A 57,671-nucleotide genomic window follows, 5' to 3' on the forward strand; every position below is an offset into this window, starting at 1 on the left:
CCTTGCCTGCTGCAAAAACGTGCCGCAGCGCGCCTTACTGCTCGCGCAGGTACCGGGCGAAGGCGGTGTCGACCTTCTTGATGTGCTGGATGAGCCAATCGGCGAGGGTCCTGTTGGTCTTGATCACCAGGGGGAGAGTCGCCCCCTCGTCGCGGAAGGAGCGGGTCAGCTTGGCCACGTCGGCCATGAAAGCGACGTGCTGCGACTTGTGCGCGGGGTAGTCGGGATAGTCGCTGCGCTTTTGCAGTTCCTCCTCGGCCGCGAAATGCTCTTTCACGTAGTCCTCAAGGAAGAGCAGCAGCTTCAGGACCTCTTCGTTTCCTTTCCCCTCGTTACAGGCGGCCAGCAGCCGGTCGAACCTCCTGAAGATCTCCTTGTGCTGGTCGTCGATTTCGGTGACGCCGATGGCCAGGTCGCTGGTCCACTCGATGTTCATGTCTCGCTCCTTTTATCTTTTGGGTGTTCTCGCGTGCACCGGTCGTGAGACCTTTGGCCGCGACAGCGTCATTGCTCGTTATCAGCGGGGGCGAGAGGATCCACCCCGGGCAGTTCTATTTCGAAGCAGGTCCCCATCCCCGGGGTGCTCGACACCCTGATGTCGCCGCCGTGGTCCTTGACGATGCCGTAGGAGACCGAGAGGCCGAGACCGGTGCCGGTGTCCTTGGTGGTGAAGAAGGGGGTGAAGATCTTCTCCAGGTGCTCGGGGGAGATCCCCTTGCCGGTGTCGCGGATCTCCACGATGCAGCCGTGGCCCGGGCCGTGCCGGCGCGTGGTCAGCCTCAGCGTCCCGCCCTCCGGGAGCATGGCCTGCACCGCGTTCAGGATGATGTTGCTGAACACCTGCCGCAACTGGTCGGTATCCCCGGTGACCGGCCCCAGGTTCAGGTCGTACTCCCACTTCACCGAGACTGCGTCCATGGGGACCTGGTGCCGGATCTGGTTCACGATGTCGTCCAGCACCTCGTGCACCATGAACTGGCGCTGGTTCAACGACTTCTGGCGCGCGAAGGTCAAAAGGTTGCCGACGATCTTCGCCATGCGCTCGGTCTGCTGGCTGATGATCTCGACTTCCTCCCGGTTGGGGTGCTCGGTGGGGAGGCACATCTCCAGCACCTCCGTGTTGCCGCGGATGATGGCGAGCGGGGTGTTGATCTCGTGCGCGACGCCGGCGGCGACGATGCCGAGGTCGGCCAGCTTCTCGGCGCGCGCCAGGTCCGCCTGGGTCTGCGCGAGGAGCTTGGTCTTGTCGGAGAGCTGCGCGGTGCGCTCCTCGATCTTCAGCTCAAGGGCGCGGTGCAAAAGGCCGATCTCGGCCTCCTGGCGCCCGAGCGCACGGGTCATCAGGTTGAAGGCCTCGGCCAGGTCGCCCACCTCGTCGGTCGAGGAAACCTCGATCTGCAGGTCGCGCTCGCCGCGGGCCACCCGGTGCGCCAGCTTCTCCAGTTCCTTGATCGGGCGCGCGAGGAGCGTGCCGATGAAGCCGGAAACGGCGATGCCGATCAGCGAGGTGATGAAGAGCACCAGGTACAGGATCGAGTTGACGCTCTTTTGCATGTGGGTGTACGGCTTTTCCAGCATCCCGACGTAGAGCGAGCCGATCGCCTTTCCCTGCAGGTCGATGATCGGCTCGTAGGCCGTGAAGTACCAGTCGTTCACCACGAAGGCGCGGCCGATCCACTTCTTCTTCTCCTGGATCACCTGCTTGTAGACCTGCTCGGAGACCCGGGTGCCGATCGCCCTGGCGCCGTCGGTGGTGCGCACGTTGGTCGCGATGCGGGTATCCCCGAGGAAGACGGTGGCGCTTCCCACGTCGGTCCCCTTGAACTGCACCCCCTCGTAGACGATCTCCTTGATCTTGTCCACCAGTGCATTGTTGTTGTTGAGCAGGATGCCGCCGTAGAGGGCGCCGATCACGGTCCCCGAGCTGTTTCTGAGCGGAAAGGCGGAAACCATCATCATCCCCGAGCGCTCGGTCTTGTCGGCGCGCGGCCGGGCGTGCGGCGTGGAGACGAGGGGAATGGTGGCGCGGTTGGTGAGGGCTATCCCTTCCTTGCCCAGCTCGTCCGGGGTGAGCACGGTGGTCCCGGTGACGGCGATACCCTTGAGCGCCTGTTCCACGAAGTAGGTGGACTGGCGGTCGTTTTTGAGCTGCGGGCTGTGGGCGCGAAAGAGCACCTTGCCCGAGGCGTCAACGGCGGTGAGGATGTCGAGGTGCTTGTTCTCCATGCGGGTGCGCAAGAGAGACTGGATATTCTTCTCGCCGGCCACGATGGAGTTGGCGTTGTAGGGGTTGGTCGCGGTGAGATCCATCAGCTCGCGGATCCGCTCTAGTTCGTTTCGGTACACCTCGCGTGCCGAGTTGAGGTCGGTGCGCACCTTTTCCTGGGCCTGGCTCGCGATCTTGTCGTTGATGATGTAGAGGCCGGCCAGGGAGCAGATGAAGAAGGCGACGAACAGGGGGGCGACGGAGCCGACGGTGAGTTTGGCCCGGATCGGGAAACGCCTGAGCATCAGCGGGCTCCCTCGTCTTCCAGGCCGTACTCCTCGATCTTGCGGTCCAGGGTGCGCCTGGCGATCTCGAGGATCTTGGCGGCGCGGCTTTTGTTGTTGCCGGAGGCCTTGAGGACGTGCAGGATGTGCTCGCGCTCCACGGTCTCAAGCGAGACCAGGCGCTTGCCGCCGTCCTGCCTTGATTCGGGAAGCTGAGGGGGGGTGCGCCAGACCGGCAGGGTCTCGGCGGTGATGGTGGTGCCGCGAGTCAGGATGGCGGCGCGTTCGATGGCGTTCTCCAACTCGCGGATGTTGCCGGGCCAGTTGTACGATTTCAAAAGCTGCATGGCCTCGCGGGTGAAGTCGGTGATCTCCCGCTTCATGCGCGCCGCGTACTTGGCCAGGAAGTGCCGCGCCAGGAGCTCGATATCCTCGCCCCGGTCGCGCAAGGGGGGAAGGTGCAGCGAGATCACGTTGAGCCGGAAGAAGAGGTCCTCGCGGAAGCGCTTCTGGCGCACCTCCTCCTCGAGGTCCTTGTTGGTCGCCGCCAGGAAGCGGATGTCGACGCTCTTGGCCTTGGTGTCGCCGACCGGGATGAAGTCCCCCTCCTGGAGCACGCGCAAGAGTTTCGCCTGGATGGCCGGGCTCATGTCGCCCACCTCGTCCAGGAACAGCGTGCCGTGGTTGGCCGCTTCCAGGAGCCCCTTCTGCGCGGTGATGGCCCCGGTGAAGGCGCCCTTGACGTGCCCGAAGAGCTGGCTTTCCAGCAGGGTGTCCGAGAGGGCCGCGCAGTTGATGGTGAGGAAGCGCTCCTTGGCCCTGGGGCTGTTGTTGTGGATCAGGCTGGCGACCAGCTCCTTGCCGGTGCCTGACTCCCCGAGGATCACCACGTTGGACTCGCTCTGGGCCACCAGCATGGCCATGTCGTGCACGCGCCGGAAGCTCTCCGAGGTGAAGATGAGCGGGGTCGCCGCCGAGGGGATGCCGAGCTCGTCCTTGAGCGCGCTGTTCTCCTTGAGCAGCTCCTTGCGCTCCAGGACCTTTTCCAGGATGCCGAAGATCTTTTCCTTGGGGAAGGGCTTGGTGACGTAGTCGTAGGCGCCGAGCTTCATCGCCTCGATGGCCGAATTGATGGAGGCGTAGGCGGTCATCATGACCACCGGGACGTCCAGTTTCATCCTCTTCACGCGCTGCAGTATCTCGAGGCCGTCCAGGTCGGGCATCTTCACGTCGAGGAGCATCAGGTCGCCGTCGTCAAGCCCCCGGTTTTCCAGGCAGCTCATCAGGGAGGTGCCGGAGCTGAACACCTCGAGCTCCAGCCCCTTGGCCGATAGAATCTTGCTCAGGTACCTGAGGATCTCGACCTCGTCGTCGCAAATGATCACCTTGCCGTTATACATATTCTCTGTCACCTGTAGTCGTGGGGCGGCTGCGCTGATGGCGCGCCGCGCGGCGCTGGGAGCGGCCCCGGATTGTGTAGACACCGCATCACTATCTTTCGCCGGAGCGGCTCTTGTCAAGGGAAAACCTGATCGGGCACGGCTCTCGCGCCACTCTACGTCCCCCCCAGGAGAGGGTGCCCGCAGGGTCTTTAAGGGGAGCTTCTCGAGGCCGTCCAGCTCTCTCCTCTTGGGAAAATCTGGATTCATATCCGGTGCGAGCTGTTCGACGGCATACCGCAACTGTCTCAGCATCGCCTTGACTCGCAAAGGTATAGATAATACCACTTTGTCCTTTGAATAACCATATTATGTAGGAATTATGTTAATCTGCCCGGTACAGAATCGGTACAGATATTGGTGTCATAGCCACAAAATTTCTGGGGCAGGGAGCTTTCATGATTTTTTTTGCTATTCTTTTTAAAGCATTACTGTGGATCGTCGCATTCCGTTCGGCCCTCAAGGCGGACGCACGGGGCATGCTGCTGCGTGCCCTGGCCATCGCCGTGACACTGTCGGTGGTGGACAGCTTCAGCGTGGCGGCCAACCTGCGCCTTTCCGCGCACCTGCTCACCCTGTTTCTTTACCTGCTCATGTCTTTCAGTCTCATTCCCGCCGCGTGGAAGATCCGGAACGGCCTTGTTTCCCTGGCCTGCGGCACCGTGGGGACGCTGGGCGCGCTGGCCGGGGTGAATTTCACGATGGATCTCTTGCGCGGCCTGGTTCCGCTTCTGAACCGCTAGCCGTCCGTTTTACGACTGATATACTGCTCCGGTCGCCCGAACCGGCCCCATGGAGGACCTCATGCGTCTCGTTGCTTCTTTGTTGCTGTTTTCTCTTGCCCTGGTGGCCTCGCCGGTTTCCGGCTGGTCTGCCTCGGACCAGGTCCACCTGTCCAAGGGACAGACGGTATACGTCCCCGTCTACTCCAACGTCTTCACTGGTCCGCGCAGCCTGCCGTACCAGTTGGCCGCCACCCTCAGCATCAGGAACACGGACATGGATTCCTGGCTGCGCATCACCGCGATCGACTACTACGACACCAGCGGGAAGCTCTTGCGCCACTACCAGGACAGGCCGCTGTCCCTCGCGCCGCTCGCCAGCACCTATGTCCACATCGAGGAGAAGGACGTGGCGGGGGGCTTCGGCGCCAACTTCATCGTGAAATGGCAGGCCGACCGCACCATGAACGCCCCCATCATCGAGTCGGTCATGATAGGGGCCACCTCCGGCCAGGGCATCTCCTTCGTCAGCCCCGGCCAGGTGATCCGCCCGGGCATGAGGTAGTCCGCCGCCGCGCCCCAGTTCTGGAGGGACAGCCGTGATCGCACCGGGGAACCGCCAGCGCAACCGCCCCGACCAGCCAGCGCCGCCTCAGGTCCCCTGGCACAGTCTCGAGCCGTCCGAGGTCTATGCCCGCCTGGAAAGCGGCGCGGGGGGGCTCGATCCTACTGAGGCGGCGCGGCGCCTCGCCGTCTTCGGCGCCAATGAACTGACCGCGACCAAGCCGCTCTCGCCCTGGCCGGTCTTTTTCCGGCAATTCAAAAACGTCCTCATCGTCATCCTGTTCGTCGCGGCCCTTCTTTCCGCCGTGCTGGGCCATGCCGTCGAGGCTCTCGCCATCGCCGTCATCGTCCTGTTCGCCGCGCTGCTCGGCTTCTGGCAGGAATACCGGGCCGAGCGGGCCCTGGAGGCGTTGCGCCGCATGGCGGCGCCGGATGCCGCCGTGGTGCGGGGGGGGAGCGAGGTCACGGTGCCGGCGCGGGACCTGGTGCCGGGTGACCTGCTGCTGTTGCGTGCCGGCGACCGGGTCGCCGCCGACGTGAGGTTGACCGAGTCCTTCAACCTGCAACTGGACGAGGCTTCGTTGACCGGTGAATCGCTTCCTGTCGACAAGCAGGTGGCGGTCCTGCCGGGCGAGGCGACGCCGCTCGCCGAGCGCCACAACATGGCGTACGCCGGGACGGTGGTGAGCTACGGGCGCGGGGCCGGGGTGGTGGTCGCCACCGCCATGCGCACCGAGTTCGGCGGCATCGCCCGTATGATCTCCGACATCCAGAGCGGGAGGACCCCGCTGCAGGAAAGCCTGGACCGGGTAGGAAACCTCCTGGCGCGCGCCGCCCTGGTGGTCGTCGCCGTGATCTTCGCCGCAGGCCTGCTGCGCGGCGAACCGTTGGTGGAGATGCTGCTGTTCGCCGTCGCGCTCGGCGTCGCGGCGGTCCCCGAGGCGCTGCCCGCCGTGGTCACCATCTCCCTTGCCCTGGGCGTGCAGCGCATGGTGCAACGCCACGCCCTGGTGCGCCGCCTGGCCGCCGTGGAAACCCTTGGCAGCACCACGGTGATCTGCTCCGACAAGACCGGGACCCTCACCAGGGACGAGATGACCGTGCGCAGCTGCCATTGCGCCGGCCGCTGGTATGAAATTTCCGGCGCGGGTTACGCTCCGGAGGGTGAGGTGACCGGGCGGGGGAGTGGGGGGGAGCCCTCCTCCGTGCTCGAGGAGCTCTTTCGCGCTGCCCTGCTCGCCAGCGACGCGCGGGTCGTGTGGGATCAGGACGCGGGACGCTGGCAGGCACAGGGGGATCCCACCGAGGCCGCGCTCGTAATCGCGGCCGCCAAAGTTGGCCTGGAGCGGGACCAGGTGGTCGCCCGCTATCCACGGCTGGACGAGATCCCGTTCAGTTCCGAGCGAAAGCTCATGACCACGCTGCACCTCGAAGGCTCGGCCCTGTCCGCCTGCGCCAAGGGCGCGCCCGAGGTGGTTCTCGCCGCCTGCGGCACGGAGCTGACCGAGGCGGGTGTGCGCCCTCTTGACGCCGAGGCTGCGGAGCGCATCGCCGGCGCCGCGCGTGAGATGGCCGCGAAGGCGCTGCGCGTGCTCGCGGTAGCCCGCAAAGAGGGGACCAGCCGCGCCGAGGCCGAGAGCGACATGACCTTTCTCGGGCTGGTCGGCATGATCGATCCTCCCCGCCCGGAAGCCGGCCTCGCCATAGAGACGTGCCGCGAGGCCGGCATCACGCCGGTCATGATCACCGGCGACCATCCCCTCACGGCCGGGGCCGTGGCGCGGGAGTTGGGACTGCTCGGCGCAGGGCGCGTCGTCACCGGGGCGGAACTGGAGGCCATGGACGATGCCACCCTGGAGCGCGAGGTCGAAACGATCCGGGTCTACGCCCGCGTCTCCCCGGCGCACAAGCTCCGGGTGGTCGCCGCCCTGCAAAAGAACGGTCACGTGGTCGCCATGACCGGGGACGGTGTCAACGACGCCCCGGCGCTCAAGAAGGCGGACATCGGCATCGCCATGGGCGTCACCGGCACCGCGGTCAGCAAGGAGGCCGCCGCCATGACCCTGACCGACGACAACTTCGCTTCCATCGTGGCCGCGATCGAAGAGGGGCGGGCCATCTTCGACAACATCAAGAAGTACCTGATGTATCTGCTCTCCTCGAACACCGGGGAAATCGGGCTCATGGCCGGCGCCATGCTGGTCGGGCTGCCGCTCCCCTTGAGCGCGGTGCAGATCCTGTACGTGAACCTCGCCACGGACGGTCTGCCCGCCCTGGCGCTCGCGGTCGACCCGGCTGAGCCCAACCTGATGCGCCGCCCCCCGCGGGACGCCGCGCGCGGCATCTTCAGCCGAACCGTGGTCACCCTGATCCTCGTCGGCGGCGCCTGGACCGCCCTGGCGAACCTGGCCCTTTTCGCCTGGGCGCGCTCCGCCGGTCGCTCCGATAGTGAGTCGATGACCATGACGTTCGTGTCGCTGGTGCTGATCCAGTTCTTCAACGCGTACTGCTTCCGTTCCGAACGGGATACCGTGTTTCGGAAACCCTTCGCCAACAGGTGGCTGAACCTCGCCGTGTTCTGGGAGGTCTGCCTGCTGCTCGTCGTGGTATACCTGCCGGCGCTGCACCGTCCCTTGGGCACGTTCTCCTTGACAGGCGCCGACTGGGGACCCATCATTCTTGCCTCCGGCTCGGTCATCCCGGTGCTGGAACTGGCGAAGCGCCTGTCGCGACGCCGGGTTGCATGATTCAAGGGGAATGGCTCGACGCCGGCTAGGCTGCCGGCGGCCGGGGGCCGCTCCCGATCCACATAAAGAGAGGTTTCATGGATTTTCACGCTTTACGCGACATCGTCGTTCTTTTCGGGCTGGCCCTGTTCACCGTGGTCGTGCTGCGCAAGCTGAAGCTCCCTTCCATCATCGGTTTCCTGATCACCGGCCTCCTCGCCGGCCCCTACGCCCTCGGCTTCATCAGGAACACCCACCAGGTCGAGCAGATGGCGGAATACGGCGTGGTGCTCCTTTTGTTCACCATCGGCATCGAGTTCTCCCTGAAGGAACTGATGCGCATCCGCCACATGGTGCTGATCGGCGGCGGACTGCAGCTCGTCCTGACCATCGCGGCCGTGGCGGGCCTGGGTACGGCTGGAGGATTCCCCACCTCGCAGGCGATCTTCTTCGGGTTCCTGGTGGCGCTTTCCTCGACGGCCATCCTGATGAAGCTCATGATGGATGCCGGGGAGATCGACACCCCGCAGGGGAAGGCGGCCCTCGGCATCCTCATTTTCCAGGACCTCTGCATCGTCCCCCTCATGCTGTTCACCCCCTTCCTCGCCGGCGGCGGTGGGGGGCTGGCCCAGATCGGCATCGTCTCCGCCAAGGCCGCGGCCGTCATCGTCGGCGCCCACTACGGTGCCCGTTTCGCGGTGCCGTGGCTTTTCGAGCAGGTGGTGAAGACCAGGAGCCGCGAACTCTTTGTCCTCTCCATCATCTTCATCGGCATGGGCACCGCTTGGCTCACCGCCCAGGTCGGCCTGTCGCTCGCGCTCGGCGCCTTCATCGCGGGGCTCGCCATCTCCGAGTCCGAGTACAGCCACCAGGCGCTGAGCGACATCATGCCGTTTCGCGAGGCCTTCATGAGCCTCTTTTTCATCTCGGTGGGGATGCTCTTGAAGCCGGCCATCGTGCTCAAGTTTCCCCTGGTCCTGATCGGCCTGGTACTGTCCATCATCCTGGTGAAGGCACTGCTCACCTCCGTGGTCGGCGTCGCGCTCGGCCTCCCCATGCGCATCGCGCTGATCGCGGGGCTCTCCCTGGCCCAGATCGGGGAGTTTTCCTTCGTGCTCTCCCGAAGCGGCCTGCAGTACGGGCTCCTCACCCCGGAGACCTACCAGCTGTTCCTGGCGGCCTCCATCGCCACCATGGCGCTCACGCCGCTGTGCATGAAGGTGGCCGGGCCGGCCGCGGCGTTTCTGGCCGCCACGCTGCCGCATCGCTGGACCCGTGGCCGCAGCAGCCTCGCCCAAAACGGCGACAAGGTGAGCTACAAGGACCACGTCATCATCGTCGGGTACGGCGTGAACGGGCGCAACCTGGCCCGGATCCTGAAGAACCTGGAGATCCCGCGCGTGATCGTCGAGACCAACCCGTTCACGGTGCGCAGCCTGAAAAAGGAAGGTGAGGAGATCATTTTCGGCGATGCCTCCAAGCCCGAGATCCTCGAGCACGCCGGCATAGCCGACGCCCGCATCATCGTGGTCGCCATCTCCGACGCCGCCGCCAGCAGGCGCATCGCGGCGCAGGCCAGAAAGATGCACCCGTCGATCCACGTCATCGTGCGCACCCGCTACCTGCTGGAGATGGAGCCCCTGTTCCGGCTCGGCGTGAACGAGGTGATCCCCGAGGAGTTCGAGACCTCGGTGGAGATCCTGTTCCGCGTGCTGAAGCGGTTCCTGATCCCGCAGGACGTCATCGAGGATTGCATCGCCGACGTCAGGCGCGACGGTTACGAGATGCTGCGCAGCGTGAGCAAGCGCCACAGCCACGCTGTGGGGATCGCGGGTTTTCTTTCCGGCGCCGAGATCGGGAGCTTCCGGGTGCGCAAAAACGCCCCCATCGAGGGGGAGAGCCTCAGGGGAGGGATGTTGCGCTCCCGCTCCGGCGCCACGGTGGTCGCCATCAAGAGGGGAGAGGAGATCAGGGCCAACCCCGACCCGGTCTGGGAATTCCGGGAGGGGGACACCGTGCTCCTGCTGGCCACCCCCGAGCAGATGCGCGCCGCCGCGAAGCTTTTCGAACCGGCCTGAGGTCCGCGCTGTAGGGTGTTCTCCCCAGGCAAGGTGCGTGCTTTGGTGAGCCGCACCGGTAGGGACGAATGATCATTCGCCCGTCCACCCTCGCGTTCCCCGCTTCAGTAACGCACCCGCCATGCCGAAACGTGTAAAATACACCGGCCTCCTTCGACCGGTCACCTAAACAGCAAAAGGAGTTCTCGCTTATGCACGACGACGAAAAGAATATCCTTTGCCCCCAGAACGTCAGCGAGCTGGAGGCGCTCCCCATGAGCGCCGACGGCCTCGTCAAGGATTTCATTCACCACTACTTTCACCACCTGGGGCGCGACAAGTACTGCCGCAACATCCGCTATCACTACCAGGCCATCGCCTACACCGTCCGGGAACGCCTGATCGAGCGCTGGAACAACACCCGTTACGCGTACATCAACGCCAACACCAAGACGGGGTACTACCTTTCGCTCGAATTCCTGATGGGGCGGGCCCTGGGCAACGCCGTGCTCAACCTCGGGCTGGACGAGCCTGCCGCCGAGGCGATGCAGCAGCTCGGGCTGCGCCTCGAGGAGCTCGCCGACCAAGAGATCGACGCGGGCCTTGGCAATGGCGGTTTGGGCCGTCTGGCGGCCTGCTTCCTGGACAGCTGCGCCACGCTGCAGCTTCCCGTCATGGGGTACGGCATCCGATACGAATACGGCATGTTCCGCCAGCGCATCGAGGACGGCCGCCAGGTCGAGGAGCCCGACCACTGGCTGCGCGACGGCAACCCCTGGGAGATGGAGCGCCCCGAGTACACCCAGCGGGTCCGCTTTGGCGGGCGCTGCGAGACCAGGCGCAACGAGGACGGCACGGTGAGCTACTGCTGGCTCGACACCCACGCCGTGCTGGCGGTTCCCTACGACCTCCCCATCCCGGGCTACCGTAACGGGACCGTGAACACCCTGAGGCTGTGGAAGGCAGCCGCCACCGACGCCTTCGACCTGGAGGAGTTCAACGCGGGGAGCTACACCGAGTCTGTCGCCATGAAGAACGAGGCGGAGAACATCACCATGGTGCTCTACCCCAACGACGCCAGCGAGAACGGCAAGGCGCTCCGGCTCCGCCAGCAGTACTTCCTGGCCTCGGCGAGCCTGCAGGACGTCCTGCAGCGCTGGATCTCCCGTCAGGGCAAGGTCTTCGACCACTTCGCCGAGCGCAACTGCTTCCAGCTGAACGACACCCACCCAAGCTGCGCCGTCCCCGAGCTGATGCGCCTGCTCATGGACGAGCAGGGGCTATCATGGGACGAGGCCTGGCAGATCACCACGAGGACCATGGCCTATACCAACCACACCCTGCTCCCGGAGGCGCTGGAGAAGTGGTCGGTGCAACTGTTCAGGCAGCTTTTGCCGCGCCTGCTCGAGATCATCCTGGAGATCAACGCCCGTTTCCTGGCGGAGGTCTCCAGCCGCTGGCCCGGTGACGGCGACCACCTGCGTGACATGTCCATCATAGAGGAGGGGGAGGTGCAGCAGGTGCGCATGGCCTACCTCGCCATCGTCGGGAGCTTCTCGGTGAACGGCGTGGCCGCCCTGCACTCCGAGCTCCTGGTGCAGGGGCTGTTCCGCGACTTCTACGAACTGTGGCCGGAGAAGTTCAACAACAAGACCAACGGCGTCACGCCGCGCCGCTGGCTCGCCCGCTGCAACCCCGGTCTCACCCGCCTGCTCGCTTCCAGGATCGGGGACGGCTTCGTCGCCGACCTCTCCAACATCTCGGACGCGGCGCGTTTCGCCGATGACCCCGACTTCCGCCGCGCATGGCATGAGGTGAAAAGAGCCAACAAGGAGCGGCTTGCTGTCCTGGTGCAGGAGCAGTGCGGCGTCACCTTCAAACCCGACAGCCTGTTCGACGTGCAGGTCAAGAGGATCCACGAGTACAAACGCCAGCTCTTGAACGTGCTGCACGTGATCCACCTCTACGACCGCATCAAGTGCGGCGATACCGAGGGGTGGACCGACCGCTGCGTGCTGATCGGCGGCAAGGCCGCGCCCGGCTACCACATGGCGAAGCTGATCATCAAGCTGATCAACAACGTGGCCCGCGTGGTGAATGACGACCCGGTGGTGGGGGACCGGCTCAAGGTGGCCTTCCTCCCCAACTACCGTGTCACCGCCATGGAGGTGATCTGCCCCGGCACCGACCTCTCCGAGCAGATCTCCACCGCCGGCAAGGAGGCCTCCGGCACCGGCAACATGAAGTTCATGATGAACGGCGCCATCACCATCGGCACGCTGGACGGAGCCAACATCGAGATCAGGGAGGAGGTGGGCGACGAGAACTTCTTCGTCTTCGGCCTCACCGCAGAGGAGGTGGAGCGGGAGCGCCGCAACTACAACCCCGCCGGCATCGTCGCCGCCGACCCCGACCTGGAGCGGGTCATGCAGCTTCTCGCCAGCGGGCACTTCAACATGTTCGAGAAGGGGATCTTCGAGCCCATCGTCAAGGCGATCCTGAGCCCGCACGACCCCTGGATGGTGGCCGCCGATTTCCGCAGCTTCGTCAGGGCGCAGCGAAAGGCCGCGCAGGCCTACCAGGACCGCGACGCCTGGGTCCGGATGAGCATCGTCAACAGCGCCCGCAGCGGCAAGTTCTCCACCGACCGCACCATAACCGAGTACAACGAGGGGATCTGGCACCTCACGCCGGTGGCCCCGCCGCAAGAGTAGCGGTACCGTAGCCAGGGGTCAGCAACTTCTTCTCAAGATTCAGCAAGGGGTGCCGATATGTCACCCAGGTATCGGAGGCAGGCAGTCCGGCGTGGCGGGCCCGATGACCCGGGCGGCGGGGCCAAGCCGCCATAACGTAGTGACACATTCATGCAACCCCCGGAGGAAATAAATGTCTACCGCGAATTTGCCGATCAAAAAGGGTGAGTCGAGCAGCGAACTGATCCAGTTGGTGAGCTTCAACCTGGGCGCCGAGGAGTACGCCGTCGAGGTGCTGAAGGTGCGCGAGATCATCAGGATGACCCCGATCACCCATATCCCGAACACCCCCCCCAGCGTGGAGGGGATCATAAACCTCAGGGGCAAGGTGATACCGATCATCTCGCTCCGGAACCGGTTCAGCATGTGCAGTACCGACGACGACCAGCACACGCGGATCATGGTCATGGACATCGACGGCAAGCTCATGGGCTTCATCGTCGACGGCGTTTCCGAAGTGATCAGGATTTCCAGCGGCGAGATCCAGCCCCCGCCCAGCATCGCCGCCGGCGGCGTGGACCAGGACTTCATCTGCGGCGTCATCAAGCATGGCGAGCAGTTGCTGCTCATGCTGCAGCTTGACCGCATGTTCACCAGCGCCGAGCAGGACGCTTTCTCCAGTTTCGGGTAGCTGTAGTACAAACCAAGGCAAGGGGAGGGGGCGAGACCTCCTCCCCTTGTCGCTTCTCTTCCCTTACGTTGTCCTCCTCTAGCCCCCGCCTTTTACTTCAACCTCAGCCATCGCTGGTACCGTCGATGCAACCTTCAGTCTCGGCGACATCGCCCGCGTTGACGGTGCAATCTTTGCCTCCGGCGATGAATCGTCAGCGGCGGCGATTCCACCTTTAGGCGCCTGCTGAAACGGCGGGAGAATGACAGATGTGTAAAGCTGTAAAGGAAATCGACGCAAGTTTCGCCAAAAAATGTCGATAAGTTTAACAGCTCGAGGTGCCGGTCCCGGCAGGGACGGTTTCCCTCTTAACGTCGCGGGATCCTCCCTGTCTTTCCGGCCTCTTGCGGGGGCGAGGGGCGTCGACCGTTACAGGAACTCATGGCACCGTATATGCTGACGTTCAGGTAAGTCGGCGGTGGTTCCTTTCGTTGATGTGCTGACAAGCGCAGACTCATCCGCCGATGAAGGAGGTGGCCAGCATGGGATACTTAAGCTACGGCCACGAATGCATCATCTACATAGTGCTGCTTTTAGTCATCTGCCACCTGATCCTTGATGTGCTGCCGGTGTGGTTCACGTGTGCGCGCCGCCTCCTGTCATCGGTGCCGATCAGGATAACCGGTGGGCTCTTGATAATCATCATTTCGTTCTTCCTCCTGTAGATCAGCGAAGTTCTGCGGCGGAGGGGCTGGTAGAACTGGAAAGGTCGGGAATCTTCTTCCCGGCCTTTTTGCGTCGATGGGCTCCCTGTTTCGCGCGCTGTGGTTCTGCCTTCGAAAGGCGGGCGAATGATCATTCGCCCCTACAGGGGCTAAGGCGCGTGCGGATGGGACTGGAGGTCGAGCTTCAGGCGGCAGGATTCCTGGAGCAGGTCGCTCTTGGCCCTGGCGCCGTAGAGCTCGACGGACATGTCCTCGTCTCCGCCCAGGGTGAGCTTCAAGAGGTCCTTCTCCACGACGCAGTCGAGTTGCCGCACCACCGCGTTGCGGCGCCGGTCCAGGCCGTCGCAGAGCCTCAGGATCCCCCCCAGCCGGGAGACCAGGAGCTGGTCCGGCGCCGAGAGACGGGTGAACTCGTCATGCTTTTTCTTGGGGAGGGACTTGCGGTGGTAGCGGGCGATGTTGGCCATCAGCTCGCGCTCGCGCGGGGTGAAGCCGAACAGGTCGGCGTGGCGGATCAGGTGGTAGGAGTGCTTATGGTGGCTGGAATAACTAATGAAATAGCCGACGTCGTGCATGAGGGCGGCGGCCTCGAGGAGCCTTAGTTCCTTGTCGCCCCAGCCGTAGCGTTGGGCCAGCGCAAGAGCGATCTGCCGGGAGAGCTTGGCGACCTGCTGGGCGTGTCCCTCGTCGCAATGACAGGAACGGGCGAACTCGAGGGCGCTGTCGCGCCAGGAGCGCGTCTTTTTCTCCGGCAGCAGGTTGCGGCGGCGCAGTCCGCGCAGGATGAGCCCCTCGCGGATGCCGCGCTCGTTTACCTTCAGGTGGTTCACCTGGAAAAAGTCCATCAGTTCGTCGACCGCGGTGACCCCGGCCACGATGATGTCGGAGCGGTCCGGGTTCAACCCCGGCACGGCCCGGCGCTCCTTGTCGTTCTTTCTTGCCAGCATGGCCAATAGGTGCACCAATTCGGAACGGAGCAGTTCGTAGCCGTGCAGGGAGTCGAACTTCTCGCCACGGGACGCCGCCACCATGGCCGCTATTGAGGTGACGGTGCCTCCCGAGCCGACCAGGCACTGCATGCCGGCGCGGTCCCCGGTGTAGGCGGCTTTCAGGGCCTTGCGGATGTGCTTGCGCAGCTTCTGGTGTTCCGCTTGCTGCACCGGATCGCTTTTCAGGAAGCTCTCGGTGAGGAACACGGCGCCCAACTCCAGCGACAGCATCTCCTCGGTATGTGCGCCCAGCGCGGAGATCAGTTCCAGGCTGCCGCCTCCGATGTCGAAGATCAGGTGCCGCACCCCATCCAGCTCGAAGTTGTGCTGGGCCGAGAGGGCGGCCAGTTCCGCCTCCTCCTCGCCGCTGATCACCTCGATCTCCAGGCCGGTCCGCTCCTTGATGGCGGCGACGAGCTCGCGGCCGTTACCGGCCTTGCGCACCGCGCTGGTCGCCACCGCCTCGATGGAGGCGACCTGGTAGCCGTCGATGATCTTTTTCTGGCGGGAGAGCGCCTCTATGGCGCGTTCCCACGCGGCGGGCGAGATGACGCCGGTCTGGTGCAGCCCTTCGCCCAGGCGCACCAGCACCTTCTCGTCATCGAGGATCTTGTACTTGCCGTTTCCCCCTGTCTCGACGATGATGCTGCGGATCGAGTTGGTGCCGATGTCGATGGCGGCCAGCCGGTTCTGTCTCAACGGCTACTCCTTGAGCGTGATGGGTTGGCAAGATTGTATCAGGATGGGGCCGATGGTGACAACTCGGCAAGACGTGATTGGTGACGCTAGGCCAGGGCCTTCAATATCGCCTTGCGCGCCTTCTTGAACCCCTTGCGGACCTTCTTCAGACTTGCCTCTTCCAGGCCGGTGACCTTCTTTTCCGCCTTGGTGAGAATCTTGACGAAGCGCTTGGACCGCTTGTTCCCGAAATCGTGCATCTGTGACAGGGCGTTCTCGATCCGTTCCAGGTCGGCGCCGAGTTTCCGGCCGCACTTCTCCGAGATCTCTCCGGTGAAGCGGTCGCGGGTGGTCTGCGCCAGGATTTCCACCTTCTCCCGCATGCCCACCACGCGTTGCTGCATGAGCTGAGCGGGCGCCTGGCGCTGGTCCTGTTCCAGCCCGGCGAGTTCCCTTGCCTGTTCCAGGATGGAACCGATGTGGCGGCGGTTCACCCCGCGCACCTTTTTCAAACCTTCCTCTCCGGCCTGGGCGATCTTGGCGAAACTGTCGTACCCGGCGTCGTACAGACGCTTGCCCAGGATGGCGCCGACACCTTTCAGCCGTCTGAAATCCGCTGCTGACTGGACCATCTTCTGTCACTCCTTGTGTTTTTATCGTGTTGCTTGCCGGTCAGCCCCCCTGCCGCAAGCGGTCCAACGCCTTGCCGCGGGAGGTGACGATCCTTCCGGTGCCGGTGACCATCTGCAAAAAGAGCGGTTCGCCGCCGCCGTTAGCACTCCTCTTGAACGTCACCGTCCCCCCCTTGGGCAGGGTGAGGGAAGCCTCCTCCCCGAACAGCGCCTGGGTAACCATCCCCAGGTCCGGTTCGTGTCCAACCAGCGCTATTTCGGTCACCTGTGGGTAGAGCTTCAACAATTCATCGAGCTTTTCGGGACGGAAACCGGGCGATAGCTGCGGCGCCACGATCAGCTCCCGCTTGTAGCGCAGCCTTTCCGCCAGGATGTCCGCGGTCTGCACCGCGCGCACCAGCGGGCTGGTGAGAATCAGATCCGGCTCGGTGCCAAGCGTGGCGAGGCTCTTGGCCGCCTTGCGGAAACGCCTTCTGCCGCGACGGGTCAGGTAGCGGTGCTCTTCGGGCAGCTCCGGGGTTCTCTCAATTGCTTCGGCGTGTCGAACGATGTGGATGATCATGGGTGCCTCCTGGATTAGGCAACGTTAAAGACTTTAGCGAATCTATCTCGATTTGCAAGCTGCTGTCTTTGTTCCGACGCCGACAGCCACAGGGAGAGACGGCGTGCAGCATCGATTGCGGGGTGAAACATCGTATGAGTGAAAGGGGCTTCGTGGTTACTAGAGGTGAGATAAGGGTGCGGGGAATGAAGAAACCCTCCCCGGAAGGGAGGGCTCAGGCGTGGGGCAAACAGTGAAAGCGGCACCTGACGGGGGGCGTGTCAGCGTACCAGGAGTTGCTCCATGTTTCTCTTCATGGCATCGGCGATTCCCTCCGAAGGGACCGAGCCGCCGACGCCTCTGAGCCAGAAGCGGTCCACCGCCACGTCGCCCTGGGTATCGACGGTCATCTTCACCGGGAACAGGCAGCGCATGCTGAAGTAATCGAGCAGGTCGCCAGGGAATCCAGGCTGCTGTGCCCGGGGGGTGCTTTAGGTGTTACCGAAAGGTGAGCATCTCTTTTCCGCAGCCGGTGAGGAAATCGAAGACCTCGCCCCGGCTGACCAGGAAGCGGGGCATGTCCTGGTTCATCAGGTCCTCCAGGAAATGCAGGGTGGCGGCGTCGTCCCGCTCCAACTCGTTCATCACCGCCGTCAGCAGCGGCAGGATGTCGTAGAGGTCGTCCCGGTTGAAGGGCGCGCTGTCGGCTGGGCCGGCGAACTTGGCGTCGAACCGGGTCCGCGTCGCCTTCGGGTATTTGTACTTCAGATCGGACGGGTTGATGGTGAGTCCCATGGCGTCACTCCTAGTGGCAGCCGCACCTGGAACTGGTGCAGCTGGTGCGGCATGTCGGCTGCTGGAGCGCGGCCTCGTCGTTGCGTTCCAGCCGGTCCAGGGAAGCCTTGGTGATGAACCACCCCTGGTCGGAAAGGGTTCCCTGCAGCGCCTTTCGCTTTATCAGCATGAGCACCCGCGTTTCCGTGGTGGAGAGTTCCGCTGCGGCCTCGGCCGCGGTGACGTGGGCAATCCCGTCGATGATCTCTGTCATGGCAGTTCCTCCTTGTGGGGCATGCTTTACATGGAGCATGCCAGGGGGGACGGCGGCAGTAATTTTCTTCAATTCCGGGCTGTTGCCGTCGCAGGCCCGCCTGGACCGGTCGCGGGTGTGCTCATTAAATAACCACCGTGCTTATTCGCGTGCCAGCCGGTACCGCCCCCGTTATCAACCTGACAAGGAGAGGGGGACGGGAGCTGTCACGCGAAGAGGCGTCACAACGCAGTTGATAACGGATGCCAGACATAGTAACCTGCACCCGTATTTCATCATGTCAGTGAGAGATTTTATGTCGACAGAACTGCGGCTCGAATCGTTGAGCGTGCTGGTTGAAGCCGAATTGCCGTCGCTGGTTGAGAGCTACAAGCATCTGCATGCCCACCCCGAACTGTCCGGACAGGAGCGGGAGACGGCCTCGATGCTGGCGGGCGAACTGAAAGCGCTTGGGTTCGCGGTGAGCGAGGGGGTCGGGAGGTACCGCAGGTTCGACTGGCCCGGCTTCGGTGTGCTGGCGGTGCTTGAGAACGGGGCGGGCCCGACGCTGCTGTTGCGGGCGGATATGGACGCGCTGCCGGTCGAGGAGAAAACCGGTCTCCCCTACGCCAGCACGGCGCGGGCGACCTACCGCGACGGAACCTCGGTGCCGGTGATGCACGCCTGCGGACACGACGTGCACGTAGCCTGCCTGCTGGGGGCGGCGCGGGTGCTGGCGCGGGCGAGGGGGAGCTGGGCGGGGACGCTGGTCCTGGTCGGCCAGCCGGGAGAAGAAGGGGGAGACGGTGCCCAGGCGATGATCGATGACGGCGCCTACCGGCTCTGCCCCAAGCCTGACTTCGCCCTGGCGCTGCACAGCACCCTGTTCCTCAAGGCCGGCAGTGCCGGCTGCGCGCCGGGCAACTTCCTGGCCAGCTTCACCGAGGTGGAGATCGTGGTGCGCGGCGTGGGGGCGCACGGTTCCGCTCCCGAGCACGGCAAGGACCCCGTGGTGATGGCGGCGCAGTTGGTGCTCGCCCTGCAGACCATCGTGAGCCGCGAGATCACCCCGCACGAGCCCGCCGTGGTCACCGTGGGCTCCATTCACGGCGGCGCCGCGTGCAACGTCATACCGGAAGAGGTGGTGCTGCAACTGAGCATCAGGAGCTACGACGACCGGGTGCGCGAAAAGATCCTCGACTCGGTGCGGCGCATCTGCGCCGGGGTGGCCCTGGCCGCCGGGGTTCCCGAGGAGCGCTCTCCTGTCGTTTCCGTGCTTGCCCGCCATCCGGCTACCTACAACGATCCGGCGCTGGCCGAGCGCGTGGCTGGCGCCTTGCGCGCCGCCCTGGGACCGGATAACGTGGTTCGCTCCGAGGCGAAGATGGTGAGCGAGGATTTCGGCTCCTGGGGGCTCGGCGGGGAGATCCCGGTCTGCATGTTCTGGTTGGGTGCGGCCGATCCCGATCTTTTCGAGGAGAGTCGGCGTAAGGGGGTGTCGCTTCCCTCACAGCATTCGCCGCTGTACGCCCCGCACCCCGAGCCGACGCTGCGGGCGGGGGTGAAGGCCCTGGTCGCGGCCGCCTGCGAGCTGCTTCCGGCGGGGTAGGGACGGGAGATAAACGGCAAAAGAAAAGGGGCGCATCGTGCGATAGCGCCCCTTTTCTTATCGTCGTGAATGTCAAACGAGACGGCCCCCTGTCCGTTCGTGGAGAAGTGGACGGGCGAATGATTATTCGCCCCTACAGGTCTCGACCGGTTGGGGGTCAGCGATCCTCGCCCCGCTGCAAACCGCGGCCGCCGGAGGATTCGCCGCGTCCGCCGGAGGATTCGCCGCGTCCGCGGCCCTGGCCCGGTTCGAACTCGCGTACCGGTCGCGCGGGTTCAGCGGGCTCGGCCTTGGGCGCCGGTGTTACCGCCGGTGCCGGGGTCGGCGCGACCCTTGGCCTCTCGACGCGCGGCATTGCCGGTCGTACCGGTGCCGCCGGTGTGGCCGGCCTCGCTGGCACTGTGGCGGGCGCCTTGACCGCCGGTTCCGCTGCCGGAACGTGGGGCGCGGCCCCGCGCGTTGCAGGAGCGCCGGCCGCTGGCGCCGGTGCGGGCGCCGGTACGCTCGTGCCGGCGGGAGTCGGCCTTTCGGGACGGTTTATCGGGCGCGGCTCCCTGCGCCGACCTTCTCCCCTGGCGGGGCGTCCGGTGGCAGATTCCCCGGCAGCCGCGGGTGCTTGCTGCGTCCCGGGCTGCGCCTGGGGCTGCGGCTGGGGCTGCGGCTTGGGCTGCGGCTTGGGCTGCGCCGGCGTATGCTGCCTGCCCGGCTGCGCCTGGGGCTGCGGCTTCACGGGGACGGCGGGGGGCTGGACCGTCTCGACCCTGGGCTGGCTCGGCGTCGGCTGCCGCTGCGCCGCCGGCGGCGTCGCACCCGGCTTAGCCGGCGTAGGAGCGGGTACGCCCGGTGCGGGCGCCGCCTCGCGCCGATTCCACGGTTCCCTGCGCCGCTCCGTGCGCGAGCCTTCAACTTTGCCAGGGCGCTGCTGTTCTACCTTGCCGGGGCGTCGTGGTTCCACCCGGCCCGGGCGTCCCGGTGCCAGGCGAACCGGCGGCATCCTCCCTTCTTCACGATGTCTCCTGGTTTCCACCCGCAATTGCTGGCGGTAACTGCGGGTATCGCGCTGCACAACCCGCTCATTGATGGTGATGGTGGCGGCGCGCCTGTTGACGTAGATGTCGCGATGGTCCCGCGTGTAGGGGCGGGAACGGCTGATCCATCCTGCTCCCCGCCAGCCGTGGTAGTAGACCTTGCGTTCGCGCCAGTTGCAGTCGCGGTTGAGCCAGGGTCCTATGGCGAAGCCGACGCTGAAGGTGATGAAGGGGGAACTGGGGTAGTAGCGTTCCACGTAGACCACGGTCGGGTCGTACACCGGCACGTAGACGTACTCCGGGCGCGCCGGGACGATGCGGATGACGTCACCCTCGAAGAAAACCTGCTGCTGTCGCGTGCTGAAGAGGTTCCCTTCGTCGTAGGCGAAGCGGCGCAGCCTCTGGATGGCGTCCATCACGTCCTGGGGTTGTTCGATGTACGCCTGTCCCAGAGACGCGGTCCACTGGTACTCGCGGTCCATCATGTACAGGACCTGCGGGTAATGGGCCACGGCGCGGACGCTGATGTCCCACGGCTGGTAGTCGATGCGCGGGGTGCTGCCGTAGAGCCTGACGAAGTTGGCGGCGTCGTGGAGCTGGTCCACGAAGGTGGCGGCCGGCAGGATCTGGGCTATCAGCGGGTCCGGATAGAGCGCGATGGGAGCGAGCAGGTCGTCCAGCTCCTCCGGGTACAGCAGGTCGTCGTCCTGGTAGCCGTCCTGGTCCGACATCTGGTAGTAACCTGGCTCAGACTGTGCCTGTACCGGCACGGCTGTGACAGTGAGCGGCAGGAATACTGCCATGAACGCGATGATCAATAACCTTTTCATAACTGTCTCCTAAAGCTTTTTGCCTTTTGACTACCGGTCCAGTCTAGCAGAAGCCCCCTGGCAAGGCAAAGCGTGCACCGGTGGCCCCTTGGGTCCGGGATGTATCGTCAGGCGGCCCGCATCTCCGTGATCTTCGCGTGCAGACCCTCCATGTCGAAGGGTTTCTGGATGAAGTGCAACTCGCCGTCGGCGCTCGCCCCGCACTTGGCGATGATGTCCGAGGAATAGCCGGTCATGAACAGCACCTTGGTCTCCGGACGCATCCCGGCTATGCCCCGTGCCATGTCCAGGCCGTTCATCTCGGGCATGATCACGTCGGAGAGCACGAGGTCGATGTCGTTTTTTGCTTCACCGCAGATGGAAAGGGCTACGTGCGGTGTCGCCGCCTGGATCACGCGGTAGCCGATCTTCTCCAGCATCTGGGTCGCCATCGCCCGCAGCATGTCGTCGTCCTCGACCACGAGCACCGTCCCCGACCCGTGCAGCGTGCCCGGCGCGTTCTGCGCCGTCGGCTGTGCCTCACCGGTCAGTCGGGGGAGGTAGATCCGGAAGGCCGTTCCTTGGCCCGGCTCGCTCTCCACGTCGACGAAGCCGCCGTTCTGGGTCACGATGCCGTACACCGTGGCCAGTCCCAGACCGGTACCCCTTCCCACCTCCTTGGTGGTGAAAAAGGGCTCGAAGATCCGTTTGACCAGTTCCCGGTCCATCCCGGTACCGGTGTCGACGACGCTCAGGCAGGCGTAGGAGCCGGGCTTGGCGTCCAGGCGGTAGTCGCAAAACGGCTCGTCGACGACCACGTTCTCGGTCCTTATGGTGAGGATACCGCCGTCGGGCATGGCGTCCCGGGCGTTCACGGCGAGGTTCATCAGGATCTGGTCCACCTGCGAGGGGTCGATCTTCACGGCCCAGAGCTCCGGGTCCGGGATGAAGCTTAAGCGGATCTCCTCGCCGATCAGCCTGCTCAGCGTCTTCTCGGTCTCCAGGCAGTGCTCGTTCAGGTTCACCGCCCGCGGCGAGATGATCTCCTTGCGGGAGAAGGCGAGCAGCTTGCGCACCATGTCCCGGGAGCGCTCGCCGGCCTTGATGATCTCCTGCAGGTAGATCCACAGCGGCGTGGATTCGGCGGTCTCGAGCTGGCCCAGTTGCGCGTAGCCCAGCATGACGCTCAGCATGTTGTTGAAGTCATGGGCCACCCCGCCGGCCAATTGCCCGATGGATTCCATCTTCTGCGAGTGCCTGAGCTGCGCCTCGATCTTTCTGTGCTCGGTGATGTCGATGCCGAAGCAGAGGGTGCCGATCCTCACCCCTTTCTCGATGATGGCGCTGTTACGCCAGGAAACGGTGCGCATCGCGCCGGACTTGGTCACGATCTGCCCCTCACAGGGGCTCAGCCCCTGGTGATCCTTGCCGGGTTGCGGCGTCCCGCACATCTTGTAGAAGCCTTCCGCCCCCATCACCAGCTCGAACCAGTTCTTGCCGATCAGTTCATCGTGGCTGTAGCCGGTAACCTCCTCGCCGGTCCTGTTGAACAGGGTGACTCTGCCCTTGAGGTCGAGCCCGAGAATCATGACGCTGGCGGCCTGGATCAGGTTTTCCGTGTACTCCTTGGCCGACCTGAGCGCTTCCACCGCCAGCCTGCGCTCCGTGATGTTCTCCACGGAAAGGACGGTGCCGGCGATGCGTCCCTCCTGGTAGACGGGGGTGGCGCCGCAGGCGATGGTGACCGTGCTGCCGTCCTTGCATATCAGGTCCGCTTCGAACTTCACGATGTCGGCCGCGCCGCTTGCCACCTGGTGCAATCGCTCGAGCACCATGTCCCTTGATTCCGGCCAGACCAGCTCGGGGATGTTCCGGCCGTAAAGCTCCTCCGGGGAGTAGCCGCTGGTCTCGGTGCAGCGCCCGTTGACCATGCCGATGGTGCCGTCCAGTTTGAGGACGATGAGCGCGTTGGCGCTGCTCTCCATCACCTTTCTCAGGAAGTTGTAGGAGTCCTGCAACTGGCGGTTGGCGCGGTTTATGGCGCGGAAGGGAAGCAGTATGAAGACGATGAGCCCGATGCTGAGGCCCAGGATCGTGACCAGGAAGGATTTCTTGAGGATGGGGAGCAGTGAGCGGCTGATTTCGACGCTGCCGATGATCTTGTCGCCGTAGCGTATCGGCTGGGAGCGCTGGATAACGGGGATGTCAGGGGCGTAACCGCTGGCGGCCAACTCGTTGCCGACCGAGTCGAGGATGCGATGCTTCTCGTTGTGCTCGGGAGCGCCACGGTGGGAGAGCAAGGTTTCCAACCGGTGCGCCTCGCTGTGCCAGGAACCGGATTCGAGGTCGCCCAGGCCGGAGATGATCCGGGCGTTGATCTCGGCCTCGGTCTCGAGGCTGCCGACGGTGTATTGGTAGCTGATGGCGAAGTAGCCGATGGGGAAAAAGAGCGCGACGAAGAAGGCGAGCATTACCGTGCAGTTGGCTGTGAAATGGACGGTTTGCTTCTCAGGACCAGTCATGGCAAGCGCTCCTTGCGCAGCAACCAAATCAGTACCGTGTGCTCTCGGCGATACGACGCGCGTGGGCGCTATCACCGGCGCTGGAGATTAGCATCATTTTAGGTAAAAGAGAAGAACATTGTACGTATTTCACCTAAAAACGTTCATCCTGGTATGACCTTGGTTGTCCGAATTTGAACTACGACTGAAGTGCACAGGACCAGGGGGGGGACTCGACTGGTCAGCGCTGGTTAGAGCGGGGTATAATCCACGGCGCGTGCAAGCAAAAAGAGTCCGGCCCGGGTAAATGATGTATACGCGACCGGGGTCGCAGGAATGGCCATATGCGTTGACAGCATCCGGGGCTTCTTGTATATATTGCCGTGTCACTGATATGAAAATCGTGCTACCGCGACTTCGGTTCGCGGCACGGGGAGGAAGATCATGCACATGGCGGACGCTCTGCTCTCGCCGGCGGTGGGAGCGACCATGTGGGCCGTGTCCGCTGGTGGCGTCGCCCTCACCTCGGCGCGGCTGTGCCGGGAGCGCGACGACCGGCTGGCGCCGCTTATGGGCGTGCTCGGTGGCTTTCTCTTCGCCGCCCAGATGATCAACTTCTCCATCCCGGGCACCGGGTCGAGCGGCCACCTGACCGGCGGTCTGCTGCTCGCCATCCTGCTCGGCCCCAGCGCCGCCTTTCTCACCGTCGCTTCGGTCCTCGTCGTCCAGGCTTTTTTCTTCGCCGACGGCGGCCTCCTCGCCCTGGGCTGCAACATCTTCAACCTCGGTGTCATCCCCGCGCTCCTGGTCTACCCGCTTTGCTACCTGAGGCTGATCGGTCCCGCTCCGGGACCCCGCCGCGAGGCCGCCGTGACCATGTCCTGCGCCCTCGTCGCCATGCAGCTGGGCGCGCTGTGCGTCGTCCTGGAGACGGCAGCTTCCGGCATCTCCGTTCTCCCGCTGGACAAGTTCCTGTTTTTGATGCAGCCCATCCACCTCGCCATCGGGCTGGTCGAGGGGGCGGTGACGCTGGCGGTGGTCTCCTTCCTGCGCAAGGCCCGCCCCGAGCTCCTCGGCAGGGGGGAGCGCGCCCGCGCCGCTTCCGGCCGCCTGGCGCTCGCCGGCGTGCTGATCTGCGCCCTCCTTGTCGCCGGCGGGCTGTCTCGTTTCGCCTCGGAAAAGCCCGACGGTCTCGAGTGGTCGGTGGCCAAGGCTTCAGGCGCTCCCTCCCTCGCCGAGCGCCGCTTTGGTCTGCCGGCGTGGCTGGGCGCCTTGCAGAAAAGGACCGCCTGGTTCCCGGAGTACCAGGCGCCCGCTCCGGCGGCCGTCACCCAGACCGGTACCGCCTCGGGCAAGGGGAGCGGCGTACCCGGTGTCGTGGGCACCGTTGTCACCGTTGTCCTGGTCGTGGGCGCCGCGGCGCTGCTGCGCAGGGGAAACCGGGAAAGCGCGACCCCGGAGGCGTAGCGGGACGGCGGCAGCGGCCGCTGCAGAGGATGGGGAGCTGATGGCATCGGTACAGGGGGCATTGCTGGATTTGAAGCGGCTGGACCGGCTCGCGGGGGGGGATACCCCTTTGCACCGGCTGGATCCCCGCGCCAAGGTGCTCGCCACCCTCGTCTTCATCGTCTGCGTCGTATCCTTCGGCCGTTACGAGATTTCCGCCCTGATCCCCTTCTTCATCTTTCCCGTCTGCCTGGTCTCCTCCGGGCGGCTGCCGGCCCGTTACCTGGCGGCGAAGGTCGCCCTGGTCGCGCCGTTCGCCATCGCCGTCGGCATCTGCAACCCCTTGTTCGATCGCACCGTGCTGCTGCACCTGGGACCGCTGGACGTGACCGGCGGCTGGGTCTCCTTCGCCTCCATCGTGGTGCGTACCGCGCTCACCGTCGCGGCCGCCCTGGTGCTCACCGCGCTCACCGGGTTCGCCTCCATCTGCCGCGCCCTGGTCAGCCTCGGCATGCCCAGGACGTTCGCCATGCAACTCCTCTTTCTCTATCGCTACCTGTTCGTGTTGGCCGAGGAGGGGGGGCGGGCCGCGCGGGCGCGTGAACTGCGCTCCTTCGGTCGCACGGGGCGCGGCCTGGCCAGCTACGCCTCGCTGCTTGGGCACCTGCTGCTGCGTACCTGGCAGCGGGCCGAGCGGATGCACATGGCCATGCTGGCGCGCGGCTACGCGGGAACCTTTCCCGCCGCGCAGCACGGCAGCTTCGGGGCGCGGGAGTTCCTCTTCGTGCTCTTCTGGAGCGCACTCTGCATCATCCTGCGGTTGTACAACGGCGCCGAGATCCTCGGGACGCTGGTAACGGGGTATCTGCCATGAGCCACCACATACTCGAAATCGACCACCTGCGCCACGTCTATCCCGACGGCACCGAGGCCCTGCGCGAGGTCAGCTTCAGCGTACGCCACGGCGAGTCCGTGGCCGTGATCGGAGCCAACGGTGCCGGCAAGTCGACGCTCCTGGCCCACCTGAACGGCCACCTGCTTCCGGATGCGGGCGAGGTGCGCATCGGGCATGTCCCGGTGGACCGCACCAACCTGAACGAGGCGCGGCGCACGGTGGGGATGGTGTTCCAGGACCCGGACGACCAGCTCTTCATGCCCACCGTCTACGAGGACGTCGCCTTCGGCCCCATGAACCTCGGCCTGTCCGGAACCGAGTTGAAAAACTGCGTGGCCGAGGCGCTGCGACGGGTCGACGCGGAACACCTGGCCGGGAAGGCGCCGTATCACCTGTCGGCCGGTGAGAAGAGGAGGGTGGCCATCGCCACGGTCCTCTCCATGTCGCCCGACATCCTGGTCATGGACGAACCGACCAACGGCCTGGACCCCTACGCCCGCCGCCAGTTGATCGGGCTCTTGAAGGAGTTCCACCATAGTAAAATCATCACCAGTCACGATCTGGACATGGTGCTGGAGGTCTGCGAGCGGACCGTGGTGCTTTCAAAAGGGGTAGTGCGGGCGGACGGGCCCACGCTGGAGATTTTCCGGGACGAGGCGCTGCTCAGGGAGTGCCGGCTGGAAAAGCCGCTTTCCATGCAGGGGTGCCCGGTGTGCGGCCCGAAAGGGCGTTGAGAGGGAAGGAAGCTAAAAAGAAAGCCCCGGATTGCTCCGGGGCTTTCATAAAGTTCTACGCTATGTGATTGGGCTTAGACCCTGCTGACGTTGGCTGCCTGGAGACCTTTCGGGCCCTTGACGATTTCGAAGGTCACGCTGTCGCCCTCGGTGAGGGATTTGAAGCCGTCGCTGTTGATAGCGGAGAAATGAACGAAGACATCCTCGCCGTTCTCCTGCTCAAGAAAGCCAAACCCCTTGCTGTCGTTAAACCACTTTACAGTACCGTTTACCATTTACTTACTTCTCCCATATTACTTCTTTTTGGTTTTAATCCACGGGTATTCGAGGACGCGTAACCATACCATCGCGGCTTTGCCGTGTCAACCAATTTTAAATTAGATTTAAAGTTTTTTGCTTAGTATACGGAGGCAGCGCTGTTGACATTGGGGCTGCCCTGTGACACCTTGCCCGAAATTTGTTCGATACCGTAACTGTCAAGGTCGTTGCTATGCCAGCGACCGCTCCGGAGTTAGCCATGAAAATCTGGATCGATGCCGACGCCTGTCCGAGGGTGATCAAGGAAATGGTTTACCGCGCTTCGCAGCGCCTGAAGGTGCCGGTCTGCCTGGTCGCCAACAGCGACCTGTCCCGGGCCCACACCTCCTTGATCACCTCGGTGCGCGTAGCCTCCGGCTTCGACGTCGCGGACGACTATATCGCCGAGCACGCCAGCGCCAGCGACCTGGTCATCACCGCGGACATACCGCTGGCGGCACGCGTGGTCGAAAAGGGGGGCGTGGCGCTCGACCCGCGCGGCGAACTCTACACCGAGGAGAACGTCGGGGAGCGGCTCTCCATGCGTAACCTGATGCAGGACCTGCGCAACGACGGGCTCCTGGTGGGCGGCCCCGCCCAGTTCGGCCTCGCCGACCGGCAGCGTTTCGCTTCGGCGCTGGACCGGCTGCTGACCCGCATGGTGCGCGGCGACCGTCCCTGACACGTGCACATCACGGGAGCTGGCTGGCAGTCTCGGCCCCCGGCACGCGCAGACCACCCCCACCACAATTCCCTCTCCCTCGGCAGAGGGGCAGGGTGAGGAGGGCTCTGATATCATCTCTGTATCTGCCATTCCTTCACACTCAAAGTCATCCCTCCTTGCTGAATCAGAATTCCTCTCACTGTGATAAAATATTTTGTAACTCTGCCTCAGATCGTGTTAATGTCGGCGCGAAAATGACAGAACCTCAATAATATTTGAGACAGTGCGACACCTATGACTGCACACTACCAACAAAGGTCTCCCGAGGAACAGGAACTCGAGCGAAAGCGCGGCGAGCTCGCCTCGCTGCGTGCGCGGCACGCCGAGGCCGCGGCGGTGCTGCACCAGCTGCGCGAGGAGATAGCGGGCTTCGAGAAAAGCTACCAGCAGACGCTTGGGCGCCGCATGGCCGAGTTGGAGCGGTTGGAGGAGGAGATCGAGCGCCTTACCGGCGGTCAGGTCGAGCCTGAGCAGGATGGCGCGGACGAGCGGTCCCGCCCGCGTGACGAGGACGATGCCAGCGATGGCCAGAGCTACCATAGCGGCACCTCCTTCCGTGGGGCTGGGCAGGCGCGGGGGCGGGTCTGGAAGTCTGATCCCGGCGACATAAAGTCCCTTTACCGCGAGGTAGCCAAGGCCATCCATCCCGATCTGGCCGGGGAGGGCGCCGGTTCGCTGCGCCACGAGCTGATGCTGAAGGCGAACAAGGCTTACGCAGAGGAGGACCATCGCACCCTGCGCGAGATCCTGAGGAGCTGGCGGCGGCACTTCCCGGATCAGGCCGTGCAGAGCGACCTGAGGGCCGAACTGGCACGGCTCAAAAAGCAGATAGCGGTCGAGGTCGAGGCGATCCGGGAGATCAACGAGCAGATCGAGCAGTTGCGGGGAAGCTACGTGCACCGTTTCAAGCTGCGGGTAGATGAGAGTGCTGCGGCCGGCAGCGATCTCTTCGCGGACCTCGTGGCCGCGGCGGAGATCAACATCGCACGGGCCCAGCGGCGCCTGGCTGCCCTGCAGGGGGAGAAGGGCAGGGTGCGCGCCCAAGGGGCGACCAAGCGTAGCCGCGTGGTCACGTTCCCGAGCGATCTGCCCTGCGGTTCGCTGTACCTGCGCGAACTCAACTCCGTCAGTTTCAACGCCTGGAAGAAGGCGGGGCCCGCCATCGGCCCGGTGCAGGTCTACCTGGACCAGGCCCTGCGCCTGGATGTGAAAGAGGGGGCGAGCCGCAAGCTGAAGTTCTTGCAGGGGCTTGGTCCCGAGGATCTGCAGGCGCTCTTTCTGTACGACGTCCGCGACGCCGACCTCGACAGCATCGTTCACCTCTGCGGTCTGGAGGAGCTCTATCTCTGCGGTCCGGAGTTGACCGACGCGGCGCTGCTCGGCATCTCGACCCTGGCCAACCTGAAGAGGATCTACCTGTACCAGACGCGGATCTCCGATCGCGGCCTGGTGTACCTGCAGGGGATGCAGGGGTTGCAGGGGCTCACCAGCAGCGGCAACAGCATCACCGACGAGGGGCTCGCCGTGTTCCAGCAGGCCATTCCGGGGGTGAAGACGGTGAGCTTCACGTGGAGACGATGAGGTAGGGGGGGCGCTAAGCGATTTAAATTTAACGGAATACGGAAAGCCCGGGGAGAAGATCTTCCCGGGCTTTTCATGTTTGTTGCCGACACCTCAGTAGAAAGTCTGTCAGGTCTGGTGGGGCAAATGATTATTCGCCCAGCCGCCCGTGCCTGGTCGTCGTCACTGGCGTGGGGGACGGAGGTGCGATTAAGGGGGGCGAATGATTATTCGCCCCTACGGTTCGCATGAGCAGGCACCGGACTGTAGGGGCAAATAATTATTTGCCCAGCGCCCGTGCCCGGTCGTCGTCAATGCCGTGAGGGACGGAGGTGCGATTAAGGGGGGCGAATGATTATTCGCCCCTACGGGTCGCAACAGAAGCTGCCTTAGGCGTTGAGAAACCGCGCCATGTCCGCGATGAGGTCGTCCGGATCCTCGAGCCCCACCGAGAGACGCACAAGGGTGTCCTTGATGCCGCGCGCCTCGCGCTCGGCCGGTGGCATTGCCGCGTGCGACATCTTGGCGGGATAGGAGAGGATGCTCTCGACGCCCCCAAGGCTTACGGCGAAGGCGGCCAGCTTCACCCCTTCCAGCAGGCGCTTGGTTGTGTCGTAACTGGCGAGCTCGAAGGAGAGCACGCCTCCCGGGCCGCTGGCTTGGCGGTTGTGGATCTCGTAGCCGGGGTGGTCGGAAAGGCCGGGATAGTACACCCGCCGCACCTCTTTCTGCTCGCAGAGCCATGCCACGATTTTCCGGGCACTTGCCTGGTGTTCCTCCATGCGCACCTTGAGGGTTTTCAGCCCGCGCAGCACCAGCCAACAGTCCTGCGGACCGAGCACGGCACCGAAGGCGTTCTGGATGAAGCGCAGCCTTTGCCCAAGCTCCGGGTCGCGCGCGACGGCAAAACCGCAGATGACGTCGGAGTGGCCGTTCAGGAACTTGGTGCCGCTGTGGACCACGATGTCGCAGCCAAGCTCCAGCGGCCGCTGCAGGTACGGGGTCATGAAGGTGTTGTCCACGATGGTGAGGATGCCGTTCTCCCTGGCGAGCGCGACCGCGGCGTGGAGATCGGTGATCTTGATCAGCGGGTTGGACGGTGTCTCCAGGTAGAGCGCCTTGGTCTCGGGACGGATGGCGGCGGCGATGGCTGCCTTGTCGGTCGCGTCGACGAAGCTCGCTTGCAGCCCCCATCCCTTGAACAGCGTGGTGAGGAGCCGGAAGGTGCCGCCGTAGACGTCTTCGCACACCACCAGGTGATCGCCGGGCTTGAACAGGAGCAGGGTCGATGCGGTCGCCGCGATGCCCGAGGCGAAGGCGAGCCCGACCGCCCCCTTCTCAAGCCCCGCTACCGCCTCCTCCAGCGCCTCCCGGGTCGGGTTGCCGGAACGGGCGTAGTCGTAGCGCCCGAAGTGGTCGATGGAGCGCTGCGCGAAGGTCGATGAGAGGTAGATGGGATGGCTGACGGAGCCGTGCTCGGCGTCGATCGGGTCCAGGCCGTGGATCAGTTCGGTGGCGAATTTCATGCGTCTTCTCCTTCAAATGCCTGCGCCAGGTCGGCGATCAGGTCGTCTTTGTCCTCGATTCCTACCGACAGGCGCAACAGCAGGTTGTTGATGCCGAGCCGCTGCAGCTTCTCGGGCTCGATGTCGGCGTGGGTCTGAACCTGGGGGAACGTGATCAGGCTCTCGACGCCGCCCAGGCTCTCTGCGAACGAGATGAGCTGCGTCTTCAAAAGGAGCTGGTTCACCAGCGCCGGTTCGGTCACCTCGAAGGCGATCATGGCCCCGAAGCCTCCGCACTGGCTCTTCATCAGTTCGTGTCCGGGGTGGTCCGGGAGCCCGGGGTAGTAGACCCGCCCGACCTTGGGATGTCGCTGCAGCCACTGCGCCAGCGCCTGCGCGTTCTCCTGCTGGCGGTCCATGCGGACGCTCAGCGTCTTGATGCCACGCACGGTGAGCCAGGAATCCTGCGGCCCGAGCACCGCGCCGGCTCCGTTTTGGTGGAAATACACCTTTTCGGCGAGGACCGGGTCCTTCACCGCCACGACGCCGCAGACCACGTCGTTATGCCCCGCAAGGTACTTGCTCCCCGAGTAGATGGTGATGTCCGCTCCCAGGTCAAGGCAGCGCAGCAGGTACGGGGTGAGGAAGGTGTTGTCGACGATGCAGAGCAGGTCGTTGGCCTTGCATAACTCCGCCAGTCGCCCCACGTCGGCGACCTTGAGGAGCGGGTTGGTGAGCGACTCCACGAAGAGCGCCCGGGTGTTGGGTCTGATCGCCTGGCGCACCAGCTCCACGTCGCTGGTGTCGACGTAGCTGAAGCTCAGGCCGAACTGCTGGAACAGTTTCTCGAACAGCCGGTAGCTCCCGCCGTAGAGGTCCTCGGTGACGATCAGGTGGTCACCCTGCTGAAACAGGAACATGAGGCTCGTGATGGCGGCCATCCCGGAGGCGTACGCGAAGCCGCGGCTGGCGCCTTCGAGTCTGGCGACTCCCTCCTCGAGGGCCTGCCGGGTCGGATTGCCGGAGCGGCTGTAATCGTATCCCGTGCTCTGCCCGAGGCCGGGATGGCGGAAGGTGGCGGTCTGGTAAATGGGGACGGTGACCGCGCCGGTGCGGCTCTCGCGCTCAAGGCCTATCTGTGCTGCGGTTGTTGCGATGTTCATCGTAGCCTCCAAATGAAAAAGTCCCCCTCCGGGGTCGGAAGGGGACTGTCTCTATGGCTCGGTCCGCACTTCCTTATCTTTCGGAACGTTTCCGCCCCGCAGGATTTGGCACCTTCCCCACGTGGGGAGGTTGCCGCGACGTCACAGGGCCAGTCCCTCGATCGCTCTAGATAAGTAATGCTATTCGGTTGTAAAGGGTGCTGCTTTAACCAGCGTCTTAACTAATACTGAGATGCTGCAGTTTTGTCAACCGCAAATCTCTACTTATTGACTAATGTAAAAGTTATTTTCGGCAAATCTTTTCCCCACCGTGCCGCTGGTGTTGGCCGGCACGCCGGGTGCCGCTCCCGGGCGGGTGAGGTGTTGTGAAGGTAAACGGAGGCTTTGTTCTATATCTGAAGGAGTGGTGACAACCACATTGTCTTTCATAGCGGAAGGGAGTCGAACATTCTATCGATTCCTGTTTTCGCCTTACTGACTTCCGCCAAACACATTCCCTGTCATTGACTCGCCTCTGTGACTTTACCTGATGTCCAAATAAAGTTTGTTTTGACGGTTTGACAATGCAACGAAACCTGCCACTATATTGGCAAGCAGATAATGATCAATGGAGGGATAATCAATGGCAACTTTGGTAGAGATTGCGGCTCAGATCGTAGCGTCACATGCGTCTAGCACTCCGATGACTTCTGATCAGCTTATATTCGAAATCAGCAAAGTGCACAGCGCCCTCAAAAACCTGGAAGCTGGTGAGCCGGTCGAGGGTGTAGAGGAACCGAAGGCTTCCATGACCGTGAAAGAAGCGTTCAAGAAAGGTGAAGTTATCTGCATGCTGTGCGGCAAGGGAGGCTTCAAGACGCTGGCCCGTCATCTGAATACCGCGCACGGGATGAAGCCGGGCGAGTACAAGAAGCAATTCGGCATCCCGGGCAAGCAGCCGCTGGCGGCCAAGAACTACTCCGAGGCGCGCAGGAAGATGGCCCTCGATCGCGGGCTTGCCGACAATCTTGCCAAGGCGCGCGGGGTGCGCATGGCCAATATCGAGGCGAAGAAGTCGGTCCCCGCCAAGGCGGCCAAACCAGCCAAGGCAGCGAAGCCTGCCAAGCCGGCCAAGGCCCCCAAGGTTGCCAAGGAAACCGCCAAGGCCAAGGTGGCCTGATTCCCTCCTTTATATTGAAAAAAGCCGCTCCTTCGGGAGCGGCTTTTTTTTTGTTTTGCCGGGATCCGATGACATGAGCCGTTTATCCCGGCCATGAGAGTCTGTAACGCCACTATGCGCCGCACTGTACCAGCGTGCCCCCTTTGTGGAAGTTCATCGAAGAAATCCGGCAGCGTGGAGTATGTTCTCCACCAAGCGCAGCTGGTGGCCTAGAGTTCCCTCCTTTGCTAAGGGGGGACAGGGGGATTTGCCTCCTTCGCAAAGGGGAGGACGCGGGTTCCCGTGCTGCGCTTCGTGAACAGCAGATACGCGGCTTCGGAACCATTGGCGGAACCATTGGCGGAACCATTGGCGGAACCATTGGCGGAACCATTGGCGGAACAATAGGGCAGGGGGGGCTGGGGGGATTTGCTCTTTTTGCATTGGTTTTTACCTTCGGCATCGGTTAAACTCGCGTGCCGATCGCTGTTGCTTGGAGTCGCGCGATTGATTGCTCAGTCCCATTGCATGGTTGCCAAAGGGATGCCCGCGTGTGACAATGCTTTCCTGGGGAAGATGATGCGGACGAAGTAGTATCAGTAGGTGGTGCCGCCCGGTCTTTCTTTTCGTCTTTGAAGCTGCAACTGACATGCGCCGCCTACGGGAGTCAGATATGCGGACACTGGTAGATCTTTTCCATAGTTTCTCGGCTTGGGGCGACAAGACGGCCCTGGTGAACCGGACCGGCGTGCGCCGCTTCGCGGTCTCCTACCGGGAGTTGTCCGAACTCTCCCTGAGAATGGCGGCCCTGCTGGCGCGCCAGGGGGTCGAACCTGGCGACCGCGTTCTTTTGTGGGGGCCGAACTCGTCCTGGTGGGGTGTCGCCTACTGGGGCATCATCATGCGCGGCGCCATCGCCGTCCCGGTCGACTTCATGTCCGACCGCGGCCGCGCCGAATCGATCCTGAAGCTGACCCAGGCCAAGGTGGTGCTGCAGAGCCGCTTCAAGCCCGAACGGCTCGCCGTCGCCAATTCCCTGCTGCTCGAGGACTTGAAGTACCTTTTGGAGGACGTCGCGCCTTACCCGGACGTGGTGCATCCCGAACCGGACGACATCGCGCAGCTCATCTATACCTCGGGGACTACCGGCAACCCGAAGGGGGTGATACTCACCCACAGGAACCTGGTGGCCAACATCCTGCAGATCAACCAGCAGGTACCCATCATCACCCCCGAGTTCTCCTTTCTCTCGCTGCTGCCGCTGTCGCACATGTTCGAGCAGATGGGTGGCTTCTTCACCCCCCTGTACCGCGGCGCCGCTGTCATCTATCCGCGCACGCTGAAGCCTTCGGCGATCATGGAGGCGCTGGGCGAGGAGGACGTCTACGTCATCATGTCGGTACCGCGCCTGATGCAGCTTCTGAAGACCACCATAGAGCGCGAACTGGCCGAGAAGCATCTCTCCGGCGCCTTCGCGTCGCTGGCCAAATTCGGGGCAGGACTCTCCAAATCGGGGAGGAAGAAGCTCTTCTTCCCGGTGCAGAAGAAGTTCGGCGCCCACTTCACCGTTTTCGTCTCGGGCGGCGCGCCGCTCGACCCCGACGTGTTCCGGTTCTGGGACAGCATGGGCTTTACGGTGCTGGAGGGGTACGGGCTTTCCGAGTGCGCGCCCGTGCTCTGCGTCAACACCATCGACCGGCAGGTGGCGGGTTCGGTCGGCCCGCCGCTTCCCGGTGTCGAGCTGAGGCTCGACGGCAAGGAGGTGGTGGTCAGGGGGGATAACGTCTTCCCCGGCTACTACCAGAACGAGGAGGCCACCCGCGCCGCCTTCACCGGGGACGGCTGGTTCAAGACCGGCGACCTGGGCGAGATCGCGCCGGACGGCTGGCTCACCATCAAGGGGCGCGAGAAGGAATTGATCGTCACCGGCGGCGGGGTCAACGTCTACCCCGACGAGCTGGAGGCGGTCCTGAACAAGGTCCCGGGCGTGAAGGAATCCTGCGTCATCGGCCTCGACCGCGGCGCGGGGGAGGAGGTGCATGCGGTCCTTCTGCTGGACGACAGCGGCGCCAAGCCGGACGAGATCCTGGCGAAGGCCAACGCCCAGTTGGACACCATGCACCAGATCACCGGCTACACCATCTGGCGCGAGCCCGAGTTCCCCAAGACCACCACGCTCAAGATCAAGAAGTTCCAGGTCAAGGAGCAGGTGAAACAGGGCGCCGCCGCCGGGGGCGCCGGTGCGAGCCAGGACCACCTGGTGAACCTGCTGGCCAAGGTGACCGGTGCCGATCCTGCTGAAATCAAAGAGGAGTCCCTCCTGGTTGCCGATCTGGGCTTAACCTCCATCGGGCGGCTGGAACTGGTCAACTACCTGGAGCAGGAATTCCGGCTCGACATCGAGGACTCCCAGATCGGTCCGCAGACGCGGGTCGCCGAGGTGCGCCGCATCATCGCCCGGCGCGAGAAGGGTCACCGTCGCGGCCACTACCGTTTCTGGACCAACTCCGCGCCGGTGCGCGCGCTGCGCATGCTCGGGGACGCGCTCGTGAACTACCCGCTATACCGCCTCTTCGTCAAGCTCGAGGTGCGCGGGCGCGAGAACGTCAAGCATCTCGAAGGGCCGGTGATCTTCATCGCCAACCACCTGGGGTACTTCGACCAGCCCTCGCTGATGTTCGCGCTCCCCAGGGAGGTCCGCTACCGCACCGCGACCGCCGCCTGGGAGGAGTTCTTCTTCGGCGACTACCACGGCCTGGAACGCCTCTGGCGCCTGGCAGCCTACCAGTACGGGACCCTGTTCCTGAACCTGTTCCCGCTGCCGCAGACCGCCGGCTTCTCCACGGCGGTGAAGTACATGGGCAAACTCACCGACCGGGGACTGAACACGTTGATCTTCCCCGAGGGGGGGCACTCGCACGACGGCAGGATGCAGGACTTCCAGCTCGGCCTGGGCATCATCGCCAAGGAACTGGAGATCCCCATCGTGCCGGTGAAGATCGTCGGGACCGACAAGATCCTCCCCCCGAAAAAGACCGTGATCCCCAACCGGGGCACGGTGACGGTCCGCTTCGGGAAACCGCTGCGCTTCCGGTTCGAAGAGCCGGCAGAGATCGTGGCCCGGGCGCAGGCCGCGGTGGCTGAACTTCAATGATGATTGTGATGAAGGAGTGTGTCGGATGAAGGAACCCATTTCCCTGGCTTACCGCCGTTATGCCCTGGGGCTGCTCCTGGCGGTAAATCTCTTGAACTACATCGACCGGCAGGTGCTCTTCGCCGTCTTCCCGCTGATCAAGGCGGACCTCTCCATAACGGACACTGAGCTCGGCCTGCTCGGGAGCGCCTTCATGGTGAGCTACATGGTGATCGCTCCCGTCTTCGGCTGGCTGGGGGACCGCTGGAACCGGGTCAAGCTCGCCTCGACCGGCGTGGTTATCTGGAGCTTCGCCACCATCCTGGCCGGTTTCGCGCCCGGCTACCGGACCCTGCTCGCGGCCCGCGCCACCGTCGGGGTGGGGGAGGCGAGTTTCGGAACGGTCTCGCCGGGTCTCATCGCCGACTTCTTCGAGAAGGAGAAGCGGGGCAGCGTCCTCTCCTGGTTCTACGTCGCGATTCCCGTCGGGAGCGCCCTCGGTTACCTGTTGGGGGGCGTCCTCGGCCAGCGTTTCGGCTGGCACTCGGCCTTCCTGATGGTCGGCCTGCCGGGGCTCCTGATCGCCGTGCCGCTCTGGTTCTTGCGCACGCCGCAGCGCTCGATTGCAGAAAACGAACCGGCGGTTGGGGAGGGGGGCTCCGGCTACCTGCAACTTTTCTATAACCGCTCCTTCGTCACCAACACCCTCGCCATGGCCGCCATGACCTTCGCCATCGGCGGGCTGGCCCAGTGGATTCCGACCTTCCTGTTCCGCACCCATTCCCTCAACGTGGAGAAGGCCAACCTGATGTTCGGGGCGGTCACCGTGGTGGCCGGTATCCTCGGCACGTTGGTGGGTGGCGTCCTCGGCGACCGCTGGCAGAAGAAGAGCAGCAAGGGGTACCTGCTGGTGTCGGGCTGGGGCTTTTTCATCGGCGCCCCCTTCGCCGCCTGGGCCATCATGGCCGGCGACGTCCCCTCCTGCATGGCGGCGATCTTCATGGCGGAGTTCTTCCTCTTTCTCAACACCGGACCGCTTAACACCGTCATCATCAACGTGACCAACCCCGGCATGCGCGCCATGGCCTTCGCCGTCAACATCTTCTTCATCCACGCGCTGGGGGATGCCGTCTCCCCGTCCATCCTGGGATGGTTCTCGGACCAGTGGGGCCTGAGGAACGCGCTGTTATCCACCCCGCTGGTGATGGCGCTCGCCGGCGTCTTCTGTTTCGTCTGCGGCCGCTTCGTGGCCCACGACATGGCGCAGGCCGAGCCCTAGCCCTGGCTCCGAACTCTCGAACTCCTTACATTCCACCCGAGGTTTACCGTGACCCACAACATCCGTCTTCGTTCACTGCTGCCTGTTACGCTGCTGATCTGCTTCGTCGCTCTGTCGGGCTGTGCCGCCGTCAAAAAGCCTCTCACCGGCCTGGTCCCCGGGCGCGGCGTCACCACCGTGCAGTCCTCGGTGAGCCTGTCCGCCTCGTCGGGCGAGCGCAGCAGCGCGGGGCGGGGCTACCTGGTCTACCAGGCGCCCGACCTGTACCATCTGCTCATCCTCTCCCCGTTCGGGCAGACCGTGCTGGAGGCCTTCGGCGAGAGCGACCGCTTCACCTGCGTCATCCCCTCGCGGCAGGTCGCCTTTACGGGGGTGCTGTCGGAACTGCCGGAGCAAAGCGCACTGAAGAGCCTGCAGCTTTTCCGCTGGGTGATGGCGCCGTCCCCCCTGCCGCTTCCCGGGCCGCTGAAACAGAAGGTGGATATCGAAGGAACCGCCTATTACTACGACGAGATCGGCATGCTGGAGCGCAAGGTCGCCGCCTCGGGTGACCAGGTGAGCTACCGGGGATACCAAAGCGTGGATGGCGTTCCCTTTCCGGAGACCATCGAGATTCGCAGCGCCGCCGGGGGCGAGGTCCGCATCGTCTTCGACGAACCGCAGCTGAACGCGCCCGTCGAGCCGTCGGCGCTGAAACCGGAACTCTCCGGCATGTCGGTCTACCCGCTCTCCGAATTCAAGGCCATGTGACGTCGCAAGTTGACCGCGGCGACTTCTTTGCCATAATTAGCCCCTGGTTGTGTTTTTGGCGGCGGTTCGATCAGAAGGAATTGTTGTTGCCACTGCTGCAGTTGCTGAGCCGTTCAAAACAAAACTTTTAATTATATCCGCGTCTTGCTATCCTTACTCTCAGGACCGGCGAGGAGCGCGGCAAGAACGGTCAGCAGCAGAAGTTGGTTCAGCTCACCGGCAACAAATCCTTTAGGAGTCGACGCCATGAGACACGCACGTTCAATGCTATTTGTAATCGCTCTATTGTCACTCAGTGCCTGCACCATCTTCGAGGCCAAACAGCAGCCCCAGGTCCAGCCGGCAGCGGTAAAAGAACTCTCCGTTCCGATCGGCAAAAATTGGAAGGTCGTCGAGGAACCGCCCGCCCTGGGCAATGAACGGCGCGAGCGGCTCCCCTTCCAGACCGAACAGTCGGTCCAACCCGAAGGGGTCCAGCGCCCGAGCGCCGCTCCCGAGGAGAAGGAACGCAAGATCGAAACCACCCGTTAGCTTCGTCTCCCTTACCTGTCAGGCGGGCGCCTCCCGGTGCCCGCCTACATCAGGGACCGATTCCGGTCCGGCCATGGCACTTCCCGAAGCACCCCGGTAACCCGGCAACGCCCATACCATCCTCGAGGGGAGCCCGATGGACAGAAGACTCTATCTCAGCCTGCTTGCGGCCTTGGTCACGGCCGCCGCCGTCGTCCTGATGGTGATCCTGGCCGCCCCGGTCCTCAAGCCGCTGGCCTGGGGGCTCATCATCGGCGTGGCCACCATGCCCCACTACAACCGCGTGCTGCGCCGCTACCCGGAACACCCGGACCGCTCCGCCGGCATCATGGTGTTCGCCGTTGCCGTCTGCTTCTTTCTTCCCGTGGCCGCGCTGGTGGTCACCGCCGCGGTGAACGCGCCCGATTGGTACAAGCAGGTGGTGCAACTGCTCCAGACCGTGGCCAAGACCGGCACGACCAGCTTCGGCCACTTCCCCATGGTGCAGAAGATCATGTCGCTGGTGGACCGGTTCAACATCGATCTGGCCGGCTTGGGCGGCAAGATCGCCTCCACCAGTTCCACGGTGATACTGGGGCTTGCCGCCGACCTCGCGCGCAACATGTTCAGCTTCCTCGGCACGCTGGCCATCGCCCTCTTCATCCTTTATTTCATCTACCGCGACGGCGAACGCGTCGTCTCCGCCTTCATCGGCAGGCTCGCGCCCGACCCGCGCAAGGCCCAGCACTTTGCCTCCCAGGTCCGGTCCATCACCACCGCGGTTACGGTGGGGACGGTGCTTACCTGCGCCACCCAGGGTGTGCTTGCCGGGCTTGGCTACTGGGTCGCCGGGGTGCCGGCGCCAGTTTTCTGCGGGGCGCTTACCGCCATCGCCGCACTGGTCCCGGTTGTTGGCACCGGGGTGGTCTGGGTGCCGCTCGTGGCCGTCCTCGCCCTCAACGGCTCCTACCTCGCCGCCGGGCTCCTGGCCGCGTGGTGCATCATCTTCGTAGGGATTGCCGACAACGCCATCCGCCCCCTGGCCATCGGCGCCTCCAGCGACATCTCCACCCTCGCGGTGGTGCTCGGCGCCATCTGCGGCGTGGTCAGCATGGGGCTTCTTGGGCTCATCGTAGGACCCGTCATCTTCGCCGTCCTGTTCTCCCTCTGGGACGATGCCGTCGCCGATGCCGATGCGTCGGACGAGGCCGAAATTCCCTGACGCCCCTTGTCTTGGGCCGGGCTTGAGACGCCGGCCGAGGAGGTTTTGTCGTATGGTAGCTAGCAAGCTGATTACCCGGGCCTGCCTTTGCGTGGCCCTTTTGCTGATCGTCGTTCTCTGTCATGGTCTCGCCCGCGCCGCGGACGCCGAGCCGACCGGGGAACATGCTCTCCTCGCGAAGTACGCCGCCATCAAGGCGAAGCTCGACAAGAACCAGTTCGGCGCCCCCATCTACCTCGAGTCCACCGAGGGCTCGGATTCGGTGCGGGTCGACATGTACGGCGTGTTCCACCACCCCTTCGAGACGGTGCGCGAGGCGCTGCAGTCCCCCGCCGGTTGGTGCGAGATCACCCCCCTGCACCTGAACATCAAGGCCTGCGTCTACAAGACCACCAAGCAGCAGACGCAGCTCACCCTCTACAGCGGGCGCAAGTACTTCCAGCCCCCGTCCGACGCCTACCCGCTCAAGCTCGCCTTCCGGGTCGCGGCGAACCGCCCCGATTATCTGGAGCTCGCCCTCGTGGGCGACGAGGGGCCCTTCGGCACCCGCGATCACCGCATCGGCGTGCAGGCGGCCCCCCTTGAAGGGCAGGGGACCTTCCTGCACTTCAGCTACACCTACAGCCACGGCACCATGGCGCGCATGGCCATCAAGACCTACTTCGCCACGCTGGGGCGGGACAAGGTCGGCTTCACCATGGTCGGTGAGGATGGCAAACAGACCTACATCGACGGGGTGCGCGGCGCGGTGGAACGCAACACCATGCGCTACTACCTGGCCCTGCAGACCTACCTCGACACCCTGAAGACTCCCGAGGGGCAGCGTTTCGAACAGCGCCTGAACCGCTGGTACGACCTGACCGCGAAGTACCCCCGCCAGTTGAAGGAGATCGACAAGGCGGCCTACCTGAGCAACAAGAAACTCGAGCGGGCCCAGCAGGAGGCCCTGCAGGCGAAGCAGGGGAACTGACCGGGGCGCCCGGCGCGCAAGCAAAAGGACATGCGATGGCGGCACCGATTGTCGAACTGAAGGGGATCGGCAAGAGCTTTCACGAGGGGGACCGGGAGCGGGTCGTGTTCCGGGACGCCTCGCTCTCCATAGATCCCGGTTCCTGGGTGTTCCTGTTCGGGCGCAGCGGTTCCGGGAAATCCACCCTGTTGAACCTCGTGAGCGGCATCGACCTTCCCGACCAGGGGGAGGTGAGGGTGGACGGGGCCGACCTGTCCCGCCTGTCCGAGCGCGAGCGCACCCTGTTTCGCCGCAACCACATCGGCTTCGTCTTCCAGTTCTACAACCTCATCCCCACCTTGACCGTCGAGGAGAACGTCCTGCTCCCCCTGGAACTGGCCGGAACCTTGAACCCGGCGGGGCGCCAGCGCGCCGCCGAGCTTCTCGACGCGGTTGGCCTCGCCGACCGGGGGCGCGCCTTCCCCGACCGGCTCTCCGGCGGCGAGCAGCAGCGGGTCGCCGTGGCCCGCGCCCTGGTGCACGCCCCCAAGCTGGTCCTGGCCGACGAGCCGACCGGCAACCTCGACGCGCAGACCGGGCGCCAGGTGCTCGACCTGTTCCAGCGCCTGCTCCGCCCGGCCGGGACCACGCTGGTGCTGGTGACCCACAGCGGCGAAGTCGCCTCCCTCGCCGACCGGGTGCTGAGCATCAAGGACGGCGTCCTCGTCAACGCGGCCGGCGTCTCGGGAGCGGGGACATGATCCTGTGGCGCGCCGGGATGCGCAACGTGCTGCGCCACCCCTGGCTCACCGTGCTGGCGGTTCTGGGCGTCGCGCTCGGGGTCGCCGTGGTCACCGCCGTTGACCATGCCAACGAGGCGGCGCAGCGCGCCTTCCGCCTTGCCGCCGAGACCGTCGCCGGGCGCGCCACGCACCAGGTGGTCGGCGGCCCCACCGGCCTCTCCGAGGATCTCTACCGCAGGGTCCGCGTGGAACTGCACTTGCGCGGTGCCGCCCCCGTGGTCTCGGGCCACCTGCAGCTTTCCGGCCGCACCTTCCAACTGATCGGCATCGATCCCTTTGCCGAACCTCCCCTGAGAAGTTTTTCCTCGCGCTTCGCCGATCGCGGCGTTGTCACCGAGCTTTTGACCCGTCCCGGTTCCGTCCTGATGCTCCAGGAGAGTGCCGATGAGCTTCGCCTCAAGCGCGGCGCCACCTTCGCGGCCGACAGCGCGGGTGTCGGGCGGCGGTTGGTGCTGGCGGGATTCCTGGAGCCCCCGGACCAGGTGAGCCGGGTGGCGCTCGCCTCGGTGCTCGTCTGCGACATCGCGACGGCACAGGAGCTTCTCGGTTTCGTCGGGCGGCTGTCGCGTATCGACCTGATCTTGCCGGAAGGGGAGGAGGGGGCGCGCGCGCTCAGGGAGCTCCGGGCCGTCCTTCCTCCCGGCGCGGATATCGTCCCCGCCGGGGCTAAAGCCGGTGCCCTGGACCAGATGACGCGCGCGTTCCGGCTCAACCTGAGGGCCTTAAGCCTGCTCGCCCTCGTGGTCGGCATGTTCCTCATCTACAACACCATGACCTTTTCGGTGGTGCGCAGACGGCGGCTGATCGGCATGCTGCGTGCGCTCGGGGTGAGCCGGCGCGAGGTCTTCGCCATGATCTGCGCCGAGGCGCTGTTGATCGGGATCGCCGGTACCGTCGCCGGGCTGGCGGCGGGTGCGCTGCTCGGTTCGGAGTTGACCCGCCTGGTCACCAGGACCATTAACGACCTCTACTTCGTGATGGAGGTGCGCCGGGTGCCGCTGCTCCCGGCCGCGCTCTGGAAGGGGGCGCTGCTCGGCGTCGCCGCCACCCTAGCCGCGACCCTGCCCGCCGCCCTGGAGGCGACCGGTGCGCCCCCGCGCGCCGTGCTGTCGCGCTCGCAGGTGGAGACGCGCAGCAGGAGACTTCTCCCGCTCGCCTCCTGCTGCGGCGCCCTCCTGATCGCCGCCGGCTGCGGGCTCTTCCTCACCGATCGCGGCGGCATCGCCGGCGGTTTCATCGGTCTCTTCGCCGTCATCGTCGGCTACACGCTGCTGGTCCCGGCGGCCGTGATGCTCCTCTCCGCCCTTCTGCGTCCTTTGCTCGAGCTGCTGCTCGGCTCCCTGGGGAGGATGGCGGCCCGGGGCGTGGTGGTGTCGCTTTCCCGCACCGGGGTGGCGACGGCCGCGCTGGTCGTCGCCGTCTCCGCCGGGATCGGCGTCGGCATCATGGTGGGGGGCTTCCGGCTCACGGTGCAGAACTGGCTCACCAACTGGCTGCAGGCCGACGTCTACGTCACCTCCGCCGATCACGGCGGCGGCCGCTACCGCCCACCGCTCGACCCCGCCCTGGTGCGCCGCCTCTCCGCTCTTCAGGGGGAGGCGCAGGTGACCCTGTCGCGCCGGGTGCGCATCGAGGGTGCCGCCGGAGGGGTCGAGGTATTTTCCGTGCAGGTCCCCGAGCGCACCTTCCTGCGCTACCCCTTCAAGGAGGGGGATCCCGCCCGCGCCTGGAGTAGCTTTCGCGGCGGCGCGGCCGTGCTCGTTTCCGAGCCGTACAGCTACCGGCACCACCTCCATCCCGGCGACAGCGTCATCCTGCGCACGAGCCGCGGCGCGCTGAGCTTCCCCGTCGCCGGGGTCATCTACGACTACGGGTCCGATGCCGGCATCGTCATCATGAGCCGCGCCGGTTATGTCCAGAACTTCGCCGATGAAAGCGTGGACGGTATGTCCTTCACGGCACGACCGGGGCTGCCCGTCGCGCGGCTCCTGGAGTTGGTGCGCGCGAGGGGTGGGGGGGAGCAGGTGACGGTGGTTTCCAACGCGCAGTTGCGGCAGGCGACCTTCGAGGTCTTCGACCGTACCTTCGCCATCACCGGGGTGCTGCGCATGTTGACCATGCTGGTCGCCTTCGTTGGGATCCTGTCGGCGCTCATGGCCATGCAGGTGGAGCGTGCCCGCGAGCTCGCCGTGCTGCGCGCGGTCGGGCTCACCCCTGGGCAGGTCTGGGGGGTGGTCTGCGGGGAGACGGTCCTCATCGGGCTCATCGCCGGGCTGTTGTCGCTCCCCCTGGGGATTGCCGAGGCCCTGGTGCTGATCTACGTCGTCAACCTCCGCTCCTTCGGCTGGACCATGCAGCTCGCCATCGCCCCGTCCCAGCTGGTCGAGGCGCTGGTTCTTTCGGTGTCGGCGGCCTTTCTCGCGGGGATCTATCCCTCGCTCAGGATCGCCCGCACCTCTCCCGCCCTGGCCCTGAAGGAGGAGGATTAGCATGCGCCGATTCCTGGTGGTCACGGCTGCCGTGGCCTGCGTCGCGCTGCTCCTTTGGTACTTCTGGAGCGGCAGGCGACACTCCGACCGCGCGCGCCAGGAAACCTTCAGCGTCGCCCAGGCCCTCGGTGGCGCAGCCGCTCCGGGCTTTTCGCGTGCGGAGAACCCGCGGCATTTCTTCTTTCCCGCCGATCACGGGCCGCACGCCGGTTTTCGCAATGAGTGGTGGTATTTCACCGGCAACCTGCGGACGGCGGATGGTCGCCGCTTCGGCTACCAACTCACCTTCTTCAAGACCCTCCTCACTCCCGTCGCTGTCGCCAGGGAGTCGGCCTGGGCGACCAACCAGGTTTACATGGCCCATTTCGCGGTGACCGACGTGGCCGGGAAGCGGTACCGCTTCGCCGAGCGCTTCAGCAGGGCGGCCCTGGGCCTCGCCGGCGCCGGTGGGGATCCGCTCTCGCTGCGCCTGGAGGATTGGACGGTGCGGCAAAGCTCGCCCCGCCCCTGGGGAGTGCGGTTGACCGCCGCCGAACCGGATTTCGCCGTGGACTTCGACCTGGTGAGCGTGAAACCCGAGATCCTGAATGGGGAAGGGGGGCTCAGTCGCAAGGGAGCGACGCCGGGTAACGCCTCGTACTACTACTCCATCCCGCGCATGGCCACCTCAGGGACTATTCGGATTGGCAAGGAGCGCTTCGCCGTGAGCGGAATTTCGTGGCTGGACCGGGAGTGGAGCACCAGCGCCCTGGAGCAAAACCAGGTCGGCTGGGACTGGTTTGCCCTGCAGTTCGACGATGGCCGCGACCTGATGTTCTACCAGTTGCGTCGGCGCGACGGCGGCAGCGATCCCTTTTCAGGCGGCACCCTGGTTGCCGCGGACGGCCGCAGCAGAAACCTCACGCGTGACGAGGTGCAGTTGGAGGTGGTCAGTTGGTGGCAAAGCCCTGCCAGCGGCGTCCGCTACCCGTCCCTTTGGCGGTTGCGTATCCCATCGCAGGGGCTTTACCTGGAGGTCGTGCCCAGGCTCGCCGGGCAGGAATTGCTTACGGGGTTCCGTTATTGGGAGGGGGCGGTCGCGGTTCGCGGCCTAAACGGTAGCCCCGGCGGGTCGGGATACCTCGAGATGACAGGGTACTCCGCCGCTACGGCGGCGAACCGGGAGCCGCCCGGCAGGTAACGAGGTGGCAAGTGAACCGGCTGGAGGCGATAATGGAAAAAGCACCTGGCGATTCGGCCAAGTGCTTTTCTTGTAGAGCGGTCGGAAAAGGTGGGGCGTTGAAAATGAAAAAAGGACTTAGGAAAGTCCTAAGTCCTTTGTAATTGATGGTGGAGCTGAACAGGATCGAACTGTCGACCTCTTGAATGCCATTCAAGCGCTCTCCCAACTGAGCTACAGCCCCATCGAAGGAGTCCTGTTTATAGCAAACGGTGATTTGACTGTCAATATATAATTCTTGGCTGACGGTAAAAAAGTTCCTCCCGCACAGCCGCCCTGGCAGCGGATCTACGTCTTCGCGCTGGCACGATCAACCTCCTCTTGTTCCCCAGATTCCTAAAGTAGTGCTTTTAATGATGAGTCTGCTGCAACGCTTCTGTGAGGATTATCGTCCCTTCTATGGTTCTGCGACGTTTCGCTTTCGATTCCTCCTATACAGTCAAGCCGTCGGTGGCCCGATACGACATAGGCAGCCCAAGCCAATACGGCGACCATTGCTAGCAAGGGCTGCCCCCATTCGACCGCCTAGTGGATCGTATTGTAGTGAGCTATCGGCCGAGCACTCTGAATATCAGGGAGAGTGGCTGAGGTGAAATCCGACCAACAAAATTCCTTTCCTCATACCGGATCCGTCAAAACAATCCTTTCTAGAGCTGTGGTTACCGTACTGGTCTGGACGCTGCTCCTGGCGATTGCCGTGTGGTGGAACGTCCGCGTCGCCTACCAGCAGGCGTTTGAGCTTGCCAAGACCCAGGCCCATATAGCGCTGGGCAAGGACCTCGCCTTCAGGAGGTGGGCCTCCAAGCGAGGCGGTATCTACATGGAACTCGGGCCCCTGGTTTCCCCGAGCCCCTTGCTGAACCATCTCCCCGACCGCGACCTTATAGCGACCAACGGGGTCCACCTCACTCTGAAAAACCCCGCCATGATCATGAACGAGATCACGCAGGAGGCGCCACAGTTCTACGGAGTCAAAACCAGGATCACCTCCAGGCTGTACATGAACGCGGTGGACGCGCCGGACCCGTGGGAACGGACCGCTCTCTTCATCGTGGAGGGAACCCGCGAAGATTACTTCGCGGCCACCCTCATCGACGGCAAGCCGTACCTGCGCATGATGCAACCCATGATCATGGAACCATCCTGCCTCAAGTGCCATGCCTGGACCGGGATCAAGGTGGGAGAGTTGCGCGGCGGGACCGACGTCTCGATCCCCCTGGCGCCGTTTTATGCCGCGGCCGCGAAGCAGGCCCGGGGTGTAGCGGCGAGTCACGGCGCCATCTGGCTCCTGGGGATCGTTTCGATCGGCTTCATCACCCGCCGGACCATCCTCGTCGAGGTGGAGCGGTCCCATCAGGAAGCAGAGCTCAAGGAGAAAAACCTCGAGTTGCAGGACTCCAGGCAGTACCTCCTGACCATCATCGACTTCCTGCCCGACGCCACGCTGATCATCGACAGCGCCGGCAAGGTGGTGGGGTGGAACCGGGAACTCTCCAGGCTTACCGGCGTGGCGGCCGAGGCCATGATCGGCCGAGGCGAGTTGGCGTACTCCCTTCCTTTCTACGGCCAGCGACGCCCGCTGTTGATCGACGTCGCGATGAATCCTGCTCTGGACGGCGACGGTCGCTATGACGGTTTTTCCCGCCTCGGCGACATCGTGCATGGCGAGTGCTGGGCACCCTGCCTGGGAGAAACGCCCGCGTACCTCATCTCCGCCGCGTCGGTGCTGCGCAACTCGAAGGGTGAGATGATCGGCGCCATCGAGTGCATCAGGGACAACACCGAACAGATGAAGGCGCAAAAACGGATCAAGCTGCTCGCGAAGATCTTCAACGAAAGCGGCGAGGCCATCGTCATCACCGACAACGAAAACAGGATCATCGAGACCAACAAGGCTTTCGCGCAGTTCACCGGGTATTCCCGCGAGGAAGCGCTGGGCAAGAATCCCAGGGTACTCAAGTCCGGCATAGAGGACAGCAAGTTTTACGAGAAAATGTGGCGCTCCATCCTTGAGACCAACTACTGGCAGGGAGAGATCTGGGACAAGCGCAAGGATGGCTCCCTCTATCCCAAGTGGCTTACCATCACGGCCATTCGCGGCGAGGACAACGTCATCACCAACTACTTTGCGACCTTCTCAGACATCACCCAGCGCAAAGAGGCGGAGAAGCGGATCGAGCAGTTGGCGCATACCGATACCCTCACGTCGCTCCCGAACCGGCACACGCTGGTCGAGAGGCTGACCCAGGCTCTCGAGCAGGCCAAGCGGGGAGGGCACTCGCTCGCCGTCCTCTTCGTCGACCTGGATCGTTTCAAGATGATCAACGACACCCTGGGGCATCATGTCGGGGACCTGCTGCTCATGGAGGTGGCGTCCCGGCTCAAGAGCTCGCTGCGGGCCGAGGATGTGGTGGCGCGCTTTGGCGGCGACGAGTTCGTGGTGGTGCAACCAAGGATCCGGTCGCAGGTGGAGCCCGCGCATCTGGCGGAGAAGATCCTAAAGACCGTGGCCGCGCCGTATTTTCTGGACAACAACACCGTCTACACCAGTCCCAGTATCGGCATCAGCGTCTTCCCCAGTGACGGAACGACTGTGGCGGAACTCTTCAAGAACGCCGATGCGGCGATGTACCACGCCAAGGCGGCCGGGCGCAACACTTACCAGATGTTCACCAAGGAGATGCACACCGCAGCGCGACAGCGGCTGGCCATTGAGAACAGCCTGCGCAGCGCCCTCGCCAACGATGAGTTCGTGCTCCACTACCAGCCGCAGGTGGAAGCGGCCAGCGGCAAGCTGGTGGGCTTCGAGGCCCTGGTACGCTGGCAGAACCCGGATAGGGGCATGGTCCTCCCCGACAGCTTCATTCCGGTGGCCGAAGAGACGGGGATGATCCTGGAGATCGGCCGGCAGGTGTTCGAGAAAGCCTGCCGGCAGGCCGCATTCTGGCGCGGGGCTGGGCACCCCTGCGTGAGGATCGCGGTCAACCTTTCCGCCCGGCAGTTGCGGCAGCCCGATCTGCCCGAGCTTTTATCCGGGATCATGAAACAGTGCGGCGCCGATCCCGAAATGATCGAGCTGGAGGTAACTGAAAGCATGACCATGGAGCGTCCTGTCGAGAGCATCAGGATACTGGGTGCCTTGAAGTCGATGGGGATCGGGCTTTCCATCGACGATTTCGGCACCGGGTACTCCTCGTTGAGTTACTTGAAGCTCTTCCCGGTGGACAAGCTGAAGATCGATCGCTCCTTCGTGAAGGATCTCGAGGTCGATCCAGACGATGCCGCCATCGCCTCGGCGACCATCGCCATGGCGCACACCTTAGGCAAGAAGGTGGTTGCCGAGGGGGTAGAGACGCAGGCCCAGCTCGACTTCCTGGTGGAGCACGGCTGTGACATCATCCAGGGGTATTATTTCAGCAAGCCTCTGTCAGCGGAGGATGCCGAACAGTATCTGTCGCAACGTGCGGAGAATAAGAGCCTCTGACAGGAATGGGAGATGTTAGGGAAAGTTACTTGACCCGCGTTCGTTTTGTTGGTATAAGATGTCTCTCTTTTGTGGCGGGAGATTAGTTCCGTTTTAAAAGACGCCGGAGTGGTGAAATTGGTAGACGCACTGGACTCAAAATCCAGCGCCGCAAGGCGTGCCGGTTCGACCCCGGCCTCCGGTACCACAAAACAATCCAGTGAAGTACGCCGTATCCGATAAGGCCCTGAGAAATCAGGGCCTTATTTGTTTGGGTCGTTCAGCGATGTTCATCGATGTTCGGTGGTGTCCGGAAATCTTGGGGGTATTTTTTCGGGCATGGCACGATTCAGTTACCCTAGATACCATCAAAATGAGGGAGCTCATGCCGAAGCGAATCCTGCCATTGTCGGAGTCTCAGGTGGAAAGTGCTCAGCCCAAAAGCAAGGACTACAAGTTGTCTGACGGTTTTGGCTTGCACCTCTTAGTGACTACTGCCGGCGGGAAGTTATGGCGCTTCCAGTACAGACACATGGGGAAGCAGAAGCTGCTGGCGTTAGGTGTTTACCCGACTGTTTCCTTGGCAGTTGCACGAGATAAGCGAGGCGAGGCGAGAAAGCAACTAGCTGAGGGGTTAGACCCCAGCATGTTGAAAAAAATGCAGAAGGTGCCAGAGGCGAGTAGCTTCGAAGTAGTGACGCGGGAGTGGCATGAACGGTACAAGCCGCAATGGTCAGAACGTCACGCTGGAAACCTGCTGACTCGTCTGGAATATGATGTCTTCCCCTTCATCGGGAACATCGCCATAAGTGAAATCAAAACATCGGATCTGCTGGCTGTCTTGAGCCGGCTTCAGGTGCGAACGCTGGCGACAGCGGAGCGGATAAAGACCGCTTTAGGCCAGATATTTCGATATGCCGTTGAAACAGGTCGAGTCGTAGATGACCCGACGGAGACCTTACGTGGGTCACTGCCATCTAAAGGCGATAGATATTCCGCGCCTACCATGAACTGTAAAGCTATTGCTGCTCTCCTACTGGCCATAGACGGCTACCAAGGGGCTTCTGTTGTCAAATGCGCTATGCAACTAACGCCTCTTCTTCTTGTTGAGCCTGGGGATTTATGCCATGCGAAATGGGAAGAGATCGACTTTCAGAAAGAGGTGTGGACAATGCCAGCAGAAAGTGCCGGCATAGCTCAATCGCACATTGTCCCCTTGGCGCGTCAGTCCTATGAGATCCTTCGGCGGCTTAATTCCTTGACTAGACACAGCCGTTATGTTTTTCCAAGTCTCCGTACATCCCTTCGCTGCATGAGTCCTAACGCAATTTATGCCGCTCTCAATAGCATTGGTCTTACGAATGACGTGATTGCCGGCAATAGGTTTTGGGAAGCGGCCGGTACTTTTCTGGCAGAAGGAGCGAAGGTCAGCAGTGATGTAATAGAACTCCAACTAAAACTGTCGAAGAACCAAGCTGCATATGATCCGATGCAGTTTCTCCCACAGCGGCACGAAATGATGCAAAAATGGGCTGACTACCTGGACGAGCTGAAGAATAGAGGGGGTGACACAGTGCAAGAGCGCATCGATGAATAACCTTGGGCTCGAACTCCCGGTGGTGGCGCTCGTTTCCATGAGCCTCACTCCAGCAAGAGGGCTCCTGTGATCACCCGATCAGACTGGTGTGAAAATGGCCGAAACACCTTAAGAAGTGCTGAAAAGGAGAGCGCTATTCGCTGCGTAGCCGGTAGCCGACCCCTACCTCTGTGCCGATGTAGTAAGGCCGGGACGGGTCCTGCTCTATCTTCTGGCGCAGGTTGCGGATGGTGACCCGCAGCACGTTTTGCTGCTCCACGTGGGCCGCCCCCCAGATCTGCTTGAGGATCTGACTGTGGGTGAGTACGCGGCCGGCGTGCGTAACGAGCAGGCGCAAAAGCTCGTACTCGGTCGGAGTAAGTAACACCTCGTTGCCCGCGAGCCGCACCCGGCGTAGCGGCAGATCGACCTCCAGATCGTCGCAGCGGTACACCGGTTCGGGCGCCTGCTGCAGGCTCCTTCTGAGCGAAACGCGGATGCGGGCCTGCAGTTCGGCGATGCTGAAGGGCTTGATAAGGTAATCGTCCGCCCCCGCGTCGAGGGCGCCCACCTTGTCGTCGTCGCTGTCACGCACCGAAAGGACTATGATGGGGACTTGGGACCACTCGCGGATCCTCTTGATCACCTCCACTCCATCCAGGTCGGGCAGACCCAGGTCCTGCAGAATGATGTCGGGTCGGACCGCAGCGGCGGCTGCAAGGGCCGCGTGACCGTTCTCCGCCTCGAAGAGTGTGAACTCGCTGCCGGGTAGTGCGGCGCGCAGAAAACGCCGCACCGACACCTCGTCGTCCACCATGAGCACACGCGGCAGGTTCTCTCCTTTTCTTTCCTGCGCCGCTACAGCATCGTCTGTCCTGGTCGCACTACGCACCTTGTTCTCCTTCACTCGTCGTTTCTACTGGTAGCTCGATGGTCACTTTCAAGCCGCCGCCGTTGCGGTTTTCCGCACGGATCTCACCGCCATGCGCCTCCACGATCCCCTTGCAGATGGAAAGCCCCAATCCTGTGCCTCCCGCCCCCTCCGGAACCGGGACACGGTAGAACTTGTCGAAGATCCTGGCCAAATCCTCCTGCGGGACGCCTGGCCCTCGGTCCGCGACCTCCAGGGCCACCCTGCCGTCCGTAGTGCTCGCCGTCAGCTCTATGGTCCGGTCACGCGGCGCGTACTTCAGGGCGTTGTCGATCAGGTTTACCAGCACCTGGGTCATCAGGACCATGTCGATGCTCACCAGGGGGAGGTCCGGCTGCACCCGGATCTCCAGCCTGGTCTTGGCAAGCTGCGGTTCCATGGCTGCCAGTGCGCACCCCAGCAGATCCTGCAGATCCGATGGAATCCGCTTCAGCTTCAGCGCACCTGCCTCCAGCCTGGTCATGTCGAGGAGGTTGGCGACAAACCGGTTCAAGCGTGCGGCCTCTTCCCAGGCCGCATCGAGAAGGTCCTGTCTGGCGGGCTCATCGAGTACCGTGGTTCGGTCGCGGAGTGCGCCGAGCGCACCGGTGATGGTGACCAGCGGGGTGCGCAGGTCGTGCGAAATCGAGTTCAAGAGGGCTCGTTCCAGACTCTCGCGCGCTTGAAGAACCTGGGCCTGCTCTGCCTGCTTGACCAGGAGCACCCTTTCTATGGCAAACGACATCTGGGTGGCGAAGGCATGCAACAGGCGTCTGGTCAGGGGCGAGGCGTAGTCTGACTCTGCCTTGAGCCGGAGACCCAGGACACCGAGCACGTCTCCCGAGGTCTGCAGCGGCAGATACAGAAGTTTCGATGAAACCAGCGTATCGGTGCCCCGTCCGGCCGGGGAGCTGTTTCTGAAGGACCAGTCCGCCACCGCGTGCTCCTTGGTCTCCAGGACCAGCCCGGTGCTGGCCGCCCGAAGTGCCAGCCGCTCTCCTTCCGGCATCAGGACCGCCACCTCGCCGCCGATGCTGTGCTCGATGTTTTTCATGGTGGCGGCCACGATGCCGCTCAGATCGGAAGCCACCGCCAGGTCGCGGCTTAAGTAGTAGAGACTCGCGGTCTGCTCTTCGCGCTCCCTGATCGACTCGGCCCTCTCCCGTGCCTGAGAGACCAGGGTGCTGATGACGACGCCGACGGTGAACAGTGCGATGAACGTGATCACGTATTCCGTGTCGGCAACGGCGAAGGTCAGGTACGGCGGCACGAAGAAGAAATCGAAGGCGAGCACGCTGAAAAAGGCGGTGAGCACCGCGGGACGGCGCCCGAGCTTGGTGGCGGCAAGCACGAGCCCCAGGAGGTAGATCATCATGAGGTTGGTGGGGGCCAGCAAGGCCCGCAGCACCTGGCAGAGCAGGGTGATGGCCGTGACCAGCACCATCCCCTTCAGGTATCCTCCCCACGGAACAGGTTTCTTGGGAGTGACCGCCGCCGGTTTGGCCTTTTCCGCGGCAACGTCGATGCTGACGACGTAGATGTCGATGGGGCCGGAGAGCCTGATGAGCTCGTCCACCAGGGGCTGGCGCAAGAACTCGCGCCAGCGCGGCTTGGTCGGTTTCCCCACCACCACCTTGGTCACGTTGTTTTGCAGCGCGAATTGAATCAGGGCCTGGGCCACCGAGGTGGACGTCAGCGTCGCCACGTCCGCGCCGAGGCTCTCCGCCAGGCGCAGGTCGCGCCAGACCCGCTCCCGGTTCTCGCGGGCATGTCTGCTCAACCCCGGAGTCTCGATGTACACGGTGTGCCAGCGGGCCTTCATTTCGTCGGCGAGCCGCCTGGTGGTACGGATCAGCTTCTCGCTGTAGGGACTACCGCTCACGCATACCAGCAGTTTTTCCGCCGCCGGCCAGGGGCCGGTGATGGAGCGAGCCTCCATGTAGGCGCGCATCTGGTCGTCGACACGGGAGGCCGCGCGCCGCAGGGACAACTCGCGCAGGGCCATCAGGTTACCCGGCTTGAAGAACTTCTCCGTGGCGAGTATCGCCTTTTCCGGGATGTACACCTTCCCTTCGCGCAGCCGTTCCAGAAGGTCTTCCGGCGGTATGTCCACCAGCCTTATTTCCACGGCCAGGTCGAGCAGCTTGTCCGGGACCGTCTCGCGCACGATGACTCCAGTGATCTGGGCCACCACGTCGTTCAGGCTCTCGAAGTGCTGGATGTTGACCGTCGAATAGACGTCGATGCCGGCGCAAATGAGCTCCTCGACATCCTGCCAGCGCTTTTCGTGGCGCGAACCGGGGGCGTTGGTGTGGGCCAGTTCGTCCACCAGCGCGATCTGCGGCTTGCGGGCAAGCACCGCGTCGATGTCCATCTCCGGGAGCTGCACCCCCTGGTACTCGATCTGCTGTTTGGCGACGATCTCGAGCCCTTCCAGGAGCAGATCGGTCTCGCTCCTGCCGTGTGATTCCACATAGGCCGCGACCACGTCACGCCCCTCGCGCTTTCGCACGTGGGCGGCTTCCAGCATGGCATAGGTCTTCCCCACGCCCGGCGCGTAGCCCAGGAAGATCTTCAGCTTTCCGCGCCCGCTTTGCGCCTCTTCCTCAGCCTGGGCCACCTTGAGGAGCGTTTCCGGCGACGGTCTGGTCTCGTCGTCTCGCATGATTACCTGCTCTCTTGTTTATCCAGTGCCAGGTTCAACTCCAGCACGTTAACCCGCGGCTCGCCCAGGAAACCGAGCTGGCGGTCCTTCGTGCAGTCGGCAAGAAGCTTTTCCACCTGATGCTCCGCCATGCCGCGCGCCTTGGCGACCCTTGCCACCTGAACCTCGGCCGCATCGGGAGTCAGGTCCGGGTCGAGGCCGCTGCCCGAGGCCTGCACCAGCCCCGACGGAATGTTACCCAAGGCACCGGCATCGTGCTGCGCCTTGACTCGATCGGAAACCGTCTTCAGGTAGTCCGGGTTGGTGGGGCCAGAGTTGGAGCCGCCCGATGCCATCGGGTTGTAGCCGAAATCCGCCGTGGCTGAGGGGCGGGGCCAGAAATACTTGGCATCTGAAAAGGGCTGGCCGATCAGGGGGGAGCCGATCTCCCGGTGGTTCTTGTCCGTAGTGATGCTTCCCTGCGCTTGACTTGGGAAGAGCGCATAGGCAATGCCGGTCACAAGGCCCGGGTAGATACCGCCGCAGATGACGGTGAACAGTAGAAACATCAGTAATGCCGGTCGTAGTTCTTTCATAGAGGTATCCTCGGTATGTCCTACTCTATCTGAGTCGGTCGCTTCACGCAAACAGTGACACAGCCATATCGATGGCCTTGATGCCGATAAACGGCGCTATAATTCCGCCTAGACCGTAGATGAGCAGGTTGTGGATCAATAGTTTCTCGGCAGGCATGGGGCGAAACTTGGTTCCTTTGAGCGCCAACGGCACCAGGATCGGTATGATGAGCGCGTTGAAGATCACCGCCGAGAGGATGGCGCTGAAGGGACTGGACAGGCGCATCACGTTCAGCACGTTCAGCTGAGGGTAGATCGATAGCATCATGGCCGGAATGATGGCGAAGTACTTGGCCACGTCGTTGGAGATGCTGAAGGTGGTCAGGTTCCCCCTGGTCATCAGGATCTGCTTGCCCACCTCGACGATGTCCAGGAGTTTGGTCGGGTTCGAGTCGAGATCGATGATGTTGGCCGCCTCGCGCGCCGGTTGAGTGCCTGTGTTCATGGCGACCGCCACGTCCGCCTGGGCCAGCGCCGGGGCGTCGTTGGTGCCGTCGCCGGTCATGGCCACCATGAAACCTTGCTCCTGGTGCTCCTTGATCAGGCGCAGCTTGTCTTCGGGCTTTGCTTGGGCCAGGAAATCGTCCACCTGCGCTTCGGCAGCTATGGCCGCGGCGGTGAGCGGGTTGTCACCGGTGATCATCACCGTCTTGATGCCCATGCTGCGCAGCTGCTGGAAGCGCTCCTGGATCCCTCCCTTGATGATGTCCTTAAGGTTGATCACGCCCAGTATCTCCGCGTCGCTGCAGACCACGAGCGGCGTTGCCCCGGCCCGGGCGATCCGGTCCACCACGTCCGCCAGGTTGGACGGAATGGAGGCGGCGCCCATGCTTTTGACGAAGGAGATGGCGGAGTCCGAGGCACCCTTGCGGTATTTCCTGCCGAAGGTGTCTACACCCGACAGGCGCGTTTCGGCGCTGAAAGCGATGGTATGGGCGTCGGTGGGGAGCGACGCCAGGTCCAGGTCGTACTTCTTCCTGGCCAGAGCGACGATGCTCCTTCCCTCCGGGGTCTCGTCGGTAAGCGACGCGATCAGCGCCGCCTCGGCCAGTTCCTTCTCGGTGTGCCCGGCCACCGGCACGAACTCCACTGCCTCGCGGTTGCCCAGGGTGATGGTGCCGGTCTTGTCGAGCAGGAGCACGTTGACGTCGCCTGCCGCCTCTATGGCGCGGCCGGAGAGGGCGATCACGTTTTTCTGGAACAGGCGATCCATGCCGGCGATGCCGATGGCCGGCAGCAGCGCGGCGATGGTGGTCGGCGCCAGGCAGACGAAGAGTGCGACCAGCACGGTGAGCGAAACCGGCGTTCCCTGTCCAGCCGCCCGCACCGAGTAGAGGGAGAGGGGGCTTATGTTGGCGCAGACCAGCAGGAACACCAGGGTGAGCGCGATGAGCAGCACCTCCAGGGCGATCTCGTTGGGCGTCTTCCTCCGCTTGGCACCCTCGATGAGGGAGATCATGCGGTCCAGGAAGGTTTCGCCGGGGTTCGCGGTGATCCTCACGATGATCGAGTTGGCGATCACCTCGGTGCCGCCGGTGACCGCACTCCGGTCGCCGCCAGACTCCCTCACCACCGGGGCCGATTCGCCGGTGACCGCAGCCTCGTTGACCAGCGCCGCACCGGCTACCACGTCGCCGTCCCCGGCGATCATCTCGTGGGCCTCGACCAGGATGTAGTCGTCCTTTCTGAGCGATTGTGCCGGGACCGTCTCGAAGGGGGCGCCGAATTCAGGCTTTTTCAGCCGTTTTGCCGTCACCTCGGTGCGGCTTTTCCTGAGGGAAGCGGCGCGCGCCTTGCCGCGCCCCTCAGCCAGCGCTTCGGCGAAGGTGGCGAAGATCACGGTAAGCCAGAGCCAGATGGAAACGAGCCCCGTGAACCAGGCCGGTTCCTTGTTGGCGCCGGTGAGCGACATGACGAAGGTGACCAGGGTGATGACGCTTGCGATCTCGACGCAGAACATCACCGGGTTGCGCCAAAGTCCCCTCGGGTCCAGTTTCTTTATCGATTCCACGAGGGCGGGCTTCAGGATGCGGAGATCGAACATTGATATTGGTTCGGGTGCGTGTTTGGACATGTTACTTACCTCCCAGCATGATCAGGTGTTCGACGATCGGTCCCAGCGAGAGTGCCGGGAAGAAGGTGAGCGCACCGACGATGAGTATCACCAGCGTCAGCCAGAGCGCGAAGGGGATCTTGTCGGTGGGGAGGGTGCCCAGGCTCGGTGGGACGTATTTCTTCCCGGCCAGAGAACCGGCCATGGCCAGCGACGCCACGATTGGGGCGAAGCGCCCGAGGAACATGGCGATCGCCCCGGAGAGGTTGTAGAAGACGGTGTTGCCGTTCAGCCCCGCGAAGGCGCTGCCGTTGTTGTTGGACATGGAGGCGAACGCGTACAGCACCTCGGAGAGCCCGTGCGCGCCGGGGTTGGCCATAGAGGAGACCGACGACGGCAGCAGCAGGGCAAGCCCCGAGAAGATCAGCACCAGCACGCCGGAGGTGAGCACGGTGATGATGGACATCCACATCTCGCGCACCTCGATCTTTTTCCCCAGCAACTCCGGCGTTCGCCCGATCATCAGCCCCGCGATGAAGACCGCGATCACCACGAAGGCGATCATGGTGTAGAGTCCGGTGCCCACGCCTCCGAAGACCACCTCCGAAAGGAGGATCAAGGACAGTGGAACCATCCCTCCCAGGGGCGTCATGGAATCGTGCATGGCGTTGACC

At 63.7% G+C, this 57,671-nt stretch carries 44 protein-coding genes, 2 tRNA genes and 1 riboswitch (1 of these 47 only partly in view); of the genes, 26 read left to right on the top strand and 20 right to left on the bottom strand.

The window, feature by feature from the left end; all coding sequences use genetic code 11:
* Window positions 1-34: 34 nt before the first annotated feature.
* The 3 genes from KOL99_RS12615 to KOL99_RS12625 all read right to left on the bottom strand — a co-directional run bounded on the left by KOL99_RS12615 (window position 35) and on the right by KOL99_RS12625 (window position 3,890).
* Window positions 35-436, bottom strand: coding sequence for a bacteriohemerythrin (locus KOL99_RS12615; RefSeq protein WP_216510808.1), 402 nt, complete (start codon window positions 434-436; stop codon window positions 35-37).
* Window positions 437-504: 68 nt separating this feature from the next.
* Window positions 505-2,511: a cache domain-containing protein gene (locus tag KOL99_RS12620; protein ID WP_216510809.1), complete on the bottom strand. Its 2,007-nt coding sequence runs from the start codon at window positions 2,509-2,511 to the stop codon at window positions 505-507.
* Entirely contained in the window at window positions 2,511-3,890 is a 1,380-nt protein-coding gene (locus KOL99_RS12625; protein ID WP_216510810.1) for a sigma-54-dependent transcriptional regulator, read from the bottom strand. The genes KOL99_RS12620 and KOL99_RS12625 overlap by 1 nt, the downstream gene beginning before the upstream one ends.
* A gap of 518 nt (window positions 3,891-4,408) precedes the next feature.
* On the opposite strand from KOL99_RS12625, the gene KOL99_RS12630 reads away from it, so the two are divergent.
* The 7 genes from KOL99_RS12630 to KOL99_RS12660 all read left to right on the top strand — a co-directional run bounded on the left by KOL99_RS12630 (window position 4,409) and on the right by KOL99_RS12660 (window position 14,086).
* Window positions 4,409-4,672: a hypothetical protein gene (locus KOL99_RS12630; protein ID WP_216510811.1), complete on the top strand. Its 264-nt coding sequence runs from the start codon at window positions 4,409-4,411 to the stop codon at window positions 4,670-4,672.
* A gap of 61 nt (window positions 4,673-4,733) precedes the next feature.
* Window positions 4,734-5,216: a DUF3124 domain-containing protein gene (locus KOL99_RS12635; RefSeq protein ID WP_216510812.1), complete on the top strand. Its 483-nt coding sequence runs from the start codon at window positions 4,734-4,736 to the stop codon at window positions 5,214-5,216.
* 34 nt (window positions 5,217-5,250) lie between these two features.
* Window positions 5,251-7,962 (top strand): cation-translocating P-type ATPase, encoded by a 2,712-nt coding sequence (locus tag KOL99_RS12640; RefSeq protein ID WP_328760253.1) that lies wholly within the window; start codon window positions 5,251-5,253, stop codon window positions 7,960-7,962.
* A gap of 77 nt (window positions 7,963-8,039) precedes the next feature.
* Window positions 8,040-10,019, top strand: coding sequence for a monovalent cation:proton antiporter family protein (locus tag KOL99_RS12645; RefSeq protein ID WP_216510813.1), 1,980 nt, complete (start codon window positions 8,040-8,042; stop codon window positions 10,017-10,019).
* A 191-nt stretch (window positions 10,020-10,210) separates the two neighbouring features.
* Complete coding sequence (locus KOL99_RS12650) at window positions 10,211-12,712, top strand: glycogen/starch/alpha-glucan phosphorylase (protein WP_216510814.1); 2,502 nt, start codon at window positions 10,211-10,213, stop codon at window positions 12,710-12,712.
* A 172-nt stretch (window positions 12,713-12,884) separates the two neighbouring features.
* On the top strand, window positions 12,885-13,382 hold the full coding sequence (locus KOL99_RS12655; protein ID WP_216510815.1) for a chemotaxis protein CheW: 498 nt from the start codon (window positions 12,885-12,887) through the stop codon (window positions 13,380-13,382).
* A 521-nt stretch (window positions 13,383-13,903) separates the two neighbouring features.
* Window positions 13,904-14,086, top strand: a complete 183-nt coding sequence (locus KOL99_RS12660; RefSeq protein WP_216510816.1) for a hypothetical protein — start codon at window positions 13,904-13,906, stop codon at window positions 14,084-14,086.
* Window positions 14,087-14,235: 149 nt separating this feature from the next.
* Here the strand turns inward: KOL99_RS12660 and KOL99_RS12665 are convergent, their stop codons facing one another.
* From KOL99_RS12665 to KOL99_RS12690, 6 genes are all read right to left on the bottom strand, one after another.
* A complete protein-coding gene (locus KOL99_RS12665; RefSeq protein ID WP_216510817.1) occupies window positions 14,236-15,774 on the bottom strand; it encodes a Ppx/GppA phosphatase family protein in 1,539 nt (512 codons plus the stop codon).
* Between the two features lie 86 nt (window positions 15,775-15,860).
* Complete coding sequence (locus KOL99_RS12670; RefSeq protein WP_216510818.1) at window positions 15,861-16,385, bottom strand: helix-hairpin-helix domain-containing protein; 525 nt, start codon at window positions 16,383-16,385, stop codon at window positions 15,861-15,863.
* 40 nt (window positions 16,386-16,425) lie between these two features.
* Window positions 16,426-16,947 carry a SixA phosphatase family protein gene (locus KOL99_RS12675; RefSeq protein WP_216510819.1) on the bottom strand — a complete coding sequence of 174 codons (522 nt, stop codon included), beginning with the start codon at window positions 16,945-16,947 and terminating at the stop codon, window positions 16,426-16,428.
* Window positions 16,948-17,207: 260 nt separating this feature from the next.
* Entirely contained in the window at window positions 17,208-17,360 is a 153-nt protein-coding gene (locus KOL99_RS12680; RefSeq protein ID WP_216510820.1) for a hypothetical protein, read from the bottom strand.
* A 64-nt stretch (window positions 17,361-17,424) separates the two neighbouring features.
* Window positions 17,425-17,721: a hypothetical protein gene (locus KOL99_RS12685; protein WP_216510821.1), complete on the bottom strand. Its 297-nt coding sequence runs from the start codon at window positions 17,719-17,721 to the stop codon at window positions 17,425-17,427.
* A gap of 10 nt (window positions 17,722-17,731) precedes the next feature.
* Entirely contained in the window at window positions 17,732-17,974 is a 243-nt protein-coding gene (locus KOL99_RS12690) for a hypothetical protein (RefSeq protein WP_216510822.1), read from the bottom strand.
* Window positions 17,975-18,269: 295 nt separating this feature from the next.
* Between KOL99_RS12690 and KOL99_RS12695 the strand changes: the two genes are divergently transcribed.
* A complete protein-coding gene (locus KOL99_RS12695; RefSeq protein ID WP_216510823.1) occupies window positions 18,270-19,562 on the top strand; it encodes an amidohydrolase in 1,293 nt (430 codons plus the stop codon).
* Window positions 19,563-19,719: 157 nt separating this feature from the next.
* Here the strand turns inward: KOL99_RS12695 and KOL99_RS12700 are convergent, their stop codons facing one another.
* Window positions 19,720-21,420: a DUF3300 domain-containing protein gene (locus KOL99_RS12700; RefSeq protein WP_216510824.1), complete on the bottom strand. Its 1,701-nt coding sequence runs from the start codon at window positions 21,418-21,420 to the stop codon at window positions 19,720-19,722.
* 107 nt (window positions 21,421-21,527) lie between these two features.
* The gene (locus KOL99_RS12705) at window positions 21,528-23,921 is read right to left on the bottom strand and encodes a PAS domain-containing hybrid sensor histidine kinase/response regulator (protein WP_216510825.1); all 2,394 of its coding nucleotides are present in this window, start codon (window positions 23,919-23,921) and stop codon (window positions 21,528-21,530) included.
* Window positions 23,922-24,344: 423 nt separating this feature from the next.
* Between KOL99_RS12705 and KOL99_RS12710 the strand changes: the two genes are divergently transcribed.
* Genes KOL99_RS12710 through KOL99_RS12720 form a run of 3 tightly spaced genes read left to right on the top strand, consistent with a single transcriptional unit; the run spans window position 24,345 to window position 26,975 of the window.
* Window positions 24,345-25,367, top strand: coding sequence for an energy-coupling factor ABC transporter permease (locus tag KOL99_RS12710; protein ID WP_216510826.1), 1,023 nt, complete (start codon window positions 24,345-24,347; stop codon window positions 25,365-25,367).
* Between the two features lie 40 nt (window positions 25,368-25,407).
* The gene (gene cbiQ, locus KOL99_RS12715; RefSeq protein ID WP_216510827.1) at window positions 25,408-26,220 is read left to right on the top strand and encodes a cobalt ECF transporter T component CbiQ; all 813 of its coding nucleotides are present in this window, start codon (window positions 25,408-25,410) and stop codon (window positions 26,218-26,220) included.
* Window positions 26,217-26,975, top strand: coding sequence for an energy-coupling factor ABC transporter ATP-binding protein (locus KOL99_RS12720; protein ID WP_216510828.1), 759 nt, complete (start codon window positions 26,217-26,219; stop codon window positions 26,973-26,975). Before cbiQ ends, KOL99_RS12720 begins: the two co-directional genes overlap by 4 nt.
* Window positions 26,976-27,049: 74 nt before the next feature.
* Here KOL99_RS12720 and KOL99_RS12725 read toward each other — a convergent pair whose 3' ends face one another.
* Window positions 27,050-27,250 carry a cold-shock protein gene (locus KOL99_RS12725; protein WP_129126184.1) on the bottom strand — a complete coding sequence of 67 codons (201 nt, stop codon included), beginning with the start codon at window positions 27,248-27,250 and terminating at the stop codon, window positions 27,050-27,052.
* 242 nt (window positions 27,251-27,492) lie between these two features.
* On the opposite strand from KOL99_RS12725, the gene KOL99_RS12730 reads away from it, so the two are divergent.
* Both KOL99_RS12730 and KOL99_RS12735 read left to right on the top strand, forming a co-directional pair.
* Complete coding sequence (locus tag KOL99_RS12730) at window positions 27,493-27,954, top strand: YaiI/YqxD family protein (RefSeq protein ID WP_216510829.1); 462 nt, start codon at window positions 27,493-27,495, stop codon at window positions 27,952-27,954.
* A 276-nt stretch (window positions 27,955-28,230) separates the two neighbouring features.
* On the top strand, window positions 28,231-29,577 hold the full coding sequence (locus KOL99_RS12735; RefSeq protein WP_216510830.1) for a molecular chaperone DnaJ: 1,347 nt from the start codon (window positions 28,231-28,233) through the stop codon (window positions 29,575-29,577).
* A 368-nt stretch (window positions 29,578-29,945) separates the two neighbouring features.
* Here the strand turns inward: KOL99_RS12735 and KOL99_RS12740 are convergent, their stop codons facing one another.
* Window positions 29,946-31,082: a trans-sulfuration enzyme family protein gene (locus tag KOL99_RS12740; protein ID WP_216510831.1), complete on the bottom strand. Its 1,137-nt coding sequence runs from the start codon at window positions 31,080-31,082 to the stop codon at window positions 29,946-29,948.
* Window positions 31,079-32,224 carry a trans-sulfuration enzyme family protein gene (locus tag KOL99_RS12745; RefSeq protein WP_216510832.1) on the bottom strand — a complete coding sequence of 382 codons (1,146 nt, stop codon included), beginning with the start codon at window positions 32,222-32,224 and terminating at the stop codon, window positions 31,079-31,081. The genes KOL99_RS12740 and KOL99_RS12745 overlap by 4 nt, the downstream gene beginning before the upstream one ends.
* A gap of 70 nt (window positions 32,225-32,294) precedes the next feature.
* Window positions 32,295-32,401: riboswitch (SAM riboswitch) on the bottom strand.
* 445 nt (window positions 32,402-32,846) lie between these two features.
* Here KOL99_RS12745 and KOL99_RS12750 point away from each other — a divergent pair.
* The 10 genes from KOL99_RS12750 (at window position 32,847) to KOL99_RS12795 (ending at window position 45,677) form a co-directional block, all read left to right on the top strand.
* Window positions 32,847-33,383 (top strand): MucR family transcriptional regulator, encoded by a 537-nt coding sequence (locus tag KOL99_RS12750; protein ID WP_216510833.1) that lies wholly within the window; start codon window positions 32,847-32,849, stop codon window positions 33,381-33,383.
* Window positions 33,384-34,035: 652 nt separating this feature from the next.
* Entirely contained in the window at window positions 34,036-36,516 is a 2,481-nt protein-coding gene (locus tag KOL99_RS12755) for an AMP-binding protein (RefSeq protein ID WP_216510834.1), read from the top strand.
* 25 nt (window positions 36,517-36,541) lie between these two features.
* Entirely contained in the window at window positions 36,542-37,774 is a 1,233-nt protein-coding gene (locus KOL99_RS12760; RefSeq protein WP_216510835.1) for a spinster family MFS transporter, read from the top strand.
* A 48-nt stretch (window positions 37,775-37,822) separates the two neighbouring features.
* Complete coding sequence (locus KOL99_RS12765; protein ID WP_328760259.1) at window positions 37,823-38,524, top strand: lipoprotein insertase outer membrane protein LolB; 702 nt, start codon at window positions 37,823-37,825, stop codon at window positions 38,522-38,524.
* Between the two features lie 246 nt (window positions 38,525-38,770).
* Window positions 38,771-39,055, top strand: coding sequence for a hypothetical protein (locus KOL99_RS12770; protein WP_216510836.1), 285 nt, complete (start codon window positions 38,771-38,773; stop codon window positions 39,053-39,055).
* Window positions 39,056-39,191: 136 nt separating this feature from the next.
* Window positions 39,192-40,256, top strand: a complete 1,065-nt coding sequence (locus KOL99_RS12775; protein WP_216510837.1) for an AI-2E family transporter — start codon at window positions 39,192-39,194, stop codon at window positions 40,254-40,256.
* Between the two features lie 52 nt (window positions 40,257-40,308).
* The gene (locus KOL99_RS12780) at window positions 40,309-41,226 is read left to right on the top strand and encodes a hypothetical protein (protein WP_216510838.1); all 918 of its coding nucleotides are present in this window, start codon (window positions 40,309-40,311) and stop codon (window positions 41,224-41,226) included.
* 35 nt (window positions 41,227-41,261) lie between these two features.
* Window positions 41,262-41,966: an ABC transporter ATP-binding protein gene (locus KOL99_RS12785; RefSeq protein WP_216510839.1), complete on the top strand. Its 705-nt coding sequence runs from the start codon at window positions 41,262-41,264 to the stop codon at window positions 41,964-41,966.
* On the top strand, window positions 41,963-44,497 hold the full coding sequence (locus KOL99_RS12790) for an ABC transporter permease (protein WP_216510840.1): 2,535 nt from the start codon (window positions 41,963-41,965) through the stop codon (window positions 44,495-44,497). The genes KOL99_RS12785 and KOL99_RS12790 overlap by 4 nt, the downstream gene beginning before the upstream one ends.
* Before the next feature lies 1 nt (window position 44,498).
* Window positions 44,499-45,677, top strand: coding sequence for a lipocalin-like domain-containing protein (locus tag KOL99_RS12795; protein WP_216510841.1), 1,179 nt, complete (start codon window positions 44,499-44,501; stop codon window positions 45,675-45,677).
* Window positions 45,678-45,824: 147 nt separating this feature from the next.
* Here the strand turns inward: KOL99_RS12795 and KOL99_RS12800 are convergent.
* A tRNA-Ala gene (locus tag KOL99_RS12800) sits at window positions 45,825-45,900 on the bottom strand.
* Between the two features lie 471 nt (window positions 45,901-46,371).
* Between KOL99_RS12800 and KOL99_RS12805 the strand changes: the two genes are divergently transcribed.
* From KOL99_RS12805 to KOL99_RS12815, 3 genes are all read left to right on the top strand, one after another.
* Window positions 46,372-49,200, top strand: a complete 2,829-nt coding sequence (locus KOL99_RS12805) for an EAL domain-containing protein (RefSeq protein WP_216510842.1) — start codon at window positions 46,372-46,374, stop codon at window positions 49,198-49,200.
* Between the two features lie 102 nt (window positions 49,201-49,302).
* A tRNA-Leu gene (locus KOL99_RS12810) sits at window positions 49,303-49,387 on the top strand.
* Window positions 49,388-49,564: 177 nt separating this feature from the next.
* Window positions 49,565-50,776: a tyrosine-type recombinase/integrase gene (locus KOL99_RS12815; protein ID WP_216510843.1), complete on the top strand. Its 1,212-nt coding sequence runs from the start codon at window positions 49,565-49,567 to the stop codon at window positions 50,774-50,776.
* Window positions 50,777-50,909: 133 nt separating this feature from the next.
* Here KOL99_RS12815 and KOL99_RS12820 read toward each other — a convergent pair whose 3' ends face one another.
* From KOL99_RS12820 to kdpA, 5 genes are all read right to left on the bottom strand, one after another.
* Window positions 50,910-51,572, bottom strand: a complete 663-nt coding sequence (locus KOL99_RS12820; RefSeq protein ID WP_216511137.1) for a response regulator — start codon at window positions 51,570-51,572, stop codon at window positions 50,910-50,912.
* 67 nt (window positions 51,573-51,639) lie between these two features.
* Window positions 51,640-54,330: a sensor histidine kinase gene (locus KOL99_RS12825; RefSeq protein WP_216510844.1), complete on the bottom strand. Its 2,691-nt coding sequence runs from the start codon at window positions 54,328-54,330 to the stop codon at window positions 51,640-51,642.
* 2 nt (window positions 54,331-54,332) lie between these two features.
* A complete protein-coding gene (gene kdpC, locus KOL99_RS12830; protein ID WP_216510845.1) occupies window positions 54,333-54,905 on the bottom strand; it encodes a potassium-transporting ATPase subunit KdpC in 573 nt (190 codons plus the stop codon).
* 43 nt (window positions 54,906-54,948) lie between these two features.
* A complete protein-coding gene (gene kdpB, locus KOL99_RS12835) occupies window positions 54,949-57,018 on the bottom strand; it encodes a potassium-transporting ATPase subunit KdpB (protein WP_216510846.1) in 2,070 nt (689 codons plus the stop codon).
* Between the two features lies 1 nt (window position 57,019).
* Window positions 57,020-57,671, bottom strand: the end of a protein-coding gene (gene kdpA, locus KOL99_RS12840; protein ID WP_216510847.1) for a potassium-transporting ATPase subunit KdpA. The gene runs 1,133 nt beyond the window's last position; only the last 652 of its 1,785 coding nucleotides appear in the window; its start codon lies beyond the right edge, outside the window; it ends in the stop codon at window positions 57,020-57,022.

This window comes from Geomonas azotofigens, assembly GCF_018919395.1.
GTDB lineage: Bacteria > Desulfobacterota > Desulfuromonadia > Geobacterales > Geobacteraceae > Geomonas > Geomonas azotofigens.

Bases quoted from the DNA above. Each gene is read 5' to 3' on its own strand.
- kdpB (WP_216510846.1), bottom strand. From the start codon at position 57,018: ATGTCCAAACACGCACCCGAACCAATATCAATGTTCGATCTCCGCATC.
- KOL99_RS12625 (WP_216510810.1), bottom strand. From the start codon at position 3,890: ATGTATAACGGCAAGGTGATCATTTGCGACGACGAGGTCGAGATCCTC.
- KOL99_RS12795 (WP_216510841.1), top strand. From the start codon at position 44,499: ATGCGCCGATTCCTGGTGGTCACGGCTGCCGTGGCCTGCGTCGCGCTG.
- KOL99_RS12685 (WP_216510821.1), bottom strand. From the start codon at position 17,721: ATGGGACTCACCATCAACCCGTCCGATCTGAAGTACAAATACCCGAAG.
- KOL99_RS12650 (WP_216510814.1), top strand. From the start codon at position 10,211: ATGCACGACGACGAAAAGAATATCCTTTGCCCCCAGAACGTCAGCGAG.
- KOL99_RS12815 (WP_216510843.1), top strand. From the start codon at position 49,565: ATGCCGAAGCGAATCCTGCCATTGTCGGAGTCTCAGGTGGAAAGTGCT.
- KOL99_RS12705 (WP_216510825.1), bottom strand. From the start codon at position 23,921: ATGACTGGTCCTGAGAAGCAAACCGTCCATTTCACAGCCAACTGCACG.
- KOL99_RS12670 (WP_216510818.1), bottom strand. From the start codon at position 16,385: ATGGTCCAGTCAGCAGCGGATTTCAGACGGCTGAAAGGTGTCGGCGCC.
- KOL99_RS12660 (WP_216510816.1), top strand. From the start codon at position 13,904: ATGGGATACTTAAGCTACGGCCACGAATGCATCATCTACATAGTGCTG.
- KOL99_RS12710 (WP_216510826.1), top strand. From the start codon at position 24,345: ATGCACATGGCGGACGCTCTGCTCTCGCCGGCGGTGGGAGCGACCATG.
- kdpC (WP_216510845.1), bottom strand. From the start codon at position 54,905: ATGAAAGAACTACGACCGGCATTACTGATGTTTCTACTGTTCACCGTC.
- KOL99_RS12745 (WP_216510832.1), bottom strand. From the start codon at position 32,224: ATGAACATCGCAACAACCGCAGCACAGATAGGCCTTGAGCGCGAGAGC.
- KOL99_RS12770 (WP_216510836.1), top strand. From the start codon at position 38,771: ATGAGACACGCACGTTCAATGCTATTTGTAATCGCTCTATTGTCACTC.
- cbiQ (WP_216510827.1), top strand. From the start codon at position 25,408: ATGGCATCGGTACAGGGGGCATTGCTGGATTTGAAGCGGCTGGACCGG.
- KOL99_RS12750 (WP_216510833.1), top strand. From the start codon at position 32,847: ATGGCAACTTTGGTAGAGATTGCGGCTCAGATCGTAGCGTCACATGCG.
- KOL99_RS12695 (WP_216510823.1), top strand. From the start codon at position 18,270: ATGTCGACAGAACTGCGGCTCGAATCGTTGAGCGTGCTGGTTGAAGCC.
- KOL99_RS12680 (WP_216510820.1), bottom strand. From the start codon at position 17,360: ATGCGCTGCCTGTTCCCGGTGAAGATGACCGTCGATACCCAGGGCGAC.
- KOL99_RS12700 (WP_216510824.1), bottom strand. From the start codon at position 21,420: ATGAAAAGGTTATTGATCATCGCGTTCATGGCAGTATTCCTGCCGCTC.
- KOL99_RS12725 (WP_129126184.1), bottom strand. From the start codon at position 27,250: ATGGTAAACGGTACTGTAAAGTGGTTTAACGACAGCAAGGGGTTTGGC.
- KOL99_RS12740 (WP_216510831.1), bottom strand. From the start codon at position 31,082: ATGAAATTCGCCACCGAACTGATCCACGGCCTGGACCCGATCGACGCC.
- KOL99_RS12675 (WP_216510819.1), bottom strand. From the start codon at position 16,947: ATGATCATCCACATCGTTCGACACGCCGAAGCAATTGAGAGAACCCCG.
- KOL99_RS12630 (WP_216510811.1), top strand. From the start codon at position 4,409: ATGCTGCTGCGTGCCCTGGCCATCGCCGTGACACTGTCGGTGGTGGAC.
- KOL99_RS12690 (WP_216510822.1), bottom strand. From the start codon at position 17,974: ATGACAGAGATCATCGACGGGATTGCCCACGTCACCGCGGCCGAGGCC.
- KOL99_RS12720 (WP_216510828.1), top strand. From the start codon at position 26,217: ATGAGCCACCACATACTCGAAATCGACCACCTGCGCCACGTCTATCCC.
- KOL99_RS12615 (WP_216510808.1), bottom strand. From the start codon at position 436: ATGAACATCGAGTGGACCAGCGACCTGGCCATCGGCGTCACCGAAATC.
- KOL99_RS12820 (WP_216511137.1), bottom strand. From the start codon at position 51,572: ATGGTGGACGACGAGGTGTCGGTGCGGCGTTTTCTGCGCGCCGCACTA.
- KOL99_RS12785 (WP_216510839.1), top strand. From the start codon at position 41,262: ATGGCGGCACCGATTGTCGAACTGAAGGGGATCGGCAAGAGCTTTCAC.
- KOL99_RS12645 (WP_216510813.1), top strand. From the start codon at position 8,040: ATGGATTTTCACGCTTTACGCGACATCGTCGTTCTTTTCGGGCTGGCC.
- KOL99_RS12825 (WP_216510844.1), bottom strand. From the start codon at position 54,330: ATGCGAGACGACGAGACCAGACCGTCGCCGGAAACGCTCCTCAAGGTG.
- KOL99_RS12790 (WP_216510840.1), top strand. From the start codon at position 41,963: ATGATCCTGTGGCGCGCCGGGATGCGCAACGTGCTGCGCCACCCCTGG.
- KOL99_RS12635 (WP_216510812.1), top strand. From the start codon at position 4,734: ATGCGTCTCGTTGCTTCTTTGTTGCTGTTTTCTCTTGCCCTGGTGGCC.
- KOL99_RS12780 (WP_216510838.1), top strand. From the start codon at position 40,309: ATGGTAGCTAGCAAGCTGATTACCCGGGCCTGCCTTTGCGTGGCCCTT.
- KOL99_RS12775 (WP_216510837.1), top strand. From the start codon at position 39,192: ATGGACAGAAGACTCTATCTCAGCCTGCTTGCGGCCTTGGTCACGGCC.
- KOL99_RS12730 (WP_216510829.1), top strand. From the start codon at position 27,493: ATGAAAATCTGGATCGATGCCGACGCCTGTCCGAGGGTGATCAAGGAA.
- KOL99_RS12655 (WP_216510815.1), top strand. From the start codon at position 12,885: ATGTCTACCGCGAATTTGCCGATCAAAAAGGGTGAGTCGAGCAGCGAA.
- KOL99_RS12620 (WP_216510809.1), bottom strand. From the start codon at position 2,511: ATGCTCAGGCGTTTCCCGATCCGGGCCAAACTCACCGTCGGCTCCGTC.
- KOL99_RS12755 (WP_216510834.1), top strand. From the start codon at position 34,036: ATGCGGACACTGGTAGATCTTTTCCATAGTTTCTCGGCTTGGGGCGAC.
- KOL99_RS12735 (WP_216510830.1), top strand. From the start codon at position 28,231: ATGACTGCACACTACCAACAAAGGTCTCCCGAGGAACAGGAACTCGAG.
- KOL99_RS12760 (WP_216510835.1), top strand. From the start codon at position 36,542: ATGAAGGAACCCATTTCCCTGGCTTACCGCCGTTATGCCCTGGGGCTG.